This is a genomic window from Shinella sp. R2-11, from assembly GCF_055330205.1.
The window spans coordinates 389,466-445,507 of sequence record NZ_JBVAPC010000001.1 but is presented as its reverse complement, the minus strand read 5'-3'; the positions used below and the strand labels follow the sequence as shown (position 1 = coordinate 445,507).

The window sequence follows — 56,042 nt, the reverse complement described above, 5'->3', positions numbered from 1 at the left end:
CCAGGGCGCAGCCGAGGCCGAAGAGCGCGGCGAAATAGACCGGCACGCGGATGCCCAGCACCGAGACCATGGTGGCGTTCTGCGCGGCCGCCCGCACGATCTTGCCGAAGCGGCTATAGCGGATCAGCAGCAGGCAGGCGACGGCCACCGCCAGCGAGGTCGCGACGAGGAAGACGTAGAAGGGCGGCACCACGCCGCCGGCGAAGCGGTAGGGCGGCACGCGGAATTCGGCCGGGATGCCCATGGCGAGATATTCCGCGCCCCAGATCATCTTCACCGCATCGTCCGCGACGAGCACGAAGGCATAGCAGACGAGGAGCTGCATCAGCAGGTTTTCCCTGTAGACCCTGCTGATCGCCAGACGCTCGAAGAGAACGCCGATCACCGCGGCGGAAAGCGCCCCCGCCAGCACCGCGAGATAATAACTGCCGGTCGCGCCATAGGCCGACCAAGCCGTGTAGGCGCCGATCATGTAGAAGGCGCCATGGGCGAAGTTCACCACATGCAGCACGCCGAAGATCAGCGTCACGCCCGACGCGACGAGAAACAGCAGCATCCCGATGATGACGCCGGTGGAGGCCTGCGTGACCAGGCAGGAGGTCGCGCTGAAACAGTTCAGCAATGCGTCGAGATCGAGCATCGGCGGCGGCTTTCCTTTGGGGTGGGGCCGCGCGGCGAGGGCGCCGCGCGGCTGGGAGGATCAGATGAAGCCCTTGCGCTTCTTCCACTCCGTCTCGTGCTCGAGGATCACGTCCCAGGCCGTCGGCTGGAAATCGGTGAGATACGGCGCCTCGGAGATCGTCTTGCCGTAGCCGAGCGCGTAGTCGACCAGCGTGTTGTCGCTCTCGCGCATGGTGACGGTGCCGTTGACGCCGTGCGGGCTGTCGATGGTGCGGCCCTTCGTGGCCTCCGCCAGCTTGTCGCGGTCGGTGCCGCCGCCCGTGGCCTTCAGCGCCTCGATCACGAAGCGGGCGCCGGTATAGGCCTGCCAGCCCCAATTCGTCGGCAGCTTACCGGACTTGCGGAACTCGGCGTTCCAGGTCTCGTTCGCCTCGCTGTCGGGAATGTCCTTGTGGTAGCGGTTGCCGGAATGGATGCCGGCCGGCAGGTTCTTGATCGCCTCCAGCACCGGCGCGTCGCCCATGTTGACGGCCACCGTCTGGAACTGGTCGAAAAGGCCGTAGAGGCTCGCCTGGTCGAAGAACGCCACCAGGTCGCCGCCCCACAGGCAGGTATAGAGCGCCTCGGGCGCGAGGTTCAGCACGTTGGTGATGTTCTCGGTGTAGTCGGGCTGGAACACCTTGGGCCAGGTCTCGCCGACGAGCTTCACGTCCGGCGCGAAGATCGTCAGGAACTCCATGAACTCCGCCGTCGTGTCGCGGCCATAGGCGTAGTCGGGCGAACAGGTCGCCCAGCGCTTCACGCCCGCCTTCGCCAGCTCCGAGGCGTAAAGCCCGCCCGCGATGGCATCATGGATGCCCTGACGGCCCGAGCGGAAGATCCAGTGCGCGGTGTTCGCGGGATCGGCGGTCAGCGAGGAGGTTTCCGAGATGGAGTGCACGCAGTAGGTCCCCGCGTCGCGCACCACCTCGTGCACGGCGAAGGCGCCGCCCGAGGCCTCGGCATCGAGAATGATCTGGCAGCCGTCGTTGCTGATCAGCTCGCGGGTGATGCGGGCGGCCTCGTCCGGCTTGCCCTTGGTGTCGCGGATGACGAGCTCGATCATGCGGCCGTCGATGCCGCCGGCGGCATTGACGGCATCCACCGCCATCTTCGCGCCGACCGAGGCGGTTTCGCCGAGGATGGCGACGCGGCCGGACAGGATGGTGGGAACTCCCACCTTGATGGCCGCGCCCTGCGCCCGCAGGATCGAGGGGCAGGCGAACGTCGCGGCGCCAAGGGCGCCCGCAGCCGACAGGAAGGCACGCCGGGACAGTCCGGCCCGATGGGATACGGTCATTCATTCCTCCATTTTTGAAAGCCGCCCTCTCCCCGGGCGGCCGCTCCGGCTATGGCCGGACGTCAGTATTCGCGGACACCGCCATAGGGCGCCCAGGAACCCACCTGGTAGAAGCCCGCATCCACCGCCATCGACACGCCGGTGACGGCCGAAGCGTCATCGGACAGCAGGAAGGCGGCGACCGTGCCGATTTCCGACGGCTCGACCATGCGGCCGAGCGTCGAATTCGCATTCATGAGCGCAACGTCGCGGTGGCCGAGATCGATCTGCGCCTGAAGCGCGGGCGTGCGGGTATAGCCCGGCTCGATGGCGTTCACGCGGATGCCGGCGCGGCCCCACTCCCCCGAAAGCCCTTCGACCAGATTGGTGACGGCCGCCTTGCCCGGCCCGTAGGCATGGAGCGGGGTGGAACGGCGCGCGGTGATCGAGCTCAGCGCCACGAGGCTGCCCGACCGGCGCGGGATCATGTGGCGCGCCAGCTCCCGCAGCGACAGGAAGGTGCCACGGAAATTGACCGCGTAGATGCGGTCGAACACCGCCATGTCCAGTTCGGCCGGCGGCTTCGGCGTCTGCACGATGCCCGCCGAGGTGATGCCGCCCGCAATCGGGCCCATGTCGCGCTCCACGGCGGCGATGGCGTCGACGACGCTCTGCTCCTCGGTGACGTCGAGATGGAAGGCCTTGCCGCCGATCCGTTCGGCGACGGCGCGGGCCTGATCCATGTTGAGATCCAGCACGGCGACCTTTGCCCCGCGCGCGGCGGCGATCTCCGCGCAGGCCGCGCCGATGCCGCTCGCTCCGCCCGTGACGGCGATGATCCGACCTGCAAGCTGCGCCTGCTGCGACATGGTTTCCTCCCTCGTGTCTGAGGCAACGTAACATAAATGAATTATGAGTCAATTATCATTTTGTTGACATCGACGACCATCCGGCCCTAGCCTTGAGGCAGGCTTTTCGGAGGAGGAAACCATGACGATCGCGGAGCAACTCGCGCATTTCACCTCGGCACTGACGCGCGAGACCATTCCGCAAGTGGTCTGGGACAAGGCCCATGCCTGCCTGCTGAACGGCTATGGAATCGCGATGGCGGGCCTTGCGACGCCCTATGAGCCCATCGCCCGCGCCGCCGCGCTCGCCATGTATGGCGGGCCGGGCGAGGCGACGCTCCTCGGCAGCGGCGGGACGGGAAGCGTGACCGGGGCGATCATGGCGAACGGCGCTCTTTTCCATGGCCGCGGGCAGGAGGACACCTGCGGCGCCGCGCATCTCGGCGCGGTGACGATCCCGTTGCTGATGGCGCTTGTCGAAAGCGGCCGCGCCAGCATGGCCGACCTGATCCCGGCGATGATCGCCGGCTACGAGGTGGGCGGCCTTTTCGAGGAGCTGCTGGCCGGCGACACCACCCCGAAAGGCTTCCGCGCCACCACGCTCTACGGGGTCGGCGCTGCGGCGGCCGCCGTCGCGCGGCTCTTCCGGATGGACGGCGAACGCACTTGCGCCGCCCTCGGTAACGCCGTCTCCTTCTCGGGCGGCCTTCTCCAGACCTTTGCAGAGGGAACGGACGAATGGCGCTATCAGGTGGGCGTGACCGCGCAGGCGGGCTGGACGGCGGCGGAGCTCGCCAGGGCCGGCTCGGTCAGCCTGCGCGAAGCCTATGAGGGCGCCAAGGGCCTTGCCCGCGCCTTCGCCGGCCGGCCGCTGGACATCGCGGATGCCGCCGCCAGGATCGGCCGCGACTGGCAGACCCTGCGCGTCGCCTTCAAGCCCTTCCCTGTCTGCGCCTTCAACCAGACCCCCGTGACCGCCACGCTGTCGCTGCGCGAGAAGCTGGCGGGGCGCGCCGTCGAGCGCGTCGTGGTGCGCATGAACCCCTATGAATGCGGCTATGCCGGCATGGACAGCAAGGGCCCCTTCTCGACCATCAGCGGCACGCTGATGAGCATCCCCTTCTGCATCGCCCAGACCCTTCTGCGCGGCGCGCCGTCCATGGCCATGATGACCGAGTATCACGACGCGGAAATCAACGCGCTCGTCGAGCGGGTGGACCTCGTCGCCGACGCGGGCGTGCCCACCCTCTGCTGCCGGATCGAGCTGAACCTTGCCAGAGGCGGGACGCTGACCGAGACCTGCGACATGACCCCAGCGGACTACGCCTGGAGCTTCGAAGACCTCAAGGAGCGTCTGGTGCGCACGGCCGGCCAGGAAGGCCTTCCCGCCGGTTGCATCGCCGAGCTTGCGGATTTCTGCACCGATCCGGAAGGCAGGGGCGTTCCGGCCCTGAACGCGGCCTTCGCCAGGGCAAGGCCGCTGATCCGCCGCTGAACGAAGGCCCGCGCCGGACGGCGCGGGCCTCCTCCAAGCTTGGGAATTGGCGGCCTAGTGGACGGCCGCGTACATCAGGTTCTCTTCCGTGGCGTCGAGCGGCGAGAACTCCTCGACCACCCTGCCCTGCCGCGCGACGAGCAGCCGGTCGGAGAGCTGCATCACCTCGGGCAGGTAGGAGGAGATCACCACCACGGCCTTTCCCTCGTCCGCCAGCCGGTTGATCATCTGGTGGATCTCGGCGATCGCGCCGACGTCGACGCCGCGCGTCGGCTCGTCGAAGATGATGAGGTCCGGCTCCTGGATCAGCGACTTGGCGATGACCACCTTCTGCTGGTTGCCGCCGGACAGCTCGATCACCTTGGCGTCCTTGCTGACGGCGCGGATGTGCAGCGACTTGCCCCATTCCTCGCCGATGCGGTTCATCTCGGAGCGCCGCAGCCAGAACTTCCGCCAGCCGGCCTTCGCCAGCCTGCCCATGAAGATATTGGCCTTGATCGACATGGTCTCGAAGAAGCCCTCGATCTTGCGGTCCTCGGTGATGTAGGCGACCTTCTCGCGCAGGCTCTGCGCGGGCACGCGGTAGCGCACGCGCTTGCCGCGGATGAAGACTTCGCCGCCGTTGAGATAGTTGCGCTTGATCGCCCCGGAGACGACCTTGAAGGTCTCCGTCCGGCCCGAGCCGACGAGACCGAACACGCCCGTCACCTGCCCGGCGAAGACCGAGAGCGAATTGTTGCGCACCATGTTGCCGACCCGGAGGTTCGAGACCTGGAGGATGCGCTCGCCCGGCGGGCGGACGAAATCCTTCCGCTTGCCGTAGAGCTCTTCCGAAAGGCTTCGGCCCACCATGGACTGCACGATGCGCGCCCTGTCGAAACTGGCGGTGGCGTCGGTCACCACATGCTGTCCGTCGCGCAGGATGGTGATGCGGTCGGAGATCGCCAGCGCCTCTTCCAGCGCATGGCTGATGAAGATGATGGCGACGCCCCGGCCCTTGAGCGTGCGCACGAGGTCGAAGAAGTGCTTCTTCTCCTCCGGCGTCAGCGTGGCGGTCGGTTCGTCGAAGACGATCACCCGGGCATTCGACAGCATGGCGCGGGCGATCTCGATCATCTGCTTCTTCGCCGCGCCGAGCGTCTGGACCATGGCGGTCGGGTCGACCTGGAAGTTCAGCGCCTGCATGAACTGCTGCGCGGCGATGTTGATGCCGCGCAGGCGATTGAAGAAATGCTCGTTCCCCATGAAGAGGTTCTGCGCCACCGTCATCGAGGGAACGAGGCTCGTCTCCTGGAACACCATGGCGATGCCGGCTTCGAGCGCCGCCGCGGGCGTGCGCAGGTGGATCGGCTTTCCGTCGAGCAGGATGTCTCCCGACGTCGGCTCCACCACGCCGGCGATCATCTTGGTGAGGGTGGATTTGCCCGCGCCGTTCTCGCCGAGCAGGGCATGGACCTCGCCGGGCATCAGGCTGAAATTGATGTTCTCCACCGCCGGGACACGGGCATAGAGCTTGGTGAGGCCACGCAGTTCCAGAATGGGGGTCATGCCGTGCCTCCCGTAATGCCGTTCGCGATGCGGATCGCCTGAAGGTCCATGCGCAGCAGCCGGCCCGCCCCCTTGGAAAGGGCCAGCACCTCGCTGCCGCGCTCCAGCGTCGTGACGATGCCGTGGTTCGCCCCGCCGACCCGGCTATGGACCGACATCAGCGGATTGCGGTTCGCGTCGCAGCGCACGGCAAGCCCGTAGGATCGCGGCGGCGCCCAGGGCTTCAGGATGCCCATGTGCTTCACCCCGCCGCTCTGCAACGGCTCGAGGAAATCCTCGCCCGAGGAGAGCGCGGGCGAGATCCAGTATTTGGGGTCGATCGTCTCCATCATCTCGCGGCGGAAGGAATTCTCCTGCAGCACGAATTCCACGATCTGCGCACGGCCCGAAAAGAGCGACAGCCAGAAGCCGCCGTCCGCCGTCGGCGTGATGCGGGCGGGATAGCCGGGAAGCTCGCCCGTCGCATCGCCCCTGCCGGCAAGGCGCAGGCGATGCCGCCAGCTTTCCGAGACCAGCACGCCGTTGCCGCTCTCCATCGCGCCGAAGGCCCAGGCGAGATCGTTCTGCAAAAGCTCGGCCTTGCCGCCCGCGGGGTCCAGCGCCAGAAGGCGACCGGAGCGACCCTTGGTCATGAGGTCGTATTGCCACTTGTCGCCGTCGTAGCGCGCCGAGGCATCGCAGACGAGAATTCGGCCATCGGCCATCACCGAGAGCGCGGTGATCGCCTTGAAGCGCCGCCCACCCGCCTCGGTGAGCGGAGCCGCCTGCCCCTCGATCACGATGCGGTCGCCCAGCGCCACGACCCGGCGGCCGTCGCGAAGAACGGTGAGCGCGGTGATCGTGCCGTCATGGCGCTCCACCAGCCTCGCTCCATCGCCCTCGATCGCCAACACCTCCGCGCCCGCCGCCGCGAGAAGGCTGCCGTCGGGGGCGAGCGCCATGTCTTCCAGGCCCGGCCGTTCGAGCAGCACCTCGGCCTCTTCGAGAAGGTTGTTCGGCTTGAAGGCGCCGTCGAGGATCGGAACCGAAAGGCTCGATCCGCCGCGGCCGATGAGGCCGCCGATCATCTGTCCGACAAATTCAAGCATGGGCCACCTTCAGGTCGACGAAATCGGGGGCGACGTCTTCCAGCTTCAGCCGCCCGATACGGTTGTTGTGAATGCCGCCGATATAGAGATGGCCGCGATGCTCCCGCATGGAGGTGATCATCGGGTGGTTCTCGCCGCCCTGATCCCACATCACGTCCAGGATCTCGCCCGTCTCGCTGATCTTGACGATGCAGCCGGTATTGAGGTTCGGCGCCAGCCATTCGTCGCCCGGCAGCTTCTTGGACATGCGGCGGCGGAAGGCCGGGCGCTTCATGGCAAGGTCGAAGACCGGGCTGCGAACCCCCATGATGGCCAGCCAGTAATGGCCGTCGGAGGCGCGGTTGAGGTTGTCGGGATAACCCGGCAGGTCGTCGATGATCGCCTCGACCGTGCCCTTCTTCGGCCCGTCGAACCAGTAGCGGCTGATGCGGCAGGCCCAGCTTTCGGCAAAGAGCAGCGATTGCCCGTCCGAGGCCATGACGATGCCGTTCGGGAAGACGAGGTTGCGCAGCACCGTGCTCGTCTTCCCGGTGCGCGGGTCGTAGCAGATGATCCGCCCGTTGCCCCGCGCCTCCAGGCTGTCCGTCGGCCATTCGTGCATTTCGTAGCGCACGGTCGCCTCGGAGAAGAAGATGCGCCCGTCCGGCGCGATGTCGAGGTCGTCGGCAAGGCGCAGGCGGCTGTCGTCGATGATCGAGAGCAGCGAGCGGTTGGTCTCGTCCGTCACCTTTGCAACGCTGCGGTCGGCATTGACCCTGTAGAGGCCCATGCCGCCGACGCAGACGAAGAGCGTGCCGTCCTGCGTCATCGCCATGCCGAGCGGCTGCCCGCCGATATGGGCATAGACCTCCTGCCGCCTGTAGTCCGGCGCGAAGAAGCGGATGATGTCGCCGTGGCGGTTGCCGCAATAAAGGTTGTCGTCGGCATCGAGGACGACGTCCTCCGGCGCCTCGACCGCGCCGAGGCCGATGGTCTCGACACCGCGCAGCTTGTCGTTCAGCGCATAGGGCGAGCCGCTGCCGCGCGCGGCCGTCTGCGGCGGCGGCAGTTCCATGTAGCCGGGGCTGACATAGAGTTCCTGCACGGCCTTGTGGCGGTTCTTGAACCAGCGGATATCGAGGAGCGCGGCCAGAAGCAGGATCGAGGCGAGGATGACGCGCGAAGCGCCCGCCGACATCGCCATCCGCAGCATGCCGTTGGTCAGCAGCAGGACGATCAGCGTGCCGAGCATCGCTTTCATGACCGAGCCCTTGCCGCCCCCGAGGCGGATACCGCCGAGGATCGCCGCCGTCAGCACGACGATCTCCATGCCCTTGCCGGTATCGGCGCCGGGCGAGGCGAGGCGCGAGGCGTAGAAGATGGCGGCGGCCGCGGCGAAGACGCCCGAGGCGACATAGGAAAGCGCCACGACCCGCTTGACCGGCAGGCCGGTATTGTAGGCCGAGCGGCGATTGCCGCCGATGGCGAGCACATGCCAGCCGGCCCTGAGACGCGTGAGGAAGATGTGCCCGGCGACGGCGACCACGCCGAAGACCCAGACGATGACCGGGATATTGAGGAACGTCCCCATGCCGAGGAAATCCCAGGCCGGCGCATCGGGGAAGTTCGCCGAGATCTCCACGCCGATTTTGGCGTTCAGCATGTCGTTGGCGGCCTTGTAGACGATGAGCGTGACCATCGTCGTCAGGAAGGCGCGCATGCGCAGATAGCCGATGAGCACACCGTTGACCGCGCCGAGAAGCCCGCCCGCGACCAGCGTTATCGCGACGGCGGGCACCATGCCGAAGCCGAGCACGTTGACGCAGTAGAGCGCAAGCAGGTTGCACAGCGCATAGATCGAGCCGACGCTGAGGTCGATGCCGCCGACGATCAGCACGATGGACATGCCGAGGACGACGAAGCCGAGCTCGCAGGCCTGCCGCAGCGTGTCGGACATGCTGGCGACGGAGATGAAATTGTCGATCCGCGCGCTGAAGAAGGCGATGACGCCCAGAAGCACCAGGAGCGGCACCGCCGTTTCCATCCACGGCTTCTGGAGAAGCTCGCCGAAGATCTTGTCCGGCCAGAAGCGGTAGCGCAGTTTTACGAGTGTATTCATGATCCGTGCCTCTGGCCCTTGCATTTGTGCGACATCCGTCGCGCTTCCCCTTCCCTCGGACGGGAAGGGGAAGACCTTTCGGGTTGAGCGGCGCCTCAGCGCAGGGTGTCGAGCGTCCAGCAGCGCTCGTCGCCCAGCGTTTCGGGCGTATAGGTCACGAGCGGGGTGTAGATGACGGTCTTGGTCGAGCCGACCTCGTTCTTGTCCTGCATCGCGGCAAGGATCAGCGCGTTGAGGTCGCGGCCCTGCCCCGGCACGTCGTAGCTGACGTAGTACTGCCAGAGGCCCTCGCGCAGGCCCTTGCAGGCAAGTTCGCCACCGCCGCCGGAGGTCGTCACGAGGATGTCGCCCGGCTTCTTGCCGGCTTCCTGCAGCGCGGCCGCCGTGCCGACATCCGCGTTGTCCCAGACGCCGAGGATGGCGCAGAGGTCCGGATGCTGCTGCAGCACGACCTGGGTGATCGACTTGGCCTTGGAGGATTCGTAATCGCCGGTCGACTGGACCGAGACGATCTGGATCTTCGCATTGTCGTTCAGGACGTTCTCGTAGCCCTTGAGCATGTAGGCGGAGAAGGGACTGGTCGGCGGGCCGGCGAGAACCAGCACCTTGCCGGGCTGGTCGCCGCCGCCGCACTTGGCGACGGCCGCCTCGGCCTGCTTCTCGCCGATCAGCTCCACGTCGGCGCCGACGAAGCCGGTCGTCTGGTAGTTGGTCTTCATGTTGAGCTGGATCACGTGGATCCCGGCCTTCTCGGCCTGCTGGAGCAGCTTGGCGTAGGACTGGACGTCGGGGTTCTGCACCACGAGGACATCGGGCTTCTCGCTGATCAGCGAGGTGATCGTCTGCGCGCCGGCCGCCGTGTTGAAGTTCGAGTTGCGCACCTCGTAGCTGTAGCCGAGTTCATCGGCCTGGCGGGCCATGATCTTGGACCAGCCCTCGGTGAGGTCGAGCCCCATGAAGACGGGGACGAACACCACCTTGCGGCCCTTGAGGTTCGAGTAGTAGCTCTCGCGCAGCGGGTCGCCCATGCTGGTTTGCGCGACGGCGGCCGTCGCGGCCCCGACCATGGTGGCCATGGCAAGGCCGCAGGCAAATTTGACAAGCTTGTTCATTCCATTCCTCCCGTTGAATACATGTCTGCCGGCCGGTCCTCCCCGGCTGGGCAAGGTTCAGATATCGCCCTGCTGCGAGGTCTCCTCGTTGCGCGGATTGATCAGGCTGTCGGCGAGAACGGCGACCAGCAGCACGAGGCCGCGCACCAGGTTCTGCATCTCGAAGGAGACGTTCATGATGGTGAGCCCGTTCATGATCGTGCCGATCAGCAGGGTGCCGATGATCACGTTCGCGACGCCGCCGCGCCCGCCCGAAAGGCCGATGCCGCCGAGCACGACCACGAGGATCACGTCGTAGATCCAGGTGAGATTGAAGATGCGCGTGTCCATGCTGGCCGAGGACGCGGCAAGCACCATGCCGGCGAAGAAGGCGACGCAGGACGAGATGATGTACTGCATGACCAGGACCGGACGCAGCGAGATGCCGGTGAGGCGCGTCGCGCCGGGATTGTCGCCCGAGGCGTAGACGAACATGCCCGGCCGGGTGCGGCGCAGGAAGACACCGATCAGGATCGCCACCGCGCCGAAGGCCAGCACGGAATAGGGAATGCCGAACACGCTGCCCCGGCCGATCCAGACGATCACGTCGAGCTCGGGCGGCCAGGAAACGATCTCGTAGTCGAAGAGGCCGATCTGTCCGATGCCGGCAACGCCGATGCCGACCGCCAGCGTGGTGAAGAGCGAGGGAATCTCGGCATAGGCCACGAGGACCCCGTTGAGAACGCCGATGGCGACGGCCATCAGGAGACCCGCCGCAAGGGCCGGCACAACGCCATAACCCTTCGCCGCCAGCATCAGCACCAGCGCCGAGGGCACGGCGAGCGAGGCGATCATGGAAAGGTCGATCCCCCGCCCGATCACCACGATCGCCATGCCGAGGCCGAGAATGCCGAGCACCGCGACGGTGCGCATCAGCGTCAGCAGGTTGCCGATGCTGAAGAAGCCCGGCAGGACCAGCGAATAGACGACGAAGATCACCAGGAACAGCAGCGTGACGATCTTGAGCTGGTCGAAACCGATCCTGCCTTCGCCGCCGAAAAGACCGGCGACCGGCACCGGACGACCGGCGGTTTGACCCTCGACAGGGCTTTGCATGACGTTCCCTCCCTAAAGGACGCAAGGCCGCGACGGCGGCACGGCTGCGGTCCTGCTCCAGCGCGCGAGGCTTTTCGGCGCGACCGCCGCAAGCGGCGTCACGTCGCCGGCCCCGCCGTGGCGCAGCTCTCTCCCAGGCCGAGCAGATACCTTAATGATTTCTGAGTCAATAATCATTTTATTGCGCTCGCGCCTTTGCCATCCCGCCAGACGGCGATCTCTTGCGGATCGAACAGGACGACCTGGCGGATGGCCTCGCCGCGATCCAGCCGGTCGAACCCCTCGTTGATTTCCTCCAGCGCAAGGACGCCGGTCAGCAGCCGGTCCACCGGCAGCTTTCCGGCGCGGTAGAGGTTTATGAAGCGCGGGATATCGCGCTGCGGCACGCAGGAGCCCATGTAGCTGCCCTTCACCGTGCGCTCGTCGGCGACGATGTTCACCGCCGGGATCTTGAACTCGGCCGTCGGCGAAGCGAGCCCCGCCGAGACGGTCTGCCCGCCCCGGCGCGTGATGCGGTAGGCGAGATCGAATGCCGGCACGGCCCCCGCAAGCTCCACCGCATGGTCGACGCCGCCGCCTGTCTCGGCGCGGACGCGCTCGACCACGTCCCTGTCAGCCGCGTTGTAGACCCGCGTCGCGCCGAGGCTGCGGGCGACAGCCAGCTTCTCCTCGGAAAGATCGATGGCGACGATCTCGGTCGCCCCGGCGGCGACGGCCCCGAGCAGCGCCGCAAGGCCGACCCCGCCGAGGCCGACGATCGCCACGCTCTGGCCGGGCTGAACCCGGCAGGTGTTGATGATCGCCCCCACCCCCGTCTGCACGGCGCAGCCGAAAAGCGCGAGCTCCGTGAACGGCACGTCCGGCGCATCGACCTTGACCACCGAATGGCGGGAAACGACGGCATGGTCCGCATAGCCGGAAATGCCGCAATGGTGATGGATGTCGTGATGGTCGCGGCAATCGTGCAGCCGGACGCCGCCCGCCATCATCACGCCCTTGCCGTTGGCTTCCGCCCCGGGAATGCAGAGGGCAGCGCGCCCCTCTGCGCAGGGCAGGCAATGGCCGCAGCTCGGCTGGAAGGTCATCACCACCCGGTCACCCGGCTTAAGGTCGCGGATGGCAGCGCCGACCTCGACCACCGTCCCGGCCGCCTCGTGGCCGAGCACCATCGGCGTCTGCCGCGGCCGGTTGCCGTTGATCACCGACAGGTCGGAGTGGCAAAGCCCCGCCGCGCCGATGCGCACCAGAAGCTCTTCAGGACCCGGCGGGTCGAGCTCGATCTCCTCGATCGACAACGGACGGCTTTGCGCGAAGGGCGCGGCGGCCGGCGATTGCTTCAGAATGGCGGCACGGATCTTCATGCTCACGGGTCCTTAGGTGGAAAGAGGCCGCCCCGCGGGGAGGCGGCCAGTCGGGGGTCAGACAGTCCGTCCGCCGTCGACCGGCAGCAGCACGCCGGTGATGAATTCGGCGTCGTCGGACGCCAGGTACAGCGTCGCCCGGGCGATGTCGTCCGGGCGCGACATGCGGCCCATCGGGATCGTCGCGATGAAGCGGGCGCGGTTTTCCGGCGTGTCCGGCACGCCCATGAAGGCTTCCAGGAGGCCCGTCTCGCCCATGACCGGGCAGATCGCGTTGACGCGGATATTATCCGGCGCGAGCTCCACCGCCATCGATTGCGACAGGATGTTCACCGCGCCCTTGGTCGAGTTGTACCAGGTGAGGCCGGGCCGCGGCCGGATGCCGGCGACCGAACCGATATTGACGATCGAGCCGCCGCCGATGCTGCGCATCAGCGGCACGATGATATTGGTGATGTGGTAGATCGACTTGACGTTGATCGCGTAGACGCGGTCGAATTCCTCCTCGCTCACCTCGAGCATCGGCTTGTTGCGATGGGTCCAGCCGGCATTGTTCACGAAGACATTGGGCGTGCCGAACGTATCGACCACCTTCTGCACCGCCGCCTCCATCTGGGCGCGCGAGGTGACGTCGGCGCAAAGCGCCAGCGCGTCCGGCCCGATCTCGGCCGCGACCCGCTCGGCGGCCTCGCCCCTGAGGTCGAGCACGCCCACCTTCGCGCCCTCGGCGGCGAAGAGCTTGGCGATCCCCTCGCCGAAGCCGCCGCCCGCGCCCGTTACGACGGCGATCTTTCCCGCCAGACGGCTCTTTTCTCCAGCCATGGTTTGCCTCCTAGTCGTGTTTGATGACGATGGTCTTGAGCGCGGAGAACTCGTAGAGAGCCTCCATTCCCTTTTCGCGCCCGTGACCGGATTTCCTGACGCCGCCGAAGGGCAGCTCGATGCCGCCGCCCGCGCCATAGGCGTTCACATAGACCTGCCCTCCGCGCAGCCGCCGCGCCATGCGGATCGCACGGCTGGTGTCGCGGGTCCAGACCCCGGCGATGAGGCCGTATTCGGTGCCGTTGGCGAGCGCCAGGGCATCGGCCTCGTCCTCGAAGGGGATCGCCGCCAGCACCGGCCCGAAGACCTCGTCGAAGGCGAGCGCATTGTCGCGCGGCACCGGGCCGAAGATGACCGGCGGCACGTAGAAGCCGCCGGCAGGCGCCTTCGGATGAAGGCCGCCCTCGGCGATGACGGGAACGCCCTGTTCCCTCGCCCGGGCGATGAAACCCTCGACCCGCGCCTTCTGCCTGGCGCTGATGATCGGCCCCAGATCGGGATCGTCGTCCGGCAGGCCCGCCTTCAGCGCCTCGAAGCGCCCGGCGATGCGGGCGATGGCCTCGTCCCAGATCGAGCGCTGCACCAGGACGCGCGCTCCCGCCGAACAGGTCTGCCCCGCATTCTGGACGATGGCCGCCACCACGACGGGAACGGCCGCGTCGAGATCGGCGTCCTCGAACAGGATCTGCGGGCTCTTGCCGCCGAGCTCCAGCACGCAGCCGATGTGGTTCTTCGCCGCTGCCGTCTGGATCAGCGTGCCGACCTGCGGCGAGCCGGTGAAGGAGATGAAATCGATCCCCGGATGTTCCGCGAGAGCCGCGCCCGCCTCGTGCCCGAGGCCGGGAACGACATTGACCGCGCCTTCCGGGAAACCCGCCTCGGCGGCAAGCTCGGCGATGCGCAGCACCGTCAGGCAGGCGTCTTCGGCCGGCTTCAGCACCGTGGCGTTGCCCATGGCGAGCGCGGGACCGAGCGTGCGCCCCGTCATCTGCGCCGGATAGTTCCAGGGAATCACATGGCCGGTGACGCCGAGCGGCTCGCGCTCGCCGGTGACGTAGTAGCCGTTCATGAAGGGGATCTGCTCGCCGTGGAACTTGTCCGCGGCCCCGCCGTAGAATTCGAAATAGCGAGCGGTGGCCTGGATATCGGACCGCGCCGCGCGGATCGGCTTGCCGCAGTCGCGCGCCTCGATCGCGGCCAGTTCCCCGGCATTGTCCAGAACCAGTTGCGACAGCCGCATCAGGAGGCGCCCGCGCTCGGTGGCGGTAAGGCGCGACCAGGCGCCGCCCTCGAAGGCAGCGCGGGCAGCGGCCACGGCCCGGCCGATATCGTCAGCATTCCCCGCCGCGATTTCGGCGAAGACCACGCCTTCCGCGGGGGCAACGACGGGCAGGCTGCGCCCGGATGCCGAAGGCTCCCAGCGGTTGTCGATGAAGCAGCCTTTGGCGGGCTTCAGCCCGGCCTCGCGCGGATAGTCTTCAGCCAAGCGGCTGCCCTCCCTCCAGTGCCATGCGGCCATCCCGCCGCAAGCGGCGCGACGGTTTTCCCGCAGGCGACGATCTCCTCCATGCCGCCGCGACGGTCATCCGTGGCGGGGCGATTGAGGCGATAGTGGCAGCTAATCCGGCGGAAGAACAAATTCAGAAATTCGTCACCCCCCATATGCAAATGTTCTGGCACTCGCTTGGGTGCGCCGCATCAAATTATATGGGGCGATGGCGGGAATCAGCCCTCGGAAGGGCTTTCCGGCAGGTCGGTCGCGCCGGCCCAGCTGCCGTTCCGCGCCAGCCGGCGCAGCAGTTCCTGCACGAGGTCGCGGATGGCGGCGACCGCGTTGGTCATCGGCCGCTCGACCGCCGAGGCGAGATGCACCGACCGGCGGATCGGCGGGTCCGCGATGGTCCAGCTGCGCAGGCTGCCCGCCTGCACCTCGCGCGAGACGGCGTTCAGCGGGAGGACCGAGCAGCCGAATCCCGCCGCGACCAGCTCCTTGATGTTGGAGTAGGAATCGACCTCGATGCTGACATTGAGTTCCACCCTGGCAGCCTTGGCATGCTGGTCGAGAAGCGAGCGCAGGCCGTGATCCTGCCCGGGCAGGATGAGCGGCAGCGCGGCCACCTCGGAAAGGCCGAGCCGCCTGCCGGGCTCGGGCAGGACGGCGCCGTCGCCGAGGCCCCGCTCGGGCGCGAAGAAGACGAGTTCCTCCTCCAGAAGCTCGACCGTCGCAAGGCCGGCATCCGAGACCTTGCGGTAGATCACCGCAAGGTCGATGCGCGCCTCGCGCATCCATTCCAGCACGAAGCCGCTCATCGCCTCCGCGATGCGCAGCTGGATGCGCGGATAGCGCCGACGCGCCTCGGTGATCAGCGGCACCGAGAGGATCTCGCTGATCGTGCCCGGCAGCCCCAGCCGCACGACGCCGGACGGATCGCTCTTGTGGCCGCGGATCTCCTCTTCGGTGACGACGAGCTGGTCGAGGATGATGCGGGCATTGCGCAGCAGGATTTCGCCCGCCTCGGTCGGCACCACGCCCTGCGGGCTGCGGAAGAGCAGCGGCGTTCCGAGATCCGCCTCTATGTTGCGCACATGCAGCGAGAGCGCCGGCTGGGCGATGTGCAGGATCGCCGCCGCCCGCGAGAACGAGCCCTGTTCGACGATGGCGATGAAGTATCGAAGTTGCCGAATATCCATATCCGAGGACTATACCAACGGCGCCCGCCGCGCATCCGGATTGTGCAGCCGGTCCACCTCGGTGCGCACCAGCGTCCAGCACAGGATCGGCTGCACCAGCACGGCCTTGCCATCGCGGAAGAGGAGATTGTCGCGCCAGGCCCGCGCCAGCTCGCTCCGCCGCCGCTCCACCGTCGCCGCGCGGTCGGGATCGACGTCCAGAAGATAGTCGATGAAGCCCTGGAGGCCGTCGAACCGGCTTTCCCGGTCCCATCGCCGCAGGTCGCGCAGCACCGCCCCGCCATCGGCGACAAGGGCGTCGATCGCGGCGATGGCGAGGGCGCGCACTTCGGTCTCGTCGTCGACTGGACGCATGCAGCGGAAGAAGCTGCCGCCGGCGACCGGCTCGATCACCAGAAGCTCCCCGCCCGGGCGGAGCACGGAGAGCGTGCGGGACAGCGCATTGCGCATCTCGGCGGGCGCCACGTGGTGGAGCGCATTGACCATGCAGGCCGCGTCGAACGGGCCGAGGGTTTCCGGCAGGGCCTCCGCCCCGGCCTGAATGAAGGTCGCCTGCGGCGCGGTCCGCCGCGCCGCCGCGATCGCCTCCGCGCGCGGCTCGGCACCCGTCACCTCGAAGCCGGCGGCGAGAAGCCGCGCCGCCAGCGCGCCCGATCCGCAGCCGACATCCAGCACCCGTCTCGCCTCCCGCCTCCTGAAGGCCTCGGTCAGGACGGTGACGTTGTCCGACTTGACCGTGCGGGCGCGGGAAAGGATCGTCGGGGCTGCGGGCATGGCGTTCACCTCATCCTGCGGGAACCGTTTCGCCGAACTCCGCCACGATCTCGGCGGTATGCGCTCCGAGGGCGGGAACCGCCCCGAGCTCCGCCGCCCGGCCGTCGACCACCGTTCCGGGTGCCAGCATCCGCACCGGCCCTGTCGGCGTCTCGACCTCGACATAGCGGTTCTGTGGATGGGCGGCGAGGTCCTGCAGGGTCGAGACCCGCCCATAGGCGATCCGCGCCCTTTCCAGCCGCTCGACGATGCGGTCGCGGCTCAGCCCGCGAAACGCGGCCTCGATGACGGCGTTCAGCGCCGGGCGGTTGGCCACCCGCGCCGAATTATCGGCAAAGCGCGGGTCGGCGGCAAGGGCCGGCATCTCGAGCACATCCGCGCAGAACTGCGCCCATTCCCGCTCGTTCTGGATCGAGAACAGCACCTCCCGCCCCTCGCGGTCGGCATAGGCGCCATAGGGGGCGATGGTCGGATGCGTGAGGCCGTTTCGCGGCAGGACCTGCCCGCCATAGACATATTGCAGATAGGGCACGTTCATCCAGTCGGTCAGCGCGTGGAAGAGCGAGATGGCGATATGCCGACCCTTTCCGGTGCGCTCGCGCGCATAGAGCGCCTGGAGCACCGCCTGGTGCGCCGTGGCGCCGGCGGCGATGTCGCAGATCGAGATGCCGACGCGGGTCATGCCCTCGGGCGTGCCGGTGATCGAGGAGAGCCCGCTCTCGGCCTGCACCAGGAGGTCATAGGCCTTGAGATCCTTGTAGGGGCCGTCCTCGCCATAGCCGGAGATCGACACGGTGATGAGGCGGGGATGGCGCTCGCGCAGCGCGTCGGGCGCAAAGCCCAGCCGGTCGATGGCGCCGGGTGCGAGATTCTGGATGAAGACGTCGGCCCGCGCGATCATCCGCGCCAGGACGGCTCTCGCCCTCTCCTCGCGCAGGTCGAGGCAGACGGACTGCTTGCCGCGGTTCAGCCAGACGAAATAGGCGCTTTCGCCATGGACCAGCCGGTCGTAATTGCGGGCGAAATCCCCTTCCGGCCGCTCGACCTTGATGACCCTTGCCCCCGCCTCGGCCAGCCGGGAGGAAACCAGCGGCGCGGCGACGGCCTGTTCGATCGAAACCACGAGCAGGCCGGCAAGGTCGGTTTTCGTCATGTCTGGCTTCCCTTCGCATTACCGGATGACGTGGGGGCATCCTCGTACCTGCGGCAGAATTGACGAAACCGGCCATCACATCAAATAACGGCTTTCTCCATCCGGCATAACGAAAACAGATAGCTCTCCATGGCATGGAGATACATTTCCGTTATGGAATTGAGATAAAAAATATATTTCCATTTATACCCCCGCCTCCGCATCATCCCCCCGGAACAAGAGGAGAGCCGGGGAGCCGATGCCAAGCGAAATCGCCAGTCTGACGCTGCCCCTTTTCGTGCCCGGCGACCGGGCCGACAGGTTCGCCAAGGCCGCGGCCGCCGGCCCGGACGCGGTGATCGTCGATCTGGAGGATGCCGTCGCCCCAGAGGTGAAGCGGCCGGCGCGCGCGGCGCTTGCGGAAGGCTTGTCCACGATGCCCGCCGGCATGCCCGTCCTGCTGCGCATCAACGCGGCCGGGACAGAGTGGCACGAGGCGGATCTCGCCGCCGCCGCCCGCCTGCCGCTGGCGGCCGTGCTGCTTCCCAAGGCGGAAAACGTCGACGATCTTCGCCGCGTCGCCGACCGCTGCGGCTGCCCGGTGGTCGCGCTCATCGAGACGGCCGCCGGCCTGCATCGCGCGGTCGAGATCGCCGGGGCATCCGCGCGGCTCGCCTTCGGCTCCATCGATTTCGCCGCCGACCTTGCCATGGGCCATACACGCCAGTCGCTCCTTGCCGCGCGCTCAGCCCTCGTCATGGCCGCCCGCCTGGCCGGCCAGCCCGCCCCCATCGACGGCGTGACGACCGCCATTCATGATGAAGAGCGGATCGCCGATGATTGCGCGCATGCGGTGGAACTGGGCTTTTCCGGCAAGCTGCTGATCCATCCCGCGCAGATCGCGCCGGCCCGCCGGGGCTTTGCCCCTTCGCAGGCCGAGATCGACTGGGCGGCGCGGGTGCTCGCGGCAACGGCAAGCGGCGCGGCGACACGGGTCGATGGCGCGATGGTCGATGCGCCGGTGATCCGCCGCGCCGGGCAGATCATGGCCCGCCGCCCGGCACCGGCCGAAAGGAGCGATGCATGTCCGTGACCACGACCCTTGCCGACTTTGCGGCCAACCTCGACACGGGCGGGATTCCGACCGAGGTCACGGCGCGCGCGCTGGCGCTCTCGACCGACCTGACCGGCTCGATCCTCAGGGCGGCGCATGAAGCCGATTCCACCCCGGCGGTCCTTGCCATGCTGGCGCGGCTAGGCATGGACGGCGAGGGTCCCTGCACCGTCTTCGGCCTCAACCGGCGCTACGGCGCGGCCGTGGCCGCCCTGCTGAACGGGACGCTCGGGCACAGCCTCGACTTCGACGATACCCATGCCGACAGCTCGCTCCATCCGAGCGCGCCCGTGGTTCCGGCCGCCCTTGCCGCGGCGGAGCTGACCGGGGCGTCGGGCACTGACTTCCTTGCCGCGGTGGTCGTCGGCTTCGAGGTCTGCTGCCGGCTCGGCATGGCGCTCGACCCGACCGCGCATTACGCCCGCGGGTTCCACCCCACGGCCACCGCCGGCACGTTCGGCGCGGCGGCGGCCGCCGGGCGGCTTCTGGGCCTCGATGAAAAAGCCATGGCCTCGGCCTTCGGCGTCGCGGCAAGCCAGGCCTCCGGCTCGCTGCAATTCCTCGTCAACGGCGCATGGAACAAGCGTTACCAGGTCGGCGAGGCGGCGATGAAGGGCCTGATGGCCGCGACGCTCGCCGCTTCCGGCTTTGTCGGCGCCGAGGATGCGATCGACGGCAAGCACGGCTTCCTTCGCGGCTACAGCGACGGCGCGGACCCCGCCCGCGCGGTGGCGGGCCTCGGCAGTACCTGGGAGACCCTGCGCATCGGTGTCAAGCCCTATCCCGCCTGCCGCTATACCCATGCCGCGGTGGACGGCCTCCTTGCCCTGCGCCGCGACCTTAGCCTTGCGCCGGACGAGGTGCAGGCCATCACGGTGGGCCTCCACCGCAACGGCATCACCCTCGTCGGCGCGCCGCTCGATGAGAAACGCCGGGCGCGCAGCGTGGTCGAAGGCCAGTTCTCCATGCCCTTCGCCGCCGCCGTGGCGCTGCTGCGCGGCCGCTTCGGCTGGGACGACTACGATCTCCTCGGCAAGCCCGAGGCCGAGGCGCTGGCCGCCCGCGTCGACGTGGTGCGCGACGAAAGCCTCGAAGGCCTGCGCCACCCCTTCGGCGCGACCCTGACGCTGCGGGCAAGGAACGCCGAGCACCGCCTCGCCATTCCCGATCCGTCGGGCGAGCCGGACACCTTTCCCGATGCGGACGCCATCGCCGCCAAGTTCCGGACGCTGGCCGGTCCGGTGCTGAACGCCGGGGCCGACACCCTTCTCTCCCGCCTGCGCGACCTGCCGCAGGCTTCCTCCCTGCGCGGCTGGTTCGGCTGAACCCCGCCCCTGACCGGAGCCGTCCCTTGAAAGACATCAACAGCCAGCACGAAACCCATGCCGAACTGCGCGAGGGCATCCGCGCGCTCTGCGCCAGCTTCCCGGCGGAATATCACCGCAGGGTGGACGAGGCCCGCGCCTATCCCGAGGAGTTCGTCGACGCGCTGACGCGGGAAGGCTGGATGTCGGCGCTGATCCCGGAAGAATACGGCGGCTCGGGCCTCGGCCTCACCGAAGCGGCGATCATCATGGAGGAGATCAACCGCGCCGGCGGCAATTCGGGCGCCTGCCACGGCCAGATGTACAACATGAACACGCTGATCCGGCACGGCTCGGAGGAGCAGCGGCGTAATTATCTGCCTAGGATCGCCAGCGGCGAACTGCGCCTGCAGAGCATGGGCGTGACCGAGCCAACGACGGGCACGGATACGACGCAGCTGAAGACCACCGCGGTCAGGAAGGGCGACCGCTGGGTCATCAAGGGCCAGAAGACCTGGATCAGCCGCGTGCAGCACTCCGACCTGATGATCCTGCTTGCCCGCACCACGCCGATCGACCGGGTGAAGAAGAAGTCCGAGGGTCTTTCGATCTTCCTCGTCGACGTGAAGGAGGCGATGAAGAAGGGGATGGCGGTTCGCCCCATCCTCAACATGGTCAACCACGAGACCAACGAACTGTTCTTCGACGACCTGGAAATCCCGGTCGAGAACCTGATCGGCGAGGAGGGGCAGGGCTTCAAATACATCCTGACAGGTCTCAATGCCGAGCGCACGCTGATCGCGGCGGAATGCATCGGCGACGGCTACTGGTTCACCGACAAGATCGTCGAATATACCTCGAACCGCGTGGTTTTCGGCCGCCCCATCGGCCAGAACCAGGGCGTGCAATTCCCCATCGCCGAGGCCTATATCGAGATCGAGGCCGCCAATCTCATGCGCAACGAGGCCTGCCGCAAGTTCGACGCGGGCCTTGCCTGCGGGGCGGAGGCGAACATGGCGAAATACCTTGCCGCCAAGGCAAGCTGGGAGGCGGCCAATGCCTGCCTGCAATTCCACGGCGGCTTCGGCTTTGCCTGCGAATACGATGTGGAGCGCAAGTTCCGCGAGACGCGACTCTATCAGGTGGCGCCGATTTCGACCAATCTGATCCTCTCCTACGTGGCCGAGCACATTCTCGGCCTGCCCCGCTCCTTCTAGGTAAGGAAAGCATCATGGATCTGGATATCGAGCACCTGAAGACATGGATCGGCGCCACGCGCGAAAGCCGCGACGTGATCTCGCCTCGCCTTGCCAACAGCCTTGCCGCCGTCCTCGACGAAACGCCGAGCCTTCGCGAAGGCGACGTGCCGCCGGCCGGCATCCACTGGTGCCTTTCCCCCGAGATCGCGCCAATGTCGGGGCTCAGCCCCGACGGGCATGCCGCCCGGGGCGGCTTCCTGCCGCCGGTGCCCCTGCCGCGTCGCATGTGGGCAGGCGGAGAACTGGTGTTTTCGGGAGAGTTCCGGGTGGGCGAGGAGGTGGTGCGCCGCTCGCGCATCGCCGACGTGGCGGTGAAGGCCGGCCGCACCGGCACGCTCTGCTTCGTCACCGTCACCCACGACTATGCCGGCGCGCGCGGGCACGTCCTCGCCGAGCGGCACGACATCGTCTACCGGCCGCTCGAAACGGCATCGCGCCGGCCGCCGGCCGAGACCGACCTGCCGACGGCCGAGCAATCCCATGAGGTGGAGGCGAGCCCGGTGCTTCTCGCGCGCTATTCGGCGGCCACCTTCAACGGGCACCGGATCCACTACGACCGTGACTATTGCCGGCGGGAAGAGGGCTATCCCGGCCTTCTCGTGCATGGCCCGCTTCAGGCATCGTTCCTCCTGCGGCTCGCCGGCCGCATGAATGGCGGACGCCAGCCGGGCCGCTTCGCGTTTCGCGGAACCGCGCCGCTTTTCGACGGCGGCACATTCACCGTCAATGCCGCCGCGAGCGGCGCCGGCCACAGCCTCTGGGTGCTGTCGCAGGATGGCACCGTCACCATGCAGGCCACGGCGGAATAGGCAGGTCCACGCCGCGGAGGCTATGCGGCCTCCAGCTCCACCCGGGCGTAGCGCTCTTCGAGGAGGGCGAACAGCCGGTCGTGATCGACATCGGTCATGACCAGGCAGTTCGGCGCGCGGCCGGCAAGCTCCCGCTTGGTGACGCTGACGACGCTCTGGCCTATGGCGAGGGGCGAAACGCAATCGACCTCGACGAAGCCTTCGACGCCGGAGAAGATTTCCGGCTCGATCAGATAGGCGATGACACAGGGATCGTGCAGGCAGGGATCGCCCGCGCCATAGGCGTTGAGCATGTCGGCGATGATGCCGCCGACCCTGCCGAGGCGCTTCAGCCGTGCCGTCCGCTCCTGCGTGATGATCGCCTTGTGGGTGACGTCGAGGCCGAACATCACCATGGGAATGCCCGAGGCCACGACCGCCTGGGCGGCATGGGGATCGAAGTAGAAGTTGAACTCCGCCCGCTCCTTGATGTTGCCCGGGCAGAAGGCGGCGCCGCCCATGAAGACGATGCGCCTGATCAGCGGCGCGATTCCGGGATCGATCGACAGGGCGACCGCGATATTGGTCATGGGGCCGAGGACGGCGAGGGTCACCTCGCCCGGCGCGGCGCGCACCTGGTCGATGATGAACTGCACGGCGGTGCGCCCGGCCGGCGCGGAGGCCGGCTTCGGCAGCCCGATATCGCCGAGCCCGTCATCGCCATGCACGGTGACGCCGGCACGCTCGGGATAGAGCAGCGGGCGGCCGCAGCCCTGGAAGACGGGGATATCCGTCCGGTTGGCAAGCTCGCAGATCAGCCGCGCATTGGCCTCCGTCTTTTCGAGCGGGATATTGCCGGCGACCGCGGTGATGCCGAGGATATCGACCTCGCTCGATCCGAAGGCGAGCAGGATGGCGGCGGCATCGTCGACGCCGGGATCACAATCGATGATAATACGTTCGGTCATTCAACGCTCTTTCGTATAGGGTATGCCGCCGGCCTTCGGCGGGATGGCGCGGCCCATGAAGCCGGCCAGCAGAACCACCGTGAGGACATAGGGGAGAGACTGGACGATCTGGGTGGAAAGCGCCGGCCCCAGCCCGAAGTCGAAGGCCTGGAAGCGGATCGACAGGGCTTCCAGGAAGCCGAAGAGAAGGCAGGCGAAGAGGACGGGAACCGGCCGCCATTTGGCGAAGATCAGCGCCGCCAGCGCCATGTAGCCCTTGCCGGCGGACATTTCCCGCACGAAGCCCGCCGACTGGGCGACCGAGAGATAGGCCCCGGCGATGCCGCAGAGGATCGCCCCGCAGAGCAGCGCCCGGTAGCGCAGCCAGTCCACGGATATGCCGGCCGTATCGACCGCGGCGGGGTTTTCCCCGACGGCGCGGAGGCGCAGGCCGAACCGCGTGTGGTGGAAGACCCACCACGTCACCGGCACGGCGGCGAAGGCGACGTAGACGAGAATGTTGTAGCCGGAAATGAGGTCGGCATAGATCGCCCCGAGGACGGGTACCGGGCGCATCTCCTCGGCAAAGGGCAATATCACCGTGGGGAAGCGCGCCTCCGGCTGGAGCTGCGGCGTCCTGCCACCGAGCGCAAACCAGCCCACCGCGAGGAGTACCGTCAGGCCCGACGAGATGAAGTTGATCGCCACGCCGGAGATGATCTGGTTGCCCTGATGCGTCACCGAGGCGAAGCCGTGGATGAGGCTGAGAAGGACGGCGACGAGGATCGCGAAGACGAGGCCGACCCAGGCGGAATCGAACTGGTAGGCGGCAGCGGCGGCAGCGAAGGCTGCAAACAGCATCTTGCCTTCGAGGCCGATATCCCAGACGCCGGAGCGCTCGGAGAAGAGGCCGGCAAGCCCGCACAGGACGAGCGGCACCGACAGGCGAAGCGTCGAGCTGAGGAGGAGGATGGCCGTGGTGAGGAATTCCTGCATCGCTCAGGCCTCCCGTTTCGAGAAGCGGAAGAGATCGACCAGCGAATAGACCGAGCTTCGGAACATCAGGCTGAGCGCCCCGGCGAAGAGGATGACCAGCCCCTGGATGAGCATGATCAGCTCCCGCGTGATGTTCGGCATCCAGAAGGAAATTTCCGCGCCGCCCTGGTAGAGGACGCCGAAGAGGACCGAGGCGACCGCGATGCCGACCGGATGGCCGCGCCCCATGAGGGCGACCGCCACCCCGACCAGGCCGATGCCGGCCGGGAAATCGAGCTGCAGCTTGCCGAGGTCGCCCATCAGGATGTTGACGCCGGCAAGGCCCGCCAGCGCGCCGGAGATCAGCATGCAGACGATGGTGATCTTGACATAGCCGATGCCGGCATTGCGCGCCGCAGCGGGATTTGCGCCCGTCGCGCGGATCTCGAAGCCGAGCTTTGTCTTCCAGATAAGGACCCAAACGAACACGGCGGCCGCGATGGCGATGAACAGGCTGATATTGAGCGGCGCCGTGCCGATATTGACGGGCAGGATCTCACCGAGTTTCGGCACGAGGCCGCCGGCATCGAAGAGGCGCGTCTGCGGCGCCATGCTGCCCGGCTCCTTGATCAGGTTGACGAGCACGTAGATCATGACCGACGAGGCGATGAAGTTGAACATGATCGTCGTGATGACGAGATGGCTGCCGCGCTTTGCCTGCAGATAGGCCGGGATGAAGGCCCAGGCCGCGCCGAACAGCATGCCGGCCATCGCCGCGGGCACGAGCGTCACGTACCAGGGAACGACCTTGTCGAGCGCCAGGCAAACGAGCGCGATGCCGAGGCCGCCGAGATAGGCCTGCCCTTCCGCGCCGATCGTGAAGAGGCCGGCATGCGACGCCACCGCGACCGCCAGCCCCGTGAACATGAAGCTGGTGGCGAAGTAGAGCGTGAAGCCGATCCCCTCGCCCGAGCCCAGCGAACCGCTGACGAGATAGCCCACCGCCTCCAGCGGATTCTGGCCGACGAAGAGCACCACCAGCCCCGAGATCAGGAGCGCGACGGCGACATTCATGAGCGGCAGGATCGCGAAATCGACGATCTGCCTTATGCTGAGAAAGCTGGCCACCTAGCCCCTCCCCTGATCTTCTTGCGTGACGCCGGCCATGAGCAGGCCCAGTTCCCGCTCCGAGGCATCCGGGCTCGCCTCCCCGACGATCGCGCCGTCGAACATGACGAGGATACGGTCGGAGAGCGCCCTGATCTCGTCGAGCTCCACTGAAACGAGGAGGATCGCCTTGTTCTGGTCGCGCAGCTCGATCAGCCGTCGATGGATGAATTCGATGGCGCCGATATCGACGCCGCGCGTCGGCTGGCCGACCAGCAGCATTTCGGGATCGTGCTCGATCTCGCGCGCCAGCACGATCTTCTGCTGGTTGCCGCCGGAAAAGAGCGAGGTGCGCAGATCCGGATTGGGCGGGCGGATGTCGTAGTCGGAAATATAGTCCTGCGCATAATGCTGGAGCTGGGAGCGCTTCAGCATCGGGCTCGTGCCGAATTCCGGCCGGCGGTGATAGCCGAGGCTGGCATTTTCCCGCAGCGGGAAGGACAGGATGAGACCGATGGCGTGCCGGTCCTCCGGCACATGGGCGACCCCGGCCGCGCGACGCCTGAACGGGTCGGCGGCGATCTCCTCGCCGTTGAGGCGGACCGTGCCGGAGTCCGGCACGCGGTTTCCCGCCAGCGCCTCGAGAAGCTCGGTCTGGCCGTTGCCGGCGACGCCGGCGATGCCGACGATCTCGCCGGCGCGAACGCAAAGCGAGACGTCCTTGACCATGCGCACGCCGCGCTGGTCGCGCACGTTCAGCCCCTTCACGTCGAAGACGACCTCACCCGGCTGTGAGGGCGACTTGTCGACGCGCAGCAGCACCCGCCGGCCGACCATGAGCTCGGCAAGGCTTTCCTTCGTCATCGACGCCGTCGGGGCGGTGGCGATCAGCTCGCCGCGCCGCATGACCGACACCGTGTCCGTCGCGTCCATGATTTCGCGCAGCTTGTGCGTGATGAGGATGACGCTCTTGCCCTCGTCGCGCAGGCGCCGAAGGATGCGGAACAGGTGATCGGCCTCGCTCGGCGTCAGCACGCCCGTCGGCTCGTCGAGGATGAGGATGCGCGCCTGGCGATAGAGCGCCTTGAGGATTTCCACGCGCTGCTGGACGCCGACCGGCAGGTCTTCCGTGACCGCCTCCAGATCGACCTGCAGCTCGTATTCCTTAGCGAGGCGCTGAAGCTCGAGACGGGCCTTGCGCCGGCTGGAGGAGAGGAACGCCCCCTCCTCCGCGCCGAGGATGATGTTTTCCAGAACGGTGAAGTTCTCGACCAGCTTGAAGTGCTGGTGGACCATGCCGATGCCATGGGCGATCGCCGCACGGCTGTCGGGAATCCCGACCTCCCTGCCGTCGATGCGGATCGTGCCGGAATCGGCCTGGTAGAAGCCATAGAGAATGGACATCAGGGTCGATTTGCCGGCGCCGTTCTCGCCGACGATACCGTGGATGCTGCCGGCCTTGACCGAGAGGTTCACATCCTTGTTGGCGACGACGGGGCCGAAGCTCTTGTTGATGCCGGAAAGCTCCAGCACATGCCGCGCGGAGCCGATTTCTGCTGCCATGGCCTCCTCCAGACTATGCTTGGAAGGGCAGGCGCCTTAACGCCTGCCCACCGTTCCTCAGAGGGGGCACTTGTCGTCCGACATGTAGTCATGGACCTTGAGTGTGCCGGCGGCGATCTCGTCCTTCGCCTTCCTGGCGGCCGCCTCGACCTCGGGGGTGATCAGGCTGCGATTATGCTCGTCCAGCGCCCAGTCGACGCCGTTCTCGGCAAGGCCGAGCGACTGCACGCCGCCGGTGAAGTGGCCTTCCTTGGCATCCTTCAGCGCATTGTAGACCGCGACGTCGACGCGCTTGACCATGGAGGTCAGCATGACGCCCGGATGCATGTAGTTCTGGTTGGAATCGACGCCGATGGCGAACTTGCCGGCATCCGCGACCTTCTGGAGAACGCCAATGCCCGTGCCGCCGGCCGCGGCGAAGATGACGTCCGCACCCTGGCCCATCTGGGAGGCCGCGATCTCGCCGCCCTTGACCGGGTCGTTGAAGGCGGCGTTCGTCGTGCCCGTCATGTTGCGGATGATGTTCGTCGCGCCGCCGGCCGCCGCGCCCTGCGCATAGCCGCAGCCGAACTTGCGGATGATCGGGATGTCCATGCCGCCGATGAAGCCGACGGCCTTGCTCTTGGAGGAGAGCGCCGCGATGAGGCCGACCACGTAGGAGCCCTGCTCTTCCTTGAAGGTGACGGAGCGGACATTGGGAAGATCGACCACGTCATCGAGCATCACAAAGTCGATGTCGGGGAATTCCTTGGCGACCTTGGCGAGCTGGTCCTTGTAGCCGAAATTCGTGACGATGACCGGGCTGAAGCCGCGGCTCGCAAAGTTGCGGATGCCCTGCTCCGCCTGGGAATCGGCCTGCGCCTCGAAATCGCGGTAGCTGGAGCCGGTGTCCGCCTTGAACTTCTCCGCGCCCGTATAGGCCATCTCGTTGAACGACTTGTCGAACTTGCCGCTCGTTCCGTAGACGATCGCCGGGTTGAAGTCGGCCGCCGCCGCGCCCGCCGTCATCGCCGCCAAGGCGACCGTCACCATCAGATGTTTCAGCATTGTCATTCCCCTCCCTGAATGCCGGGGCATGCCGCGCCGGCGAGACCGATCCTAATGTCTATACATATGACGGCCGGGCTGTTCGCTGTCAACAGGAAACCGGCCGTTTCCGCGTTAGTTAAACGTGTACCTAAGCGCAGGTAAACGTGTACTTTGGCAAAAGCCACCCCGTCAAGGCCTCTCGTAGCGCGGGCTAAATAACAGTGCCTGAATGTGGGTGTGGGACAATTTCATAGGTGCCATGACACGGGCACTTGAACGCCATCGGAAGCATCCCGCTCCGTCAGGTCGTGGTGCGGCTGACGACCGTGGGCATGATGGTGATGGCCTCGCCCTTGCGGTCCGGATCCTCGAGGAAATCGATGAGGGCGTTCGTCGCGACGCGGCCGGAATGGGCGATGCGCCGGTCGACGGTCGAGAGTGGATGCTCCAGCAATGGGGAGAGGTAGATGTTGTCGAAGCCGATCACCGCGCAATCTTCCGGCACGCGCCGGCCGCGCTCGCGCAGGGCCACCATCGCGCCGATGGCCAGCATGTCGTTCATGCAGCAGATCGCCGTGAAATCGGTGCGGTCGATGAGGTCCAGCGTCGCCTGATGGCCGAACCGGTGCTGGAATTCCTTGCAGCGCACCAGTTCGGGGTCGAAGGGAATGCCGGCTTCGGCGAGCGCGTCCCTGTATCCGGAAAGGCGGATCTGCGTATTCGAGCGGTGCGGCGCACCGCTGAGGAAGGCAATGCGGGTATGGCCCTTTTCGATCAGATGCCGCGTCGCCCGGAAGGCGCCGCTGCGATAGTCGGTATCGACCGTCGCGACGAGCTGCGCCACCGGGCCGATCTCCCGGTCCATGCAGACGACGGGGATGCGAAGGGCATCGAGAAGCTCCGTATCGGGAATGACGTCGCTGGCGGCGAGCAGCACACCATCCACGCGGTGCCCCCCGAAGGAGGTGAGGTGCGCCGTCTCGATCTCCGCGATGCCCTCGGAATTGCAGACGAGGGTCGTGTAGCCGCGCAGGCGCGCGGCGTCGTCGCAGGCGCGCACCAGTTCCGTGAAATAGGGATTGAGGATATCGGGAACGATGATGCCGATGACATGCGACTTGCGCGTGACGAGCGAGCGCGCCAGCGAATTCGGCGTGTAGTTCAGTTCACGGGCGAGCGACAGGACCTTCTGGCGCGTCTCGTCCCCGATCACCGAATCCTTCCGGTTCAGGACCTTCGACACCGTCGCGGTCGAGACCCCGGCCTGTCTCGCAATATCCTTGATCGTAACCGCCACGAAACCCCACCATTGCCCGCCCGATGCTCCTGTTATCGGCGCATTGGTTCGTGTCGTCTAGCTTGCCGCCGACACGAATGTCCATAGCAGGCTCGCCATGCGGCCGGTCCAGCGGTGAGATGGCGGGAAGGACGCGATGCCCTGACGGCGCGTCGCGCCGTTCAGTGCACCGCGGCGTACATGATGCTCTCGCTCGACGCGTCGATGGGCGAGAACTCCTCCACCACCCGGCCCTGCCTTGCGACGAGGATACGGTCGGAGAGGGAGAGGATTTCCGGCAGGTAGGAGGAAATCACCACCACGGCCAGCCCCTCGTCGGCCAGCCGCTGGATGAGCGCATGGATCTCGGCGACCGCACCCACGTCGACGCCGCGCGTCGGCTCGTCGAAGATGATGAGCCGCGGCTTCTGGATCAGCGCCTTGCCGATCACCACCTTCTGCTGGTTGCCGCCGGAAAGCTCGACGACGCGCGCTTCCGCGCCGATGGAGCGGATGGCGAGCCTGTCGGTCCATTCCTCCGCCAGCGCCTTCATCTCCGCCATGGAGACGAAGGGGAAGCGGTTCTGCCCGGCCGCCAGCAGCCCGGCATAGAGGTTTTCGGCGATCGACATGTTCTCGAAGAAACCTTCGAGCTTGCGGTCCTCGGTGACATAGACGATGCCGTCGGCGACCGCCGGGCCGGGCGTGGCATAGCGCACGGGACGGCCTTCGTATTCAATGGCGCCGCCGCGCAGGAAATCGCGCTTGAAGACGCCGGCGACGATCTTGGCCGTCTCGGTGCGGCCGGAACCGACGAGGCCGAAGAGGCCGGTCACCTGCCCGGCGAAGACGGAGAAGGACGTGTTGCGGACGAGCGCGCCCATCGAGACGTCCTCGACCGAAAGCACGCGCTGTCCGGCCGGCCGCGTGCGGGTGCGCGGCGCAAATTCGGTGGCGAGCTCGCGGCCGACCATCGCCTGCACGATGCGTGCCTGCGTCAGGTCGCCGGCCTTTTCCGCCAGGACCTTCCTGCCGTCGCGCATGACGGTGATGCGGTCGGACATCTGCAGCGCCTCTTCCAGCGCATGGGTGATGAAGATGATGGCGACGCCCCGGGCGCGCAGGCGGTCGATCAGCGAGAAGAAGTGCCGCCGCTCCTCGGGTGTCAACGTCGCCGTCGGCTCGTCGAAGATGATGACCTTGGCATTCAGCCGTACCGCGCGGGCGATCTCGACCATCTGCCGCTTGGCGGCGCCGAGGCTGGAGACCAGCGCCGTCGGGTCCACAGTGAAGTTCAGCGATTGCAGGAACTGCTGCGCCGCGATGGTGATGCCGCGCAGGCGGTTGAACGCCTTTTCATGGCCGAGGAACAGGTTCTGCGCCACGGTCATCGAGGGCACGAGGCTGGTTTCCTGATAGACCATGGCGATGCCGCGGCGCAGCGCCTCCGCCGGCCCCTCAGCGCGCAGCGGCTCCCCCTGATAGAGGATTTCGCCGCCTTCGGGCGGATAGACGCCGGCCAGAAGCTTGCTGAAGGTGGACTTGCCCGCCCCGTTCTCGCCGAGCAGGGCATGGACCTCGCCCGCCGCGAGCGTGAAATCCACCGCATCCACCGCGACATTGCCGTGGAAGGCCTTGGTCAGCGCGCGCGCCTCGAGGATTGCTGTCATGGCTGGGCCTCCCGGCTCGGGATATCGACGATCTCGCCCGCCCCTTTCAACGCGACCAGCCGCGCCTGCGGCAGGTCCAGCACAGAGACCGCGCCGTGGCGCTGGCCATCCGCGCGCGAATGCAGGCTGGCGAGCGGGCGGAACGCCGCGTCCAGCCGGGCGACGAGGCCATAGGACCGCGCCGGCGCCCAGGGCTTGCGCACGCCCATCGTGCGCACCCCGCCGCGCTGCAGGGGCTCCAGGAAGCTTCCGCCCGAGCGCAGCGCGGGGGCGATCCAGTAATCCTGGGGCACGGTGGCGATCATGTCGGCGCGGAAGCGGTCCTCGCGCAGCACGAGCTCGATCAGCCGGTTGCGCGGGGCGAAGACCGGCAGCCACCAGCCGCCGCCCTGCGCCGGCGAAAGCCGGCCCGGATAGCCGGGGATGCGGTCGAGGACTGTGCGCGGCCGCCCGCCACCGAGGGCGACGAGCCGATGGGCGAAGGCCTCAGCCACCACCGGCGCGCCAGCTTCATCGAGCGCCAGCCCGGTCGGGAAGGCGAGCCCGTCGGCGATTCGCTCCGCCTTGCCGCCGGCAAGGTCGAGCCGCCAGACGGCGCCGTCGCGGCGCTTGCGCATCAACGCCGGCACCCATTCCGTTGCGGCATGGCTGGCCGAGCCCTGCGCGGCCAGCAAAGTGCCGTCATCGTTCGCCAGCAGCGCCGTCGCCGAGACGGCGGCGGGAAAGGCTTGGCGCAGATCCCGGCTTGCGCCATCGCGCCGAAGGATCAGGCCGCCATCTGCCAGCGCCACGACGAGCCCGCCGCCCGGCAGAGCCGAAAGCGCGGTGATGGGGGCGGCGAAGGTTTCGGCCGGCTTGGCCTCCTTCCCCTCCAGCCGGTAGAGCACGGGGCCGCCGGTCAGCCAGATCGTCCCCTCGCCGTCCTCGGCGAGATTGTCGGCCTCCGGCAGCGCGGCCACTTGCGCCGCCGTTTCCAGCTGCGTGTTCGGTTTCCACGCGCCGTCATAGGGCGGGATGGTAACGGCTTCGCCGCGGAACGGGTCGAGCAGGTGGTCGAGAAACGTCATGCCCTGTTTCCCCAGTAGGAATTCCAGCTCGTCCAGTCCGGATCGGCATCCGGCAGGCGGATGCGGCCGATGCGGTTGTTGAGGATGCCGCCGATATAGAGCCAGCCCTTGTGCTCGCGCATGGAGGTGACCATCGGATGGGCCGCGCCGCCGAGGTCGCCGAGGGTGGCGACGATGGCGCCCGTCTCGTCGAATTTCACCACGCCGCCGGTGTTGATGTTCGGGAAAAGCCAGTCGTCCTGCGGCAGGTTGCGCGTCATGCGCTTGCGCATGGCGGGGTGGCGGAGCGCCAGGTCGAAGCTCGGCGTGCGCATGCCGAGCCATGCCATCCAGTAGGTGCCGTCCGAGGCGCGGTTGATGTTGTCGGGATAGCCGGGCATGTCGCGGATCACCGTTTCGAGCTGGCCTTCCTTCGGCCCGGCGATCCAGTAGCGGTGCACCGAGCAGGCCCAGCTTTCGGCGATCAGCAGCGACTGGCCGTCATGGGAAAGGCAGACGCCGTTGGCATAGCGCAGGTTCTTCAGCACCGTGCGCGTCCTGCCGGTCTTCGGGTCGTGGACGAGGAGGCGGCCGGTCGGACGGCTCTCGATGGAATCCAGCGCCCAGTCATGGGCATCGTAGCGCGTGGTGGAATCGGTGAACCAGATGCGCCCGTCCGGGCCGATGTCGCAGTCGTTGGGATCGCGCAGGCGCGCATCGTCGACGACGGAGAAGAGCGAGCGCCGCGTTTCGGTGGAGAGCTCGCGCACCCCGCCGTCCTTCGCCACGCCGTAAAGGCCCATGGCGCCGACGCAGGAGACGATCTGCCCGTCGCGGGCCATGGCGAGGCCGAGCGGAAAGCCGCCGATATGGGCGAACACTTCGGAACGGGTGTAGTCCGGCGCGAACCAGCGCACGATCTCGCCATGGCGCGTGCCGGCATAGAGATTGTCGTCGGCGTCGAGGATCACGTCCTCCGGCCCCTCCACCGTGCCGAGCGCGATGGGCTCGGCCGAGGCCAGCGCATCGTTCAGCGCATAGGCCGTGCCGGAACCCGGCAGCGCCGATTGGGCGGGCTGCATGGCATGGTGCAGCGGGGCGACATAGACTTCCGACAGCACCTTGTGGCGGTTCTTCAGCCAGCGCACGTCGAGAACGATGGCCGCCGCCAGCAGCAGCCCGACGATGAGCTGGCTGGTGCCGGTGCCCGCGCCCATGCGGATGAGGCCGTTGGTGATGAGCAGCACGACGATGGCGCCCATCAGCCCCTTGGCGATGGAGCCGCGCCCGCCGCCAAGGCTGTTGCCGCCGACGACGGCGGCGGTGAGGGCGGCAAGCTCCAGACCGAGCCCCGTTCCCGGCCCGACGCCCGAAAGGCGCGCGGCGAAGAGGAAGCCGGCGAGGCCGCAGGCAGCCCCCGAGATGACATAGGTGAGGAAGATCGTGCGGCGCACATCGATGCCGACATTGAAGGCCGAGCGGCGCGCGCCGCCGACGGCGGTGAAGTGCCAGCCGATGCGGGACCGGCTCATCACCAGATGAGCGACGAGCGCGAAGGCAAGCGCGATCAGCGCGCTGATCGGCTGGCCCCAGACCGCGCCCATACCGATATGGTCGAACGTATCGTTGAACACCGGCGAGCTCTGGATGCGAGCGCCCCATGTGGTGATCAGGATGTCGTAGATCGAGCGGCCGATGATGAGCGTGACCAGCGTGGTCAGGAAGGCGCGCAGGCGCAGGTAGCCGACGAGAAAGCCGTTGAGCGCGCCGAACAGCGCACCGGCCCCGAGCGCGGCGAGGAAGGCCAGCCACACCGGCCCCTCGGCGATATAGATGACAGCGAGGGTCGCAAAGGCGCCCAGCGCGAAGATGGAACCGACGGAAAGATCGATGCCGCCGCCGATGATGACGACCGTGAGGCCGAGCACGACGATCAGGAACTCGCCGAGCTGGCGGGTGGTGTCGAGGAGGCTCGACGGCGCGAAGAAGCCCGGCAGGAGAATGCCGAAGGCAGCCACCACCACGACGAGGAAGGCGAAGGGCACGAGATTGTCGGCCCAGCTCTTCGACAGGATTTCGCCCAGGAGGTGATCGGGCACCCGGTTATAGCGCAGGCGGGTCAGTCTTTCACGAAGCGTCATTCGGGCCGGTTCCATGGGGGTGGAGGAGGCGGGCCGCTGGCCGGCCTCCTCCCTGTCTTCATTACTTCTTGGCGGCAGCCTCGATGGCGGCCTGGCTCCAGCAGGTATCCGGCGTCAGGTCCTTCTTCGAACGGGCGATCTCGTGCGTATAGAGATAGGTCTTGCTGTCGCCCGGCTTGATGCCGCTCTGGAGCAGGATCTTGATGGCGGCCACGACGTCCTGCGACTGGCGCGGCAGCTCGCTCGTCACGATGGCGCCGAAGGTGCCGTCCTCGATGAGCTTGCAATCGATCGCCTCGCCCGAGCCCGTCGTGGCGAGGAAGATCTTGTCCTTGAGGCCGGCGTCGCGGATCGCCGAGGCGGTGCCCTGCGCCGTCGCATCCCAGAAATCGACGATGCCGCAGACGTCCGGATGCTGCTGGAGGATGGTGGCGGCGGCATTGCGCGCCGTCGTCGCATCCCAGTTGGAATCCGCGGTGCCCGCGACCGTCCAGCCCGGATTGCGCTCCAGCACGGCCTGCACGCCGGCCCACTGGTCGAGGCTCGACGAATTCACCTGGTCGCCCTGGATGACGGCGATCTTCTTGGAGGAGCTTTCACCGCAATGGTCGATGACGGCCTGCGTCTCCAGTTCGCCGAGGCGCTTCCAGTCCGAGCCGGCGAAGACGTCGGAGGCGTAGTTCGACGGATTGTCGAGCTGGATGACAAAGATGCCGGCCTCCTGCGCGCGCTTGAAGAGGCGCGAATAGGAGTTGAGGTCCGGCGTCTGGACGATCAGTACGTCCGGCTTTTCGGCCGAGGAGATCAGATCGGTGATCGCCTGCGCGCCGGCATCGACGCTCCAGTTGGGATCGCGCGTTTCCCAGATGCCGCCGAACTGCTTGACTTCCTCGCCGATGAAGTGGTTCCAGCCCTGCGCCAGGTCGAAGCCCATGGTCATGGGCACCATCACCACGCGCTTGCCTTCCAGCGCCGAGCGATAGGCCTCGGGGCCGGGATTGGTCTCCTGCGCCTGTGCGCCGATGGCGGCGCCCGCAAGGCAGGCCCCCGCCAGGACGACGCGCCGGAGTGTCTTTCTCAGATTGCTCATGTCATGCCTCCGCTAGGATGCGCCCCTCTCCGGGCCGCGATTGTTGCCATTGTTCACGGGCATCGGGCCGCGTGGCCCTCCGCCTAGATGTCACCCTGCTGACTGGTCTGCTCGTCGCGGGGATTGAGTTGCCCATCAAGGATGATCGCGCCGAGCAGGATCAGCGCCTTGATGAGATTCTGGTGGATGTTCGGCAGGTTGAGGATGGTCATGCCGTTGAGCAGGATACCGATCAGCAGCGCGCCCACCACCACGTTGCGCATGCCGCCCTTGCCGCCGGAAAGCCCGATGCCGCCGATCACCACGACCAGCACCACGTCGTAGAGCAGGGCCGAGTTGACCAGCCGCGTGTTCATGCTCTGCAGGCTGACGGCGCTCGCCATGCCGGCGAGCCAGGCGAGGAGGGCGCTTGCGACGAAGGAGGCGACGATCAGCGGGCGCACCGGAATGCCCATGGTGCGCGCGGCCTGGAAATTGTCGCCCATCAGGTAGAGGAAGCGGCCCGGCCGCGACCAGCGCAGCAGCACCAGCGCCACCGCCACGACGGCGAGAAAGACGACGACGTCGAGCGGCAGGCCGAAGATGCGGGCCTTGCCGAGCCAGAGCAGCGTTTCGGCCGTCTCGGGAATGTAGATGACGTCCTGCGAGAGGATCTGCGAGCGGACGAAGCCGAAGACGAAGGCGCTCGACGCCAGCGTGGCGAACAGCGCCGAGACGCCGGCATAGGCCACCATGAAGCCGTTCATCGCGCCGAGCCCGATGGTGATCGCCGCAACGAGCGCGCTCGCCGACCAGAGCGACCAGCCCGCCTGCAAAAGCTGAAGCTGGATGGCGACCGTCACCACCATGATCGAGACCATGGAAAGATCGATGCCGCGCCCGATGACGACGATGCCCATGCCGGCGGCGAGGATGCCCAGCACGGAGACGCTGCGCACGATGTTGAGGAGGTTCGCCGGCGCGGTGAACCCGTCGAGCGCCACGGCGAAAACGACGAACAGCACCACCGCCATCAGGAGAACGATGGTTTCCTGCGTGAATATCTTGAACAGGGGTCGGCTGCCTGGCACCTGATGATTTCCGTCTAGAGCATTCGGATCGGGCACGCCCGCGGATTAAGGTGATACTGCCGGACCTAACTACCGACAATATCTATAGATTTTCTTTTACATACTGAATCGGACAGGTTTTTGCGGGAACGGGGTGTCACGCGGAAAATCCATCCATCGTCAAGATCGTCGATCCGGTCGTCGCGCGCCCTTCGAGCGCGCGATGCGCTTCCGCCGCCGCGCGCAGCGGCAGGCGTGACGCCGCACCGGCGCGAAGGCTTCCCGAGACAAGCCGCGAGAACAACGCGGCGCTGCGCTCGCGGCGCTCTTCGGCGCTCGTCAGATAATCGAAGACGACGGGCCGGATGGCCGACTTGGACCCCGCCGCCAGATCGGAAATGCGGAAGCCCTCGATCGGCCCGGATGCCTGGCCGAAGCTCACGAAACGGCCGTGAGGGCGCAGGCAGGCGAGCGAGCCGCGCCAGGTATCCTTGCCCACCGCGTCGAAGACCGTGTGGCACAGGGCGCCGTCGGTGAGATCCGCCACCCGGGCGGCAAAATCCTCGCGGCGGTATTCGATCACGGCGTCATATCCGTGCGCCAAAGCCAGTTCGGCCTTTTCCGGCGAGCCGGCCGTGCCGATGGCGCGCGCGCCGAGGGCGGCGATCCACTGCCCGAGCAGCAACCCGACCCCGCCGGCGGCGGCGTGCACAAGGACCATCTGCCCCGCCTGAACGGGCGCGGCGGTGGACACCAGCACCTGCGCCGTCAGTCCCTTGAGCAGGACCGAGGCGGCCAGCGCCGCGTCGATCCCGTCCGGCAGCGGGATCAGCCTGTCGGCGGGCATGACGCGCATCTCGCGATAGGCGCCAGTGCGCTCCAGATAGGCGACGCGCTGGCCGACCGAAAGCGTCTCGACGCCCGGGCCGAGCGCGACCACCGTACCCGCCGCCTCCGCGCCCGGCACGAGCACGTCACCCGGCCAGGGATAGAGCCCGGAGCGGTAATAGGTGTCGATGAAGTTGAGCCCCGCCGCTTCCTGGCGGATCAGCACCTCGCCGGGGCCGGGCGTTTCCACCGCAAGCTCCGTCCATTCCAGGACGTCCGGCCCGCCGGGTTGGCGCGCGATGACCGCGCCTGCCTTGATCGCGGCCATGTCTCAGCTCTCGACCAGGAACTGCGGATCGATCGGCAGTTGCAGCGCGTTGAGCAGGGCATTGGTCTGCGAGGCCATGCCGATCACCGCCAGAAGCTCGGCGTGCTGATCCTCGGTCATGCCCTTGGCTTTAGCCGCCGCCGTGTGGGAATGGACGCAATAGCTGCAGCCATTGGCGACCGACACGGCGATATAGAGCATTTCCTTGACCACCGGATCGAGCGCGCCGGGCTTGACCATGATGTCCTTCAGGCCGGACCAGATGCGCTCCAGCGTATCCGGCTGGTTGGCGAGCGCCCGCCAGACATTGTTGACGAAATCGGACTTGCGGGTGGCGCGGATGTCGTCGAACACCGCCTTGACGCGCGGGTTCGCTTCGGCTTCGGCGTCGGTCCACAGGCGAACGGTACTCATGGCAAGTCTCCTTCCGGGCGTCAGCTATGCGCCCAATCCCAGTAAAGCTGCCGCGCCCGGCGGGCGAGCGGGCCATAATCGAAGGTGCGGTCGTCGAAACCGAGAACCGGCATGACCTTGGAAATATTGCCGGTGCTGAAGATCTCGTCGGCCGCCCGGAAATCCTCGACCGTGAGCGTCTTCTCGTGCACCGCAACGCCATCCGCGCGCAGCAGGCCGATCACCCGCTGGCGGGTGATGCCGTCGAGGAACGTGCCGTTCGGCACCGGCGTGAACACCTCGCCGCCCTTGGCCATGAACACGTTCGAGGTCGCCAGCTCCGCCACATTGCCGAGCGTGTCGCAGACCAGCGCATTGCCGAAGCCCCTGGCGCGCGCCTCGGCCAGCATGCGGGCATTGTTGGGATAGAGGCAGGCGGCCTTGGCGTTGACCGGCATGGTCTCCAGCGTCGGACGGCGAAAACGGGTCGTCGTGACGGTGAAGCCGCCGGGCACGGCCATCGGCCGCTCCTCCAGGCAGAGGGCGAAGGCCGTCGATGCGGGATCGGGCGCGACGACGCTCGCATCGCTCTCCTCCGCCCAGTACATGGGGCGGATATAGACGGCGGCGTCTGGCGGGAAATGCGCCAGCCCCTCCTGCACGCGCTCCATGATCTGCGCGGCGGTGAGCGTTGGCCGGAGGCCAAGCGCGCGGGCGGATGCGTTGACCCGCTCCGCATGGAGGTCGAGATCGGGAATGACGCCCTCGAAGCGGCGCGCGCCGTCGAACACCAGCGAGCCGAGCCATGTCGCATGCGAGCCGGCGCCGAGAATACGCACGTCGCCCGCGTGCCATTGGTTCTCGTACCACGTCCAGACGGAAGGCGCTTGCGACATCGGAAACCTCGATTTTAATGGTCCCGCACCCTACGCACAGCTTGCTTCATGCGTCCAATGCAAATATCCCTCGGCAACGCATGCAGGATCGGCATGAATCGGCGGGGGACGGGCGGTGGACGAGCGGCTGTTGAAAAGTTTCGTGACGACCGCCCAGCTCGGCAGCGTCACCTCGGCGGCCGAGCGGCTGAACCTCACCCAGCCCGCCCTGTCGCGGCAGATCCAGCGGCTGGAGCAGGAGCTCGGGCTAACGCTCTTCCAGCGCAGCGGCCGCAACCTGCGCCTCTCGGTGCAGGGCGACCGGCTGCTGATCGACGCGCAGGCCGTCCTTGCCGCCAGCAAGCGCCTCCATGACGCGGTCGCCGAGATGCGCGAGGGCGAATGCGGCCTGCTGCGCGTCGGCGCCTGCTCCCAGGTGATCGAGCGCCATATGAGCGAGGTGCTGCCCGCCTGGAAGCAGGACAATCCCAATATCGACATAAGGCTGGAGGAAGGCGGCGGCGCCGAGCTTGCCCGCCGGCTCGACGACAACGAGCTGCATCTGGCGATCAACGCCCGCCATTTCGCGCGGCCCGACCGTTTCAGCCGCGTCGATATCGGCGCGATGCGCGTGCGCGCCTTCTCGCTCCCCTCGGTCTTCGCCTGCGAGACCGGGACCATCACGCTGGCGCAACTCTGCCGCCAGCCGCTGCTGCTGCTCAATCGAAGGCATTTCACCCGTGAGCTGCTCGAAACCGCCTGCCAGGCGGAGAGCTGCCTCGCGCAGCCGACGCTGGAATCCTCCTCGCCCCATACGCTGCTGGCGATTGCCCGCAGCAGCGGCGGCGTCGCGGTCGTGCCCCATCTCGGCACCGGCCCCGTGGAAGGGCTGGTCGCCTACGACATCCTGCACCGCGGCAAGCCGCTCGACTTCGAGATGTCGGCGATCTGGCCGTCCTCGGTGCCGCTCCCCGGCTATGGCCAGCGCTTCATCGCCTATCTGCGCGACCGGCTCCTGCCCTCGGCCTGAGCGCCGCGACAGTGCCGTCTCGGCTGTGAACTTGCGCCGCAACCGATTGCTGCCATTTCGAATTTCCCCTACATTGACCAAACGGTAAAAGACGCATTTCAAAAACGCGCAATCAACCAGAGGGGACGTTCATGCAAAGCAATTTCGGCATTTCCAGACGCCGGCTGATCCAGGCCGCCGGCGCATCCGCGTTTGTTGCGACAGCGGGCCTGCCGGGCCGCCTCTTCGCGGCCGAGCCGATCAAGGTCGCGGCGGTCTACACCGTTCCGGTCGAGCAGCAATGGGTCAGCCGCATCCACAAGGCCGCGAACGCCGCCAAGGACCGCGGCGACATCGAATATGCCTATTCGGAAAACACCGCCAACAACGACTATGAGCGCGTCATGCGCGAATATTGCGAGGCCGGGCACAAGCTCATCCTCGGCGAGGTCTTCGGCGTCGAGGATGCCGCGCGCGCCGTCGCGCGCGACTATCCCGACGTCGCCTTCCTGATGGGTTCGAGCTTCAAGCCCGATCCGGACCTGCCGAACTTCTCCGTCTTCGACAACTATATCCAGGATGCCTCCTATCTCTCCGGCCTCGTCGCCGGCGCGCTGACCAAGTCGAAGAACATCGGCATGGTGGGCGGCTATCCGATCCCGGAGGTCAACCGCCTGATGAACGCCTTCATGGCGGGCGTGAAGGAAGTCGCGCCGGACACCAGGTTCCAGGTCGCCTTCATCGGCTCGTGGTTCGATCCGCCCAAGGCCAAGGAAACCGCCTTCGCCCAGATCGACGGCGGCGCCGACCTGCTCTATGCCGAGCGCTTCGGCGTTTCCGACGCGGCCAAGGAGAAGAAGGTGCTTGCCATCGGCAACGTCATCGACACGCAGGCCGACTATCCCGACACCGTCGCCGCCTCGGCGCTGTGGCACTTCGAGCCGACCCTCGACAAGGCGATCGCCGAAGTGAAGGCCGGCACCTTCAAGGCCGACGACTACGGCGTCTATTCCTTCATGAAGAACGGCGGCTGTTCGCTCGCGCCGCTCGGCACCTTCGAAGGCAAGGTTCCCGACGAGATCAAGGCGAAGATCGCGGAGAAGGAAAAGGCGATCAAGGACGATTCCTTCACCGTCGCGGTCGACGACAGCGAGCCGAAATCCAGCTAAGTCCCTTCGCCCGGGGGCGGCCGCGCCGCGGCCCCTCCCGGGCGGACAAGACCGCCCTTTCCCACCGTTCTTCCGGTCCGTATCGCCGTGTCCAGTACCCCTGTCCTTCGCCTTTCCGGCATCAGCAAGCGTTTCGGTCCGCTGAGGGCCAACGACGCGATCTCCTTCGAGCTGAAACGCGGCGAGGTCATTGCCCTTCTCGGCGAGAACGGCGCCGGCAAGACGACGCTGATGAACATTCTCTTCGGCCACTATGTCGCCGACGAGGGAACCGTCGAGGCCTTCGGCACGCCCCTGCCGCCGGGCGATCCGCGCGCGGCGCTTAATGCCGGCATCGGCATGGTGCACCAGCACTTCACGCTCGCCGACAACATGACGGTGCAGGAAAACATTGCGCTCGGCACGCAAAGCCTCTGGAGCCCGCGGCTCGACAGGTCCGCCGCGCGCCGGCGCATCGAGGAACTGTCCGCCGACTTCGGCCTCGCCGTCGATCCCGCCGCCACCGTCGCCACCCTTTCGGTCGGCGAGCGCCAGCGGGTGGAGATCCTGAAGGCGCTTTACCGCGATGCCCGGATCCTGATCCTCGACGAACCGACGGCGGTGCTGACGCCCGCCGAGACGGAGGCCCTGTTCCGCACGCTGAAGCTGCTCGTCGCCAAGGGCCTGTCGATCATCTTCATCTCGCACAAGCTGCAGGAGGTCATGGCGGTCAGCGACCGCGTGCTCGTGCTGCGCGCCGGCAAGCTCGTCGGCGAGCGCGAGACGGCCGCGACCGACCGCAGGGAACTCGCCGCCCTGATGGTCGGCCAGGAGGTGAAACCGGCGGAGGTCAGCCCGGTGAGGCTCGGCGCGCCGCTCCTGACACTCGACCGCGTCTCCACCGCCCCGCACAACGGGGCCGGGCTTGCCGACGTGTCGCTCACCCTCACAGCCGGCGAGATCACCGGCCTTGCCGGCGTATCGGGCAACGGCCAGGCGGCCCTTGCCGCCCTGCTGTCCGGCACCCAGCGCCCGACCGGCGGCCGCATCTCCATCGCCGACCGGGAGGTCAGCGACTGGTCGCCGCGCACCGCGCTTTCCCACGGCATCGCCCGCATTCCCGAGGACCGCCATGCCGTCGGCACCATCGGCGACATGAGCGTCACGGAGAACGTGATCGCCGAGCACTATGGCAGCCCGCGCTTCAGCCGCATGGGCTTCCTTAACTGGAAGGCGGCCCGCCGCTTCGCCGAGAAGATCATCGCCGACTACGACGTCAAATGCCCGTCGCCGGAGGCGCGCATCCGCCTGCTCTCCGGCGGCAACATGCAGAAGCTCATCCTCGGCCGCGCGCTCGATCCCGATCCGGCGGTCATCCTTGCCAGCCAGCCGACCCGCGGGCTCGATGTCGGCGCCGTCGCCTATGTCCATCGCATGCTGCTGGCGGCGCGCGACCGGGGCGCGGCGATCCTGCTGATCTCGGAAGACCTGGAGGAAATCCTGGCGCTGTCCGACCGGATCACCGTCATGTCGGCAGGACGCCTTTCGGCGCCGTCCGCGCGCGGCGAAAGGACCATCCGGGAACTGGGAGAACTGATGGCGGGCCATAGCGGGGAGCACAGCGATCATGCGGCTTGAGCCGAAGCCCGCACCGTCATTGGCGGTCACCCTGTTGTTCCCGCTGGCGGCGATCGTCACGACGCTGGTGCTGACGTCGATCCTCGTCCTCACCGCCGGCGCGTCGCCGCTGTCGGTCTTTTATCTCGTCGCCAGGGGTGCCGCCGGTTCGCAATTCGCGCTGATGGAGACCCTGACGCGCGCGACGCCGCTGATCTTCACCGGCCTTGCCATCGCCGTCGCCTTCCGCGCGCGGCTGTGGAACATCGGCGCCGAGGCCCAGCTCTATATGGGCGGCATCGTCACCGTGGCGCTCGGAACCGGGGCGCTGCCGCTGCCCTCCTTCATCCTGATCCCCGTGCTGATGATCGCCGCCATGGCGGCCGGCGCCCTCATCCTGCTCGGCCCGGCCGTGTTGAAGACGCGGTTCGGCGTCGACGAGGTGGTCACGACGCTGCTGCTCAACTTCATCGTGCTCCTCTTCGTCTCGATGCTGCTCGACGGCGTGCTGAAGGACCCGATGGGGCTCGGCTGGCCGCAATCGCAGAAGGTCATCGCCGAGGCGCAGTTGCCGCGCCTCATCCAGGGCAAGCGCCTGCACTACGGCTTCGTCATCGCCATCGCGGCCGCGGCCGTCGTCTGGATGATCACGAAGAAGACCCTGCTCGGCTACGAGATGCGCGCCGTCGGGCACAATGCCGAGGGCGCGCGCTTCGTCGGCATCCCGGTCAACCGCGTGCTGATGAAGACGGCGCTGCTTTCGGGCGGCCTTGCGGCCCTTGCCGGCTTTTCGGAAGTGTCGGGGCTCAAGGGCAACCTGACGCTCGACCTCTCGCCCGGCTACGGCTACACCGGCATCGTCGTGGCGATGCTCGCCATGCTCAATCCTCTCGGCGTCGTCGCCTCCGCCATCTTCGTCGCCGGCATCTTCGTCGGCGCGGATGCCATGAGCCGCGCGGCCAAGGTGCCGAGCTACATCGCCGACGTGATGGTCGCCACATCGCTGCTGACCATGGTGGTCGCAATCCTTCTGACCCGCTTCAAGATCAGGTGGAGGTGACATGGACGCGCTGGACATCCTCTTTTCCGCCTCCTTCTGGGTCGCCGCCATCCGCATCGCCTCGCCGCTGATCTTCGCCACCATGGGCGAATTGATCTGCGAACGCGCGGGCGTCCTCAATCTCGGCATCGAGGGCATCATGACGGCGGGCGCCTTCGCCGGCTGGTTCACCGTCTATGCCGGCGGCGATCTCTGGACGGGGCTTGTGGTCGCCTCCCTCGTCGGCGCGCTGTTCGGCCTGCTGCACGCCACGCTCACCGTGCCGCTCGGCCTGTCGCAGCATGTCGTCGGCATCGGCGTGACGCTGCTGGCCACCAGCCTCACCTACTTCACCTACCGCCTCCTCCTGCCGGAGGTAACGTCGCCGCCGAAGATCGAGCCGTTCCAGCCCTGGCCCGTCCCGGGCCTGTCGAAGATCCCCGTGATCGGCGAGGCGCTGTTCACGCAAACGCCGCTGACCTATCTCGCCTTCCTCTCGGTGGCGGTCGTCGCCTGGACCCTCTACCGGACGCCGGTCGGCCTTGCCGTGAGGGCGGCCGGCGAAAATCCGTCGGCCGTCGAGGCACAGGGCATTTCGGTGACCGGCATCCGCATGGGCGCGGTCGTCGCCGGCAGCGCGCTGATGGCGCTCGGCGGCGCCTTCCTCACCACCTCGGCCTTCAACTCCTTCTTCTTCCAGATGATCAACGGCCGGGGCTGGATCTGCATCGCGCTCGTCGTCTTCGGCTCCTGGCGGCCGGGCAAGGTGCTGATCGGCGCCATCCTGTTCGCCGCCTTCGATGCCTACCAGGTCCGTCTCCAGCAGATATCGGGCGGCATCGTGCCCTACCAGGTCTTCCTGATGATGCCCTATGCGCTGTCGATCCTGGCGCTGATCCTGGTCGCGCGCCGCGCCACCTATCCCAAAGCTCTGATGATACCCTACCAGAAAGGCGAAAGATGAGTTTCGACCTGATCGTGAAGGGCGGTACGCTGCCCGATGGAACCGTCGCCGATATCGGCATCAAGGGCGAGAAGATCGCCGCCATCGAGCCACGCCTCGAAGCGGAGGCCGGCCGTTTGGTCGACGCCACCGGCAACCTCGTCAGCCAGCCCTTCATCGACCCGCATTTCCACATGGATGCGACGCTGTCCTACGGCCTGCCGCGCATCAATGCCTCCGGCACGCTGCTCGAAGGCATCGCGCTCTGGGGCGAGCTGAAGCCGCTCCTCACCCATGAAGCCGTCAAGGAACGGGCGCTCGCCTATTGCGACTGGGCCGTCTCGATGGGCCTGCTCGCCATCCGCACCCATGTCGATACCTGCGACGACCGGCTTCTGGCGGTCGAGGCGCTGCTCGAGGTGAAGAAGGAGATCGCGCCCTATATCGACCTCCAGCTCGTCGCCTTCCCGCAGGACGGCCTCTACCGCTCTCCCAATGCGCGCGAAAACACCATCCGCGCGCTCGACCTCGGCGTCGACATCGTCGGCGGCATTCCGCATTTCGAGCGCACCATGGAAGATGGCAGGCGCTCCGTCACGGAGCTTTGCGAGATCGCCGCCAAGCGCAGCCTGATGGTCGACCTGCATTGCGACGAGACCGACGATCCGCTGTCCCGCCATATCGAGCAGCTCGCCTACGAGACCCAGCGCCTCGGCCTGCAGGGCCGCGTGGCGGGCTCCCACCTGACGTCCATGCACTCCATGGACAACTATTACGTTTCGAAACTGCTGCCGCTGATCGCCGAGGCCGGAGTGTCGGCCATTCCCAATCCGCTGATCAACATCATGCTGCAAGGCCGGCACGATACCTATCCCAAGCGCCGCGGCATGACCCGCGTGCCGGAAATGCTGAAACACGGCATCCGCGTCGGCTGGGGCCAGGACTGCGTGCTCGACCCCTGGTATTCGCTCGGCACCGCGGACATGCTCGACGTCGCCTTCATGGGCCTGCACGTCGCGCAGATGTCCTCGCCGGCCGACATGCGCACCTGCTTCGACATGGTCACCAAGGTCAATGCCGCGATCATGGGGCTCGATTATCTCGGACTGGAGGTCGGCAAGACGGCAAGCCTCGTGGTGCTCGACGCGGGCAATCCCATCGAGGCGGTGCGTCTGCGGGCCGAGCGGCTCTGCGTCGTCGCGAAGGGCAAGATCGTGGCCGAACGCGAAAAGCGCGACACCGCCCTTTCCATCAAGGGCCGCCCGTCGAGCATCAACCGCCGCCATGTCGTGCCGCCGCAGGCGCAGTGAAGAGCCGGGAGCGCGCCGGATCCGGACCCGTCCGGTGCTGCGACCCTATTGCCCTTTCAACGGGGCAGCCGATACGTTAAAAGTGGCGTGACGGATACCTGTTATACTCCAACGCCGGCGGCGGCTTCGGACGATACCGATGCGGATGACGCTTCATACCGACTATGCCTTGCGCATGCTGATCTATCTCGCCACGCGGCGGGACGGTGTCTGCACCGTCAACGACGTGGCGGAGGCCTACGGGCTTTCGCGCAACCACCTTCTCAAGGTGGCGCAGACGCTGCGCGATCTCGACCTCGTGGAGACCGTGCGCGGCCGCAGCGGCGGCATCCGCCTCGGCAAGGCGCCCGACGAAATCGGCATCGGGGCATTGGTGCGGGCGACGGAGGAAGAATTCTCGCTCGCCGAATGCATGCAGGCCGAGGGACGCGGCTGCGTCATCTCGCCGGCCTGCCGGCTGAAGGGCATGCTGCACGAGGCGCTCGGCGCCTTCCTGGCCGTTCTCGACAAATACACGCTGGCGGACATCGTGCGCGACCGGGCCCTGCTACGCCCGCTGCTCGGCATCGATATCCAGGCGGCATGAGGGAAGCGGCGATGCTGGTGGAGACGTGCCCATGACCGTGCCGTTCGTTCTCAATCGGGATGTGGATGGGGAATTCCTGCTGCCGGCGGACATGCTGGCCGAGCGGTTCGGCTGGCCGACGCAGACTTTCCGCGACTACATGCGCCGGGGTCTCGTCGTCTCGCGCGTCGAGCGCGGCGAGGGAGAGGATGCCGGCCGGTGGCGGCTTTCGGTGCGCTGCGGAAACCGGCGCTGGCAGGCCGTGGTGGAGGCCGACGGCACGATCGGCGCGCAGCACCTCGACGTCCTCTCCAATTCAGGCCCCGCGCCCCGGCGGTAGCCGGGCTTCCGCGCGGAGCCGCGCACCACGCATGCTCACGATCTAGACGAAGATCATCACGGCCGCATAGCCGATCGCGATCAGGATCAGGCCGGCGACGAGCATCGGCACAAGGCTGCTTCCCTCGATATCTCTGCCGCTGACATGCTCGCCGGAGAACACCAGAGGCTTGCGGATTTCGTTCTGATCCATGACCGCTCCTTTTAATGAGGTAAATAATATACCACTTTAACATAGCCAGCGACGCGACAAAATAGCGCCGTTCGCCGCCACGATGCGCGCTGGGAACGATGAATGGGGAATAGAGGTGAACGGTGGCCAACGGAGCGTGCGGAAGACCCGTCACGCTTGCCTAATCTGGCTCCGTGACTGGCGAGCCATGGCTTCAGCGACGTCCGTGCGGCATTCCATCCGCAAACGCTTCAAGCCTTATAGAAATATCCGGATGCATGTCCCCACGGCCGCCGCTCTTTACGATGGGCGGAAAACGTCGTGGGTGCCGCCCTTACGCCGCGGCGATAGCTCCATCTACCTGCACTGCGACTTCCACCGCGATCCTCGCCATTTCAAGCGCAGCCTCCCGGGTCTTCGCCGCGGCGATGAAGCGGCCGTTGTGGCAGAAGGTTGCGCCGGCAACGCCGCAAGCCGCGGCAAGGTTCTCGCCGGTCAGGCCGGCCCAGGCCGCGGGAAGATCGGCCCGCAGCTCGAAGCCGTCGCTCGACCGCCGGATGCCCGTCAGGCACCAGTCGGTATCGCGAGGATGGACAACGAAAAGGAGATGGCCAGCGCCCGCCTTCACGATGGCCGGCCGGAAGGGCATCCCCATCGGCAGTTCGAGCACGCGCCCATCGCCGGCCGCGGCGATCGCCCCGAACACGATGGCCTCGGCACGCAGTTTCGCGGCCGCCTGCCCTATGGTCGCCTCCACGAAGCTGCGCGCGATCGCAAGCGCAGCGTGAAAGGCCCGGTCGTCCGCATCCGGCGCCCGGTCGTCGAAGACCGGCTTGAGCGTTTCCAGAAGGACCGGCAGGGTCAGCTTGCTCAGGGCGCCGGCCGCCGAGGGGCTGAGCGCGCCGTTATCCATCAAGTCGACCGGCAACACGAAATCGAGGTCGAAGCCCGCATGGAGGGCATCGATATCGGAGGCGGGAATGCCGAGGTCCTTCAGGAAGTCCCGGCCGAACCGGCGCCATATCAGCCCGAACGAGCTGAACGGCTGGCCATCGTCGCGTAGCGGCGCGCCGCGCTGGTGATGATCGAAAATCCCGGCGGCCGGATCATAGGCGCCGCCGACGTCATAGACGATCCTGTCGGGACCCGGCGCAATCCATTCGGGCGCCCGGCTGCGAACGAGGCGGGCAGCAGGAAACAGGCGCGTCAGGATCACGCTCGACAGCAGCTCGTCCGCATGGAAGCCGCCGGAATGGGTTACGAGAAAGTCGGGGGCCATGCCGGTCAACCTGTCGATGGTTCTGCGTTTCGGATCACCGGGGTCGGATACCGGTTGGGCATCGCGGTTTCAAGGGGCGCGCATTCGCCGTGGCGCGGTTCAGTCGCGCGCGCCGTCGGCGAGCGATGAAAGGCCGGGCAGATCGCGGATCAGCAGCTTCTGCCGGCCGCCCTCGACGAGGCCGCGGGACTCCCAGGCGCTCAGGATGCGCGAAACGGTGTGCAGCGTCGTGCCGGTCATTTCGGCGATGTCCTGCCGCGAGATCGGGAAGTCGATACGCACGCCATCCGCTTCCTTCTTTCCGGCCTGCTGCGAGAGCCGCAGCACGGCATGGGCGACGCGGCGCTCCACCTCCTGCGTCGACATTTCGCGGATGCGGGTATGGGCCTCTTCCAGCCGCTGGCCGATCGTCTGCATGGCGGTGACGGCAAGGCGGGGATTCTGCTCGACGAAATGCGGCCAGAGGTCCGTCGGCCAGCCGAGGATCACGCTTTCCGTCGCCGCCCGCGCGGTGCCGGGATAATCCGCCCGCTGGAGGGCCTTGGCGAAGCCGAAGAGATCGCCGGGATGGACGACGCGCACGATGATCTGCTGGCCGTCCTCGGTCACCTGCGTCACCTTGAGCCGGCCATGCAGGAGGAGGAAGAAGCTCGCCGCCTGCTGGCCCTGCTCGAAGACGGCGTCGCCCTGCGCCACGCGGCGCGCGGTCGCATGGGCGAGAAGCCTGTCGAGGTCCTCGTCGCTCATCCTTTCGAACAGGGCGAGCGAGCGGACGACGGTCCGGTCGATTTTCAAGGTCGCGTTCCTCTCGCGTGCCGTCATCGGCGTGAAGGTTACCGGCTTCTATCACGCCTTGCCGCCCGCCGGAAGTTCAGAGCGGGATGCCGCGCGCCCGAAATGCGGCGAGGAGCGGCGCGTACCAGCGGGTATCCTTGACGAGCCGGAACCCCACATTGTCCGGCGGCACGCCGACGGCGCAGCCGCCGCCCTTGGGATTGCGCACGAAGGAACTCATCGCCGCGCGGTGCTTGCCGCTGGCGACATAGATGCCGCAGGAGGAGGTGTCGTTCAGCACCTCGCCCGCCCTGTCGAGGTTGACGCGGCGGTTGCAGGTCGTCGTCCATTCCCAGACATTGCCGGCGAAATCGGCAAGGCCGTATTCGTTCTCGCCGAAGCGGCCGAGCGGCTGGGGAACGGGATCGCGCGAGGCCTTGCGCGCCGTCTCGCGGCGATAGTCCGCCAGCCAGCGATCCGCCGGATTGGTGCTGTCGATATCGACGCCGAGCGCATCGTCGGGGAAGCGGTCCCCGGCGGCGAAGGCGAGGTCCCGGTCGCTCGGCAGCGTCCAGACCTCGCCGGTGCGCGCGCTGAGCCAGGCGGCATAGGCGGCCGCGTCGTCATAGCTGACGCCGGTCGCGGGCGTGTCGGCGGCGTCCTTCGGGGCGAAGCCGGGCTCGGCCGCCGCGCAGGCGCCGTCCGCCATGCAGCGCCCGTAATCGGCGGCCGTGACCTGGTATTTCATGATGGTGAGCGCACGGCTTGCCGTGACTGTCTTCAGCGGCCCGTCGACGGCATAGCCGGCGCGGTAGAACTCGCCGCTCTCGCGATAGGTGAAGCTGCGCGGGGCGATCTCCACCGTCAGCGGCTCGTCCAGCACATGGCCCGCCGGCGCGCCGCCGACGAGGTCGGTCTTGACCGCGAGCGCCCCGGCGAGGGCGGCGAGCAAGAGGGCGGGAAGGGTGAGCGACGTCCAGGATGTGCCCGATGTCAATGCAGCCATGATGGCCTCCTTGCACCGCGTCCGGACGATCGTTCGGCGTCCGGGACGGCGCCGATGGGGACCCGGACCGCCGGCGGCGGCCCGGAAGGATGCGCCCGCCGAAGGACGGGCGCACCGGGGAGCGTCAGACGCCGCTCGGCGGCGTGACCGAGGTCATCAGGTCGTCGTTCCAATCGCCCGTGACCGTGAAATGCGCGGCCGCACCGAGCTCGAAGGCCTCGATCAGGTTGTGGTTGACATAGGCGTAGATGCCCGGCTGCTGGAAGGTGTAGAAGGCCGCGCCCGCCGTGCCGCCCGGAATGAACCAGGTCTCCTGGTCGACATCCGGCACGTTGCGGAACTTGCCGGTCGACCAGACATAGTCGCCATGGCCGCCGATGAGGTGCGGGCGGGTGTCGCGGTTGGCCTGCGAATGCACGATCAGCACCTTCTCGCCCACTTCGGCCTTCAGGGCATTCTCGCCGGTGAGGGCCCCGACCGCGCCGTTGAAGACGATGTGGCTCGGGGTCAGCGTGCGCATGACCTTCAGCGTGTCGTCATAGGCTTCGCCGACGCTGTCGTACTTCTTGTAGTTCCCCGCTTCGTCGCGGGGCACGTAGAAGTCCTGCTCGCCGACATAGTAGACGCGGTCGTAGGTCAGCTCCTTGCCGTGCCCGTCCGTCAGGCCCTCGCGCGGCAGCACCATGATGGCGCCGTTCATGCCCGAGGTGACGTGCCAGGGCACCATTCCGGGAGGTGCGCAATGGTAGACAAAGACGCCGGCCTTGGTGGCCTTGAAGCGCAGCACCGTCCGCTCGCCGGGATTGACCACGGTCAGCCCGCCGCCGCCGAGGGCGCCGGTGGCCGAATGGAAGTCGATATTGTGCTGCAGCTCGTTGGTCTCGGGGTTGATGAGCGTCAGCTCCACATAGTCGCCCTGGTGCACCACCATCAGCGGGCCGGGGACCGAGCCGTTGAAGGTCATGGCATGGACTTCCGTGCCCTTGTCGTCGAGGATCATCTTCTTTTCCTCGATCGTCATGGTGAATTCGTAGATCTTGGGTCCGCCTTCGGCCTTCTGGCTATGGGCGTGGACGAAGGGCGGCTTGACCAGCTCGACCTTCACCCGCTCCAGCTTGGCGATGTCGGCCGGTGCGGCCTTGCCGGCTTCCGCCGCGCCGCCCTCGGCATGCGCCATCGAGGCCGCAATGATCGGCGTCAGGACGCCCGCGAAGGCGGCTCCGCCCAGGATCGTGCGGCGAGTCATCTGAAGCTGCTCAGTCATTGCTTTATCTCCTTTTCAAAGGACGAGGCGGTGTATCGCCCTGTCCCTTCTGTTCTAGGAGCATTCTCGCCGCCCTCTTTGTGTTGGCTCAAATTACCCCTTCAGGTTGCTGCGGCATTTTGGCAGGCGCCGATTTGCTCTTTGCCATCTCGCAAAGAAGCGGCCCCGCGCCTGCCCTAGAAGGGACCGGTCATTTGCAAAGGAGCAGCGATCATGACTGCAAGCCAACCCGCCGCGCGCGTCAGCCGCGCCGTCCCGCGCGGCCTTTCCCGCACGGGGCCGGTGCTGTTTTCCTACGGTTTCCGGCCCTTCTTCCTCGGCGGCGGCCTCTGGGCCATCGTGGCGATGGCCTTGTGGATCGCGGCGATCTCCGGGCGGATCGACCTTGCCGGCGACTATGGCGCGGCCAACTGGCATGCGCATGAAATGCTCTTCGGCTTCGCCTCCGCCGTGCTCGCCGGCTTCCTGCTGACGGCCGTGCCGAACTGGACGGGGCGCCTGCCGGTGTCGGGCTGGCCGCTCGGCGGCCTCTTCGCCCTCTGGTGCGCCGGACGCCTCGCGCTGCTTGCCACGGACGGGATCGGCGTCGTGGCCGCGGCCGTGATCGACGGGCTGTTCCTTCCCGTGCTGCTCGCCATCTGCACGCGCGAAGTGGTGGCGGGCCGCAAGTGGAAGGACCTGAAGGTGCTGGGCGGCCTGCTGGCGCTGTCGCTCGCCAACGGCATCTTCCATGTCGCGGTGATCGATGGCGGCCATGACCACATGGCGCTGCGCCTTGCCGTTTCGGCCTATATCGTGCTGGTGATGATCATCGGCGGCCGCATCGTGCCGAGCTTCACGCGCAACTGGCTGAACAAGTTCGGCCGCACGGATTTTCCCGTGCCGTATAACCGCTACGACACTATCGCCATTCTCGCCGGCGTGGCGGCGCTCGCCGCCTGGGCGGTGGCGCCGGACCGTCCCGTCACGGCGGTGCTCGGCCCTGCCGCCGCCCTCCTGCATGCCGTCCGCCTCTACCGCTGGCGCGGATGGACGGTGGCGCCGGAAAAGCTGCTGCTCGTGCTGCACGTCGCCTATGCCTTCATCCCGATCGGCCTTGCCGGCATCGGCGTCAGCGCGCTCGGCCTCCTGGAGGAGCGGTCGGTGCTGCATCTTCTTTCGGTTGGCGGGGTCGCCTGCATGATGCTGGCGGTGATGACGCGGGCAAGCCTCGGCCATACCGGCCATGCGCTGACGGCCTCGCGCCTGACGATCGCCGCCTATGCGGCCCTGATCCTCTGCGCGCTGGTGCGCCCGTTCGGCGAGATCCTGCCCGATGCGAGCGCCACGATCTATGCCGTCGCCGGCCTGCTCTGGATCATCGCCTTCGGCCTCTTCTCGTACGAATTTGCGCCGATCCTCGCGCGCAAGCGGCGCACGCCGCTCTGAAGGCGAAGACGGCCCGGAAATCTCCGGGCCGTCTCTCGTTCATGCGTCCATCATGTCCGGTGTCCAGGGCGGCTCGTAGGTCATATGCACTTCGGCATATTCCACGCCCGGCACATGCCAGACGCAATTGCCCACCGCTTCCTTCAGATAGCCGCTCGCCGGGCAGCCGCGCGTCGTCGTGGTCATGGTGACGCGGACGACGCCGCCCTCCTCCACCGCGACATCGTAGATCAGGCCGAGATCGACGATGTTGCGGCCGATCTCCGGGTCGATGATCATGCGCAGCGCATTGCGGATATCGTCCGCGAGCGCGGCCTTTTCCTCGTCTTCCATCACGCTCACCCCTTCGGCCGGCCAGCCCGCACGAGGATGCGGTAGGCGGTGCCGGCCTCGTCGAAATTGCCGGCCCACTGGTGGCCGCGCTTGACGAGCTCGGGGAACAGGAACACCGGCTCGCGCGAGAGCAGCGCGAAGAGCACCTCGCCCGCCTCCAGCTTCTCCGCGGCAGCGAGGAGGCGCACCATCGGTTCCGGCGGATCGAGGTCCGAGAGGTCGAGATGGAGGGAGGGATCGGGCCAGGTCTCCGGATTGCCGGCATCGGCCGAGGTCTCGACCGATGCGGCCGGCTGCGGCGTGAACAGCACTTCCCAATGGCCGTCCGCGATCTCGCGGGCCTCATGATCGAAGCCGCGACCCTCCATGACGCGGAAGAGCGGCTGCGGACGGAAGGGGGCGACGAGCTTCAGCCCCTGCCCCGGGGCGAGCTCCCGCACCGCCTGCATGATCTCCTGGAACGGCTCGCCGCCGTTCTGGAGGATCGGCCGCACGTCGAGGACTTTCGGTGCGATCTCGGTTGAAACATCGGGCATCGGTCATCTCCTTGAGAGGGAAAGGGGCAGGAAAAGGTGCGGCCGCACCGCGCCGTCCGGCGCGCGCAGCGCCGCCGGCACGATGGCGAGGCGGCGCGTGCGGATGAACTCGCGCATCAGGGCCAGCGTCGCGAGAAGCTGCACGCACAGGACGATGCGGAACATTTCCGCCGCGCCCGCAAGAAGCGCCAGCGCGGCGGCCGCCACCGCACCGTAGTATATCAGGAAGAGAATACGCGCGCGGCCTTCCTCTACAAGATCCTGCACCCGCGGCACCGGCGCGCGGCCGAGAACCGGCCCATAGGCTTCCAGCCAGGTGAGGAAGGCGACGATCTTGTAGAGCTGGGCAAGCCCCAGCCCCGTCAGCCAGCCGAAGACGAAGAGATAGACGAGCGCCGCGACGCCGCCCCCTTCCCGCACGGCGGGGATGTTGACGAGGAGGACGCAGACGGCGAGCGCGGCGAAGGCCGGAAAGGTCGCGCGGATGTTCAGCTCCGCCTGCTTGCGCCTGCGCGCGCGGTAGAGATGCAGGACATCGCCGCCATAGAGCAGCGCCGCTACCAGCGACAGGAGGAGCGCCGCGGCGAAGAGCAGGCCCATGCCGGAAAGGGCGAGAAGCACGAGCGGAATGCAGGCCGCGATGAGGCCGATCGCCAGCGCCGTCGCCCACCAGGCCGCATGGCTCGTCCTCCGCTCGGTTTCCGGTGCGAGCAGGAACATGGCGAGGAGGCGATAGCTGACGCCGACGGCGGTGATGCTGAGCCAGCCACCGAGCCCGAGCGCCGCATGCAGCCCCAGGCCGTCGGCGACCAGCCGGGCGAAGGGCTCGGTATCGACGAGGCCGGAAAGGGCGAGGGTGAAGGCCGCGCCGACGAGGATCGTCGCCGTGAGCGCGGCGAGCCCCAGGGCGACGAAACGGGCGGGCAGCGGCAGGGGCCGCGCCGCATGGAGCGTCGCGGCGAGGATGGCGACGACGAGGCCGAAGCCGAGGAGCAGCAGGCCGCCGCCGGCCGGCAGGAGAAGGAGCGGCAGGTCGACGAGGCCGGAAAGCGCGACGAAGCCGGCGACGAGCAGGCCGAGGCCGCCGACGACGAGCGCCAGCGCCGGGGCCGCGAACCGGCCGCCGACCAGCGGCCGGGCGATGAGCACCGGCACGAATTGCAGGAGCGCGCCCGCCATCAGCAGGCTCAGCCAGCCGATGGCGAGGACATGGACGAGGACCAGCGTCTCCGGCGCGCCGATGGCGGCGGCCGGATAGCCGTAGCCCAGGGCCATCAGCCCCTGCCCCGCAAGGAGCATCAGGCAGGCGACGGCGAAGTAGGACATGGTCCAGCGGGAAAGCGTGGCGCCCGGCATCTTGGTTCCTCCTCGCCGCGGAAGGCTCAGTGATCGGAGCCGCAGCAGCAGTCGCAGCCGCCGTCTTCCAGCCGGTCGATCTCGACGCGCCAGACCTCCGGCCCCTGCTCCAAGTAGTCCCAGCCGAACTGGCCGGGGAAATTCGTCTCGAGCTGGTAGTGCAGCGGACGCGGATCGTGGTCGCTGGTGATCAGCATCGACTTGCCGGGAAGCAGCGCGCCGAGCATGCCGAAGATGCGCGGATGGCGCTCGCGCGGCGGGACCGTGCGGACATCGATGAGGGGCTTTTCCTGAAGGTCTGACATGTTCGGGTGTTCCGTCCCGGCCGCTCCGGTTTGCGTTCCGCAAGGGCACGGCCCGACCCGAACGGAACCGGCCAAGGCTAGCGCCGCGCCCTTTCCGCCACTTTGACCATGCGCAAACAATTCCCGGTTTGCCGGGGCGATGGCGTCTTGCTTGGCTTTTCGCAAAGAAGCCCCGCGCGCCGGCTCCTAGGCTTTCGTCAATCGGCCGAACGAAAGAAGGAGCGCGCCATGCAACAGGCATTGATCGAGAAATACGGCGAGGCGAGGCTGCCGCGCTACACGAGCTACCCGACCGCGCCCGCCTTCTCGCCTTCCGTCGGCGCGGGCACCTATGGCGACTGGCTCTCCGGCATCGCGCCGGGCACCGAAGCCTCGCTCTACCTGCACATTCCCTTCTGCCGGTCGATGTGCTGGTACTGCGGCTGTCACACCACCATCACCCAGCGCGACGAGCCGATCCTCGACTATATCGACATGCTGCGAAAGGAGATCGGCCTCGTCTCCGACAGGGTCGGCAACCGGCCGAGGATCCGCCACGTCCATTTCGGCGGCGGCACGCCGACGATCATGCAGCCGGAGGAGTTCCGCGACCTGATCGGCCTGATGCGTGCCCGCTTCGCCTTCACGGCCGGCATGGAGATCGCGGTGGAGATCGATCCGCGCACGTTGACGCCCGAAATGGCCGGTGCGCTCGGCGAGGCCGGCGTCACCCGTGCCAGCCTCGGCGTGCAGAGCTTCGATCCCGTCGTGCAGAAGGCGATCAACCGCATCCAGAGCGAGGCGCAGACGCTGGACGCCGTTCAGCGGCTGCGCAAGGCCGGCATCGGCGGCATC

At 67.3% G+C, this 56,042-nt stretch carries 52 protein-coding genes (2 of these 52 cut by a window edge); 15 read left to right on the top strand and 37 right to left on the bottom strand.

The features are described 5' to 3' along the window. The 3 genes from ACZ1A1_RS02160 to ACZ1A1_RS02150 all read right to left on the bottom strand — a co-directional run. Positions 1-640, bottom strand: partial view of a branched-chain amino acid ABC transporter permease gene (locus ACZ1A1_RS02160; protein WP_313191962.1) — the 5' portion only. The gene continues 269 nt to the left of window position 1, outside the view; the window shows 640 of its 909 coding nt (coding positions 1-640); the start codon lies at positions 638-640; its stop codon lies beyond the left edge, outside the window. A 60-nt stretch (positions 641-700) separates the two neighbouring features. Next, positions 701-1,960 (bottom strand): ABC transporter substrate-binding protein, encoded by a 1,260-nt coding sequence (locus tag ACZ1A1_RS02155; RefSeq protein WP_463618569.1) that lies wholly within the window; start codon positions 1,958-1,960, stop codon positions 701-703. A gap of 62 nt (positions 1,961-2,022) precedes the next feature. Continuing rightward, positions 2,023-2,808: an SDR family NAD(P)-dependent oxidoreductase gene (locus tag ACZ1A1_RS02150; protein ID WP_463618568.1), complete on the bottom strand. Its 786-nt coding sequence runs from the start codon at positions 2,806-2,808 to the stop codon at positions 2,023-2,025. Positions 2,809-2,929: 121 nt separating this feature from the next. Between ACZ1A1_RS02150 and ACZ1A1_RS02145 the strand changes: the two genes are divergently transcribed. Beyond that, complete coding sequence (locus ACZ1A1_RS02145) at positions 2,930-4,282, top strand: MmgE/PrpD family protein (protein ID WP_463618567.1); 1,353 nt, start codon at positions 2,930-2,932, stop codon at positions 4,280-4,282. A 54-nt stretch (positions 4,283-4,336) separates the two neighbouring features. Here the strand turns inward: ACZ1A1_RS02145 and ACZ1A1_RS02140 are convergent, their stop codons facing one another. The 11 genes from ACZ1A1_RS02140 to ACZ1A1_RS02090 form a co-directional block, all read right to left on the bottom strand. Beyond that, positions 4,337-5,830 (bottom strand): sugar ABC transporter ATP-binding protein, encoded by a 1,494-nt coding sequence (locus ACZ1A1_RS02140; protein WP_463618566.1) that lies wholly within the window; start codon positions 5,828-5,830, stop codon positions 4,337-4,339. Further along, entirely contained in the window at positions 5,827-6,918 is a 1,092-nt protein-coding gene (locus ACZ1A1_RS02135) for an SMP-30/gluconolactonase/LRE family protein (protein WP_463618565.1), read from the bottom strand. Before ACZ1A1_RS02135 ends, ACZ1A1_RS02140 begins: the two co-directional genes overlap by 4 nt. Next, a complete protein-coding gene (locus ACZ1A1_RS02130; RefSeq protein WP_463618564.1) occupies positions 6,911-9,016 on the bottom strand; it encodes an ABC transporter permease in 2,106 nt (701 codons plus the stop codon). The genes ACZ1A1_RS02135 and ACZ1A1_RS02130 overlap by 8 nt, the downstream gene beginning before the upstream one ends. Before the next feature lie 95 nt (positions 9,017-9,111). Continuing rightward, positions 9,112-10,128, bottom strand: a complete 1,017-nt coding sequence (locus ACZ1A1_RS02125; protein ID WP_463618563.1) for a sugar ABC transporter substrate-binding protein — start codon at positions 10,126-10,128, stop codon at positions 9,112-9,114. A gap of 57 nt (positions 10,129-10,185) precedes the next feature. Continuing rightward, positions 10,186-11,223, bottom strand: coding sequence for an ABC transporter permease (locus ACZ1A1_RS02120; RefSeq protein ID WP_463618562.1), 1,038 nt, complete (start codon positions 11,221-11,223; stop codon positions 10,186-10,188). Between the two features lie 173 nt (positions 11,224-11,396). Beyond that, positions 11,397-12,584 carry a zinc-dependent alcohol dehydrogenase family protein gene (locus ACZ1A1_RS02115; protein ID WP_463618561.1) on the bottom strand — a complete coding sequence of 396 codons (1,188 nt, stop codon included), beginning with the start codon at positions 12,582-12,584 and terminating at the stop codon, positions 11,397-11,399. 57 nt (positions 12,585-12,641) lie between these two features. Next, positions 12,642-13,406, bottom strand: a complete 765-nt coding sequence (locus tag ACZ1A1_RS02110) for an SDR family oxidoreductase (protein WP_463618560.1) — start codon at positions 13,404-13,406, stop codon at positions 12,642-12,644. Positions 13,407-13,416: 10 nt separating this feature from the next. Continuing rightward, positions 13,417-14,892 carry an aldehyde dehydrogenase family protein gene (locus ACZ1A1_RS02105; RefSeq protein ID WP_463618559.1) on the bottom strand — a complete coding sequence of 492 codons (1,476 nt, stop codon included), beginning with the start codon at positions 14,890-14,892 and terminating at the stop codon, positions 13,417-13,419. A gap of 239 nt (positions 14,893-15,131) precedes the next feature. Continuing rightward, positions 15,132-16,097 carry a LysR substrate-binding domain-containing protein gene (locus tag ACZ1A1_RS02100; RefSeq protein WP_463618558.1) on the bottom strand — a complete coding sequence of 322 codons (966 nt, stop codon included), beginning with the start codon at positions 16,095-16,097 and terminating at the stop codon, positions 15,132-15,134. Positions 16,098-16,106: 9 nt separating this feature from the next. Then, positions 16,107-16,871, bottom strand: coding sequence for a class I SAM-dependent methyltransferase (locus tag ACZ1A1_RS02095; protein ID WP_463618557.1), 765 nt, complete (start codon positions 16,869-16,871; stop codon positions 16,107-16,109). Between the two features lie 10 nt (positions 16,872-16,881). After that, the gene (locus tag ACZ1A1_RS02090; protein ID WP_463618556.1) at positions 16,882-18,024 is read right to left on the bottom strand and encodes a CaiB/BaiF CoA transferase family protein; all 1,143 of its coding nucleotides are present in this window, start codon (positions 18,022-18,024) and stop codon (positions 16,882-16,884) included. 238 nt (positions 18,025-18,262) lie between these two features. On the opposite strand from ACZ1A1_RS02090, the gene ACZ1A1_RS02085 reads away from it, so the two are divergent. Genes ACZ1A1_RS02085 through ACZ1A1_RS02070 form a run of 4 tightly spaced genes read left to right on the top strand, consistent with a single transcriptional unit; the run spans position 18,263 to position 22,489 of the window. Beyond that, positions 18,263-19,096 (top strand): HpcH/HpaI aldolase/citrate lyase family protein, encoded by an 834-nt coding sequence (locus ACZ1A1_RS02085; RefSeq protein ID WP_463618555.1) that lies wholly within the window; start codon positions 18,263-18,265, stop codon positions 19,094-19,096. Then, complete coding sequence (locus ACZ1A1_RS02080; RefSeq protein ID WP_463618554.1) at positions 19,087-20,442, top strand: MmgE/PrpD family protein; 1,356 nt, start codon at positions 19,087-19,089, stop codon at positions 20,440-20,442. The genes ACZ1A1_RS02085 and ACZ1A1_RS02080 overlap by 10 nt, the downstream gene beginning before the upstream one ends. Positions 20,443-20,477: 35 nt before the next feature. After that, a complete protein-coding gene (locus tag ACZ1A1_RS02075; RefSeq protein ID WP_463618946.1) occupies positions 20,478-21,638 on the top strand; it encodes an acyl-CoA dehydrogenase family protein in 1,161 nt (386 codons plus the stop codon). Positions 21,639-21,652: 14 nt separating this feature from the next. Continuing rightward, the gene (locus ACZ1A1_RS02070) at positions 21,653-22,489 is read left to right on the top strand and encodes an HTD2 family dehydratase (protein ID WP_463618553.1); all 837 of its coding nucleotides are present in this window, start codon (positions 21,653-21,655) and stop codon (positions 22,487-22,489) included. Positions 22,490-22,509: 20 nt separating this feature from the next. Here the strand turns inward: ACZ1A1_RS02070 and ACZ1A1_RS02065 are convergent, their stop codons facing one another. From ACZ1A1_RS02065 to ACZ1A1_RS02000, 14 genes are all read right to left on the bottom strand, one after another. Further along, on the bottom strand, positions 22,510-23,436 hold the full coding sequence (locus ACZ1A1_RS02065; protein ID WP_463618552.1) for a nucleoside hydrolase: 927 nt from the start codon (positions 23,434-23,436) through the stop codon (positions 22,510-22,512). Continuing rightward, on the bottom strand, positions 23,437-24,411 hold the full coding sequence (locus ACZ1A1_RS02060; protein WP_463618551.1) for an ABC transporter permease: 975 nt from the start codon (positions 24,409-24,411) through the stop codon (positions 23,437-23,439). A gap of 3 nt (positions 24,412-24,414) precedes the next feature. Next, positions 24,415-25,464: an ABC transporter permease gene (locus ACZ1A1_RS02055; protein ID WP_463618945.1), complete on the bottom strand. Its 1,050-nt coding sequence runs from the start codon at positions 25,462-25,464 to the stop codon at positions 24,415-24,417. A 54-nt stretch (positions 25,465-25,518) separates the two neighbouring features. Beyond that, entirely contained in the window at positions 25,519-27,060 is a 1,542-nt protein-coding gene (locus tag ACZ1A1_RS02050) for an ABC transporter ATP-binding protein (protein ID WP_119255348.1), read from the bottom strand. A 57-nt stretch (positions 27,061-27,117) separates the two neighbouring features. Beyond that, complete coding sequence (locus ACZ1A1_RS02045; protein WP_463618550.1) at positions 27,118-28,107, bottom strand: BMP family lipoprotein; 990 nt, start codon at positions 28,105-28,107, stop codon at positions 27,118-27,120. A 283-nt stretch (positions 28,108-28,390) separates the two neighbouring features. Continuing rightward, entirely contained in the window at positions 28,391-29,386 is a 996-nt protein-coding gene (locus ACZ1A1_RS02040) for a LacI family DNA-binding transcriptional regulator (protein ID WP_463618549.1), read from the bottom strand. A 161-nt stretch (positions 29,387-29,547) separates the two neighbouring features. Next, on the bottom strand, positions 29,548-31,035 hold the full coding sequence (locus ACZ1A1_RS02035) for a sugar ABC transporter ATP-binding protein (protein WP_463618548.1): 1,488 nt from the start codon (positions 31,033-31,035) through the stop codon (positions 29,548-29,550). Further along, on the bottom strand, positions 31,032-32,102 hold the full coding sequence (locus tag ACZ1A1_RS02030; protein ID WP_463618547.1) for an SMP-30/gluconolactonase/LRE family protein: 1,071 nt from the start codon (positions 32,100-32,102) through the stop codon (positions 31,032-31,034). The genes ACZ1A1_RS02035 and ACZ1A1_RS02030 overlap by 4 nt, the downstream gene beginning before the upstream one ends. Continuing rightward, positions 32,099-34,222: an ABC transporter permease gene (locus ACZ1A1_RS02025; protein WP_463618546.1), complete on the bottom strand. Its 2,124-nt coding sequence runs from the start codon at positions 34,220-34,222 to the stop codon at positions 32,099-32,101. The genes ACZ1A1_RS02030 and ACZ1A1_RS02025 overlap by 4 nt, the downstream gene beginning before the upstream one ends. Before the next feature lie 61 nt (positions 34,223-34,283). Further along, entirely contained in the window at positions 34,284-35,312 is a 1,029-nt protein-coding gene (locus ACZ1A1_RS02020; RefSeq protein ID WP_463618545.1) for a sugar ABC transporter substrate-binding protein, read from the bottom strand. Positions 35,313-35,395: 83 nt separating this feature from the next. Next, positions 35,396-36,382 carry an ABC transporter permease gene (locus tag ACZ1A1_RS02015; protein ID WP_463618544.1) on the bottom strand — a complete coding sequence of 329 codons (987 nt, stop codon included), beginning with the start codon at positions 36,380-36,382 and terminating at the stop codon, positions 35,396-35,398. 136 nt (positions 36,383-36,518) lie between these two features. Next, the gene (locus ACZ1A1_RS02010) at positions 36,519-37,517 is read right to left on the bottom strand and encodes a quinone oxidoreductase family protein (protein ID WP_463618543.1); all 999 of its coding nucleotides are present in this window, start codon (positions 37,515-37,517) and stop codon (positions 36,519-36,521) included. A gap of 3 nt (positions 37,518-37,520) precedes the next feature. Then, positions 37,521-37,931, bottom strand: coding sequence for a carboxymuconolactone decarboxylase family protein (locus ACZ1A1_RS02005; protein ID WP_415213871.1), 411 nt, complete (start codon positions 37,929-37,931; stop codon positions 37,521-37,523). Between the two features lie 20 nt (positions 37,932-37,951). Continuing rightward, positions 37,952-38,806 (bottom strand): branched-chain amino acid aminotransferase, encoded by an 855-nt coding sequence (locus tag ACZ1A1_RS02000; protein WP_463618541.1) that lies wholly within the window; start codon positions 38,804-38,806, stop codon positions 37,952-37,954. A 130-nt stretch (positions 38,807-38,936) separates the two neighbouring features. Between ACZ1A1_RS02000 and ACZ1A1_RS01995 the strand changes: the two genes are divergently transcribed. The 8 genes from ACZ1A1_RS01995 (at position 38,937) to ACZ1A1_RS01960 (ending at position 46,756) form a co-directional block, all read left to right on the top strand. Beyond that, entirely contained in the window at positions 38,937-39,815 is an 879-nt protein-coding gene (locus ACZ1A1_RS01995; RefSeq protein ID WP_463618540.1) for a LysR family transcriptional regulator, read from the top strand. Positions 39,816-39,946: 131 nt separating this feature from the next. After that, complete coding sequence (locus ACZ1A1_RS01990; protein WP_463618539.1) at positions 39,947-40,963, top strand: BMP family protein; 1,017 nt, start codon at positions 39,947-39,949, stop codon at positions 40,961-40,963. Positions 40,964-41,050: 87 nt separating this feature from the next. After that, positions 41,051-42,580: an ABC transporter ATP-binding protein gene (locus ACZ1A1_RS01985; protein ID WP_463618538.1), complete on the top strand. Its 1,530-nt coding sequence runs from the start codon at positions 41,051-41,053 to the stop codon at positions 42,578-42,580. Further along, positions 42,570-43,619: an ABC transporter permease gene (locus tag ACZ1A1_RS01980; protein WP_463618537.1), complete on the top strand. Its 1,050-nt coding sequence runs from the start codon at positions 42,570-42,572 to the stop codon at positions 43,617-43,619. Before ACZ1A1_RS01985 ends, ACZ1A1_RS01980 begins: the two co-directional genes overlap by 11 nt. A gap of 1 nt (position 43,620) precedes the next feature. Continuing rightward, positions 43,621-44,562, top strand: coding sequence for an ABC transporter permease (locus ACZ1A1_RS01975; protein WP_463618536.1), 942 nt, complete (start codon positions 43,621-43,623; stop codon positions 44,560-44,562). After that, positions 44,559-45,851, top strand: coding sequence for an amidohydrolase family protein (locus ACZ1A1_RS01970; RefSeq protein ID WP_463618535.1), 1,293 nt, complete (start codon positions 44,559-44,561; stop codon positions 45,849-45,851). Before ACZ1A1_RS01975 ends, ACZ1A1_RS01970 begins: the two co-directional genes overlap by 4 nt. Positions 45,852-45,996: 145 nt before the next feature. After that, the gene (locus ACZ1A1_RS01965) at positions 45,997-46,437 is read left to right on the top strand and encodes an Rrf2 family transcriptional regulator (RefSeq protein ID WP_463618534.1); all 441 of its coding nucleotides are present in this window, start codon (positions 45,997-45,999) and stop codon (positions 46,435-46,437) included. A 31-nt stretch (positions 46,438-46,468) separates the two neighbouring features. Next, entirely contained in the window at positions 46,469-46,756 is a 288-nt protein-coding gene (locus tag ACZ1A1_RS01960; protein ID WP_313192000.1) for a DUF6522 family protein, read from the top strand. Between the two features lie 42 nt (positions 46,757-46,798). On the opposite strand, the gene ACZ1A1_RS01955 is transcribed toward ACZ1A1_RS01960, so the two are convergent. The 5 genes from ACZ1A1_RS01955 to nirK form a co-directional block, all read right to left on the bottom strand. Next, the gene (locus ACZ1A1_RS01955; RefSeq protein ID WP_313192001.1) at positions 46,799-46,948 is read right to left on the bottom strand and encodes a hypothetical protein; all 150 of its coding nucleotides are present in this window, start codon (positions 46,946-46,948) and stop codon (positions 46,799-46,801) included. A gap of 313 nt (positions 46,949-47,261) precedes the next feature. Beyond that, positions 47,262-48,206: an MYG1 family protein gene (locus ACZ1A1_RS01950; protein ID WP_463618533.1), complete on the bottom strand. Its 945-nt coding sequence runs from the start codon at positions 48,204-48,206 to the stop codon at positions 47,262-47,264. Between the two features lie 99 nt (positions 48,207-48,305). After that, the gene (locus ACZ1A1_RS01945) at positions 48,306-49,001 is read right to left on the bottom strand and encodes a Crp/Fnr family transcriptional regulator (protein WP_415214786.1); all 696 of its coding nucleotides are present in this window, start codon (positions 48,999-49,001) and stop codon (positions 48,306-48,308) included. A gap of 76 nt (positions 49,002-49,077) precedes the next feature. Continuing rightward, positions 49,078-49,986 carry an SUMF1/EgtB/PvdO family nonheme iron enzyme gene (locus ACZ1A1_RS01940; protein WP_463618532.1) on the bottom strand — a complete coding sequence of 303 codons (909 nt, stop codon included), beginning with the start codon at positions 49,984-49,986 and terminating at the stop codon, positions 49,078-49,080. Between the two features lie 124 nt (positions 49,987-50,110). Beyond that, positions 50,111-51,250 (bottom strand): copper-containing nitrite reductase, encoded by a 1,140-nt coding sequence (nirK, locus tag ACZ1A1_RS01935; protein WP_463618530.1) that lies wholly within the window; start codon positions 51,248-51,250, stop codon positions 50,111-50,113. A 213-nt stretch (positions 51,251-51,463) separates the two neighbouring features. On the opposite strand from nirK, the gene ACZ1A1_RS01930 reads away from it, so the two are divergent. After that, the gene (locus ACZ1A1_RS01930) at positions 51,464-52,678 is read left to right on the top strand and encodes an NnrS family protein (protein ID WP_463618529.1); all 1,215 of its coding nucleotides are present in this window, start codon (positions 51,464-51,466) and stop codon (positions 52,676-52,678) included. 39 nt (positions 52,679-52,717) lie between these two features. On the opposite strand, the gene ACZ1A1_RS01925 is transcribed toward ACZ1A1_RS01930, so the two are convergent. Genes ACZ1A1_RS01925 through ACZ1A1_RS01910 form a run of 4 tightly spaced genes read right to left on the bottom strand, consistent with a single transcriptional unit; the run spans position 52,718 to position 55,208 of the window. Beyond that, positions 52,718-53,011, bottom strand: coding sequence for a metal-sulfur cluster assembly factor (locus tag ACZ1A1_RS01925; protein ID WP_313192007.1), 294 nt, complete (start codon positions 53,009-53,011; stop codon positions 52,718-52,720). Between the two features lie 5 nt (positions 53,012-53,016). Beyond that, positions 53,017-53,547, bottom strand: a complete 531-nt coding sequence (locus tag ACZ1A1_RS01920; RefSeq protein WP_119255376.1) for a DUF2249 domain-containing protein — start codon at positions 53,545-53,547, stop codon at positions 53,017-53,019. Between the two features lie 3 nt (positions 53,548-53,550). Then, positions 53,551-54,903 (bottom strand): hypothetical protein, encoded by a 1,353-nt coding sequence (locus ACZ1A1_RS01915; protein WP_463618528.1) that lies wholly within the window; start codon positions 54,901-54,903, stop codon positions 53,551-53,553. Positions 54,904-54,929: 26 nt separating this feature from the next. Then, positions 54,930-55,208, bottom strand: a complete 279-nt coding sequence (locus ACZ1A1_RS01910) for a DUF2249 domain-containing protein (RefSeq protein ID WP_119255378.1) — start codon at positions 55,206-55,208, stop codon at positions 54,930-54,932. A 228-nt stretch (positions 55,209-55,436) separates the two neighbouring features. Here ACZ1A1_RS01910 and hemN point away from each other — a divergent pair, with 228 nt between their 5' ends. Further along, positions 55,437-56,042, top strand: partial view of an oxygen-independent coproporphyrinogen III oxidase gene (gene hemN, locus ACZ1A1_RS01905; protein WP_463618527.1) — the 5' portion only. 747 nt of this gene lie beyond the right edge of the window; 606 of the gene's 1,353 nt are visible here — the first part of the coding sequence; it begins with the start codon at positions 55,437-55,439; its stop codon lies off the right edge, out of view.

Excerpts from the sequence above, each read along its gene's own strand:
- nirK (WP_463618530.1), bottom strand. The coding sequence starts at position 51,250 with ATGACTGAGCAGCTTCAGATGACTCGCCGCACGATCCTGGGCGGAGCC.
- ACZ1A1_RS02055 (WP_463618945.1), bottom strand. The coding sequence starts at position 25,464 with ATGAATGTCGCCGTCGCGCTCCTGATCTCGGGGCTGGTGGTGCTCTTC.
- ACZ1A1_RS02095 (WP_463618557.1), bottom strand. The coding sequence starts at position 16,871 with ATGCCCGCAGCCCCGACGATCCTTTCCCGCGCCCGCACGGTCAAGTCG.
- ACZ1A1_RS02120 (WP_463618562.1), bottom strand. The coding sequence starts at position 11,223 with ATGCAAAGCCCTGTCGAGGGTCAAACCGCCGGTCGTCCGGTGCCGGTC.
- ACZ1A1_RS02035 (WP_463618548.1), bottom strand. The coding sequence starts at position 31,035 with ATGACAGCAATCCTCGAGGCGCGCGCGCTGACCAAGGCCTTCCACGGC.
- ACZ1A1_RS01970 (WP_463618535.1), top strand. The coding sequence starts at position 44,559 with ATGAGTTTCGACCTGATCGTGAAGGGCGGTACGCTGCCCGATGGAACC.
- ACZ1A1_RS02020 (WP_463618545.1), bottom strand. The coding sequence starts at position 35,312 with ATGAGCAATCTGAGAAAGACACTCCGGCGCGTCGTCCTGGCGGGGGCC.
- ACZ1A1_RS01980 (WP_463618537.1), top strand. The coding sequence starts at position 42,570 with ATGCGGCTTGAGCCGAAGCCCGCACCGTCATTGGCGGTCACCCTGTTG.
- ACZ1A1_RS02100 (WP_463618558.1), bottom strand. The coding sequence starts at position 16,097 with ATGGATATTCGGCAACTTCGATACTTCATCGCCATCGTCGAACAGGGC.
- ACZ1A1_RS02045 (WP_463618550.1), bottom strand. The coding sequence starts at position 28,107 with ATGCTGAAACATCTGATGGTGACGGTCGCCTTGGCGGCGATGACGGCG.
- ACZ1A1_RS02010 (WP_463618543.1), bottom strand. The coding sequence starts at position 37,517 with ATGGCCGCGATCAAGGCAGGCGCGGTCATCGCGCGCCAACCCGGCGGG.
- ACZ1A1_RS02000 (WP_463618541.1), bottom strand. The coding sequence starts at position 38,806 with ATGTCGCAAGCGCCTTCCGTCTGGACGTGGTACGAGAACCAATGGCAC.
- ACZ1A1_RS01975 (WP_463618536.1), top strand. The coding sequence starts at position 43,621 with ATGGACGCGCTGGACATCCTCTTTTCCGCCTCCTTCTGGGTCGCCGCC.
- ACZ1A1_RS01965 (WP_463618534.1), top strand. The coding sequence starts at position 45,997 with ATGACGCTTCATACCGACTATGCCTTGCGCATGCTGATCTATCTCGCC.
- ACZ1A1_RS02065 (WP_463618552.1), bottom strand. The coding sequence starts at position 23,436 with ATGACCGAACGTATTATCATCGATTGTGATCCCGGCGTCGACGATGCC.
- ACZ1A1_RS02125 (WP_463618563.1), bottom strand. The coding sequence starts at position 10,128 with ATGAACAAGCTTGTCAAATTTGCCTGCGGCCTTGCCATGGCCACCATG.
- ACZ1A1_RS02145 (WP_463618567.1), top strand. The coding sequence starts at position 2,930 with ATGACGATCGCGGAGCAACTCGCGCATTTCACCTCGGCACTGACGCGC.
- ACZ1A1_RS01920 (WP_119255376.1), bottom strand. The coding sequence starts at position 53,547 with ATGCCCGATGTTTCAACCGAGATCGCACCGAAAGTCCTCGACGTGCGG.
- ACZ1A1_RS02155 (WP_463618569.1), bottom strand. The coding sequence starts at position 1,960 with ATGACCGTATCCCATCGGGCCGGACTGTCCCGGCGTGCCTTCCTGTCG.
- ACZ1A1_RS02130 (WP_463618564.1), bottom strand. The coding sequence starts at position 9,016 with ATGAATACACTCGTAAAACTGCGCTACCGCTTCTGGCCGGACAAGATC.
- ACZ1A1_RS01950 (WP_463618533.1), bottom strand. The coding sequence starts at position 48,206 with ATGGCCCCCGACTTTCTCGTAACCCATTCCGGCGGCTTCCATGCGGAC.
- ACZ1A1_RS01930 (WP_463618529.1), top strand. The coding sequence starts at position 51,464 with ATGACTGCAAGCCAACCCGCCGCGCGCGTCAGCCGCGCCGTCCCGCGC.
- ACZ1A1_RS02060 (WP_463618551.1), bottom strand. The coding sequence starts at position 24,411 with ATGCAGGAATTCCTCACCACGGCCATCCTCCTCCTCAGCTCGACGCTT.
- ACZ1A1_RS02150 (WP_463618568.1), bottom strand. The coding sequence starts at position 2,808 with ATGTCGCAGCAGGCGCAGCTTGCAGGTCGGATCATCGCCGTCACGGGC.
- ACZ1A1_RS02070 (WP_463618553.1), top strand. The coding sequence starts at position 21,653 with ATGGATCTGGATATCGAGCACCTGAAGACATGGATCGGCGCCACGCGC.
- ACZ1A1_RS02080 (WP_463618554.1), top strand. The coding sequence starts at position 19,087 with ATGTCCGTGACCACGACCCTTGCCGACTTTGCGGCCAACCTCGACACG.
- ACZ1A1_RS01925 (WP_313192007.1), bottom strand. The coding sequence starts at position 53,011 with ATGGAAGACGAGGAAAAGGCCGCGCTCGCGGACGATATCCGCAATGCG.
- ACZ1A1_RS01990 (WP_463618539.1), top strand. The coding sequence starts at position 39,947 with ATGCAAAGCAATTTCGGCATTTCCAGACGCCGGCTGATCCAGGCCGCC.
- ACZ1A1_RS01915 (WP_463618528.1), bottom strand. The coding sequence starts at position 54,903 with ATGCCGGGCGCCACGCTTTCCCGCTGGACCATGTCCTACTTCGCCGTC.
- ACZ1A1_RS02030 (WP_463618547.1), bottom strand. The coding sequence starts at position 32,102 with ATGACGTTTCTCGACCACCTGCTCGACCCGTTCCGCGGCGAAGCCGTT.
- ACZ1A1_RS02110 (WP_463618560.1), bottom strand. The coding sequence starts at position 13,406 with ATGGCTGGAGAAAAGAGCCGTCTGGCGGGAAAGATCGCCGTCGTAACG.
- ACZ1A1_RS02005 (WP_415213871.1), bottom strand. The coding sequence starts at position 37,931 with ATGAGTACCGTTCGCCTGTGGACCGACGCCGAAGCCGAAGCGAACCCG.
- ACZ1A1_RS01910 (WP_119255378.1), bottom strand. The coding sequence starts at position 55,208 with ATGTCAGACCTTCAGGAAAAGCCCCTCATCGATGTCCGCACGGTCCCG.
- ACZ1A1_RS01960 (WP_313192000.1), top strand. The coding sequence starts at position 46,469 with ATGACCGTGCCGTTCGTTCTCAATCGGGATGTGGATGGGGAATTCCTG.
- ACZ1A1_RS02140 (WP_463618566.1), bottom strand. The coding sequence starts at position 5,830 with ATGACCCCCATTCTGGAACTGCGTGGCCTCACCAAGCTCTATGCCCGT.
- ACZ1A1_RS02115 (WP_463618561.1), bottom strand. The coding sequence starts at position 12,584 with ATGAAGATCCGTGCCGCCATTCTGAAGCAATCGCCGGCCGCCGCGCCC.
- ACZ1A1_RS01955 (WP_313192001.1), bottom strand. The coding sequence starts at position 46,948 with ATGGATCAGAACGAAATCCGCAAGCCTCTGGTGTTCTCCGGCGAGCAT.
- ACZ1A1_RS02025 (WP_463618546.1), bottom strand. The coding sequence starts at position 34,222 with ATGACGCTTCGTGAAAGACTGACCCGCCTGCGCTATAACCGGGTGCCC.
- ACZ1A1_RS02085 (WP_463618555.1), top strand. The coding sequence starts at position 18,263 with ATGCCAAGCGAAATCGCCAGTCTGACGCTGCCCCTTTTCGTGCCCGGC.
- ACZ1A1_RS01940 (WP_463618532.1), bottom strand. The coding sequence starts at position 49,986 with ATGGCTGCATTGACATCGGGCACATCCTGGACGTCGCTCACCCTTCCC.
- ACZ1A1_RS02135 (WP_463618565.1), bottom strand. The coding sequence starts at position 6,918 with ATGCTTGAATTTGTCGGACAGATGATCGGCGGCCTCATCGGCCGCGGC.
- ACZ1A1_RS02050 (WP_119255348.1), bottom strand. The coding sequence starts at position 27,060 with ATGGCAGCAGAAATCGGCTCCGCGCGGCATGTGCTGGAGCTTTCCGGC.
- ACZ1A1_RS02090 (WP_463618556.1), bottom strand. The coding sequence starts at position 18,024 with ATGACGAAAACCGACCTTGCCGGCCTGCTCGTGGTTTCGATCGAACAG.